15 protein-coding genes (1 of these 15 cut by a window edge) are annotated in these 47,320 nt (G+C 73.3%); 6 read left to right on the top strand and 9 right to left on the bottom strand.

What is annotated here, in order from left to right:
* Positions 1–94: 94 nt before the first annotated feature.
* Positions 95–1,171 carry an aldo/keto reductase gene (locus AB0I22_RS23720; protein WP_363132872.1) on the bottom strand — a complete coding sequence of 359 codons (1,077 nt, stop codon included), beginning with the start codon at positions 1,169–1,171 and terminating at the stop codon, positions 95–97.
* A 74-nt stretch (positions 1,172–1,245) separates the two neighbouring features.
* Here AB0I22_RS23720 and AB0I22_RS23715 point away from each other — a divergent pair, with 74 nt between their 5' ends.
* Positions 1,246–2,214 carry an AraC family transcriptional regulator gene (locus AB0I22_RS23715; RefSeq protein ID WP_363132871.1) on the top strand — a complete coding sequence of 323 codons (969 nt, stop codon included), beginning with the start codon at positions 1,246–1,248 and terminating at the stop codon, positions 2,212–2,214.
* Between the two features lie 191 nt (positions 2,215–2,405).
* On the opposite strand, the gene AB0I22_RS23710 is transcribed toward AB0I22_RS23715, so the two are convergent.
* From AB0I22_RS23710 to AB0I22_RS23700, 3 genes are all read right to left on the bottom strand, one after another.
* The gene (locus tag AB0I22_RS23710; protein WP_363132870.1) at positions 2,406–2,624 is read right to left on the bottom strand and encodes a DUF397 domain-containing protein; all 219 of its coding nucleotides are present in this window, start codon (positions 2,622–2,624) and stop codon (positions 2,406–2,408) included.
* Between the two features lie 86 nt (positions 2,625–2,710).
* A complete protein-coding gene (locus AB0I22_RS23705) occupies positions 2,711–2,923 on the bottom strand; it encodes a DUF397 domain-containing protein (protein WP_363132869.1) in 213 nt (70 codons plus the stop codon).
* Positions 2,920–3,756 carry a Scr1 family TA system antitoxin-like transcriptional regulator gene (locus AB0I22_RS23700; protein WP_363132868.1) on the bottom strand — a complete coding sequence of 279 codons (837 nt, stop codon included), beginning with the start codon at positions 3,754–3,756 and terminating at the stop codon, positions 2,920–2,922. Before AB0I22_RS23700 ends, AB0I22_RS23705 begins: the two co-directional genes overlap by 4 nt.
* A 171-nt stretch (positions 3,757–3,927) precedes the next feature.
* Here AB0I22_RS23700 and AB0I22_RS23695 point away from each other — a divergent pair, with 171 nt between their 5' ends.
* Together AB0I22_RS23695 and AB0I22_RS23690 are read left to right on the top strand one after the other, a co-directional pair.
* Positions 3,928–4,077 carry a hypothetical protein gene (locus AB0I22_RS23695; RefSeq protein ID WP_363132867.1) on the top strand — a complete coding sequence of 50 codons (150 nt, stop codon included), beginning with the start codon at positions 3,928–3,930 and terminating at the stop codon, positions 4,075–4,077.
* Entirely contained in the window at positions 4,074–4,325 is a 252-nt protein-coding gene (locus AB0I22_RS23690; RefSeq protein ID WP_363132866.1) for a hypothetical protein, read from the top strand. Before AB0I22_RS23695 ends, AB0I22_RS23690 begins: the two co-directional genes overlap by 4 nt.
* A gap of 103 nt (positions 4,326–4,428) precedes the next feature.
* On the opposite strand, the gene AB0I22_RS23685 is transcribed toward AB0I22_RS23690, so the two are convergent.
* The gene (locus tag AB0I22_RS23685; protein WP_363132865.1) at positions 4,429–5,586 is read right to left on the bottom strand and encodes an FAD-dependent monooxygenase; all 1,158 of its coding nucleotides are present in this window, start codon (positions 5,584–5,586) and stop codon (positions 4,429–4,431) included.
* A 359-nt stretch (positions 5,587–5,945) separates the two neighbouring features.
* Here AB0I22_RS23685 and AB0I22_RS23680 point away from each other — a divergent pair, with 359 nt between their 5' ends.
* The 3 genes from AB0I22_RS23680 to AB0I22_RS23670 all read left to right on the top strand — a co-directional run bounded on the left by AB0I22_RS23680 (position 5,946) and on the right by AB0I22_RS23670 (position 8,972).
* Positions 5,946–7,424, top strand: a complete 1,479-nt coding sequence (locus tag AB0I22_RS23680; RefSeq protein ID WP_363132864.1) for a hypothetical protein — start codon at positions 5,946–5,948, stop codon at positions 7,422–7,424.
* Between the two features lie 208 nt (positions 7,425–7,632).
* Positions 7,633–8,343 carry a hypothetical protein gene (locus AB0I22_RS23675; RefSeq protein WP_363132863.1) on the top strand — a complete coding sequence of 237 codons (711 nt, stop codon included), beginning with the start codon at positions 7,633–7,635 and terminating at the stop codon, positions 8,341–8,343.
* On the top strand, positions 8,340–8,972 hold the full coding sequence (locus tag AB0I22_RS23670; RefSeq protein ID WP_363132862.1) for a hypothetical protein: 633 nt from the start codon (positions 8,340–8,342) through the stop codon (positions 8,970–8,972). The genes AB0I22_RS23675 and AB0I22_RS23670 overlap by 4 nt, the downstream gene beginning before the upstream one ends.
* 59 nt (positions 8,973–9,031) lie before the next feature.
* Here the strand turns inward: AB0I22_RS23670 and AB0I22_RS23665 are convergent, their stop codons facing one another.
* From AB0I22_RS23665 to AB0I22_RS23650, 4 genes are all read right to left on the bottom strand, one after another.
* Entirely contained in the window at positions 9,032–10,789 is a 1,758-nt protein-coding gene (locus AB0I22_RS23665; RefSeq protein WP_363132861.1) for a serine/threonine-protein kinase, read from the bottom strand.
* Positions 10,790–10,926: 137 nt separating this feature from the next.
* The gene (eccCa, locus tag AB0I22_RS23660; protein WP_363132860.1) at positions 10,927–14,976 is read right to left on the bottom strand and encodes a type VII secretion protein EccCa; all 4,050 of its coding nucleotides are present in this window, start codon (positions 14,974–14,976) and stop codon (positions 10,927–10,929) included.
* Between the two features lie 75 nt (positions 14,977–15,051).
* Positions 15,052–15,516: a YbaB/EbfC family nucleoid-associated protein gene (locus AB0I22_RS23655; protein WP_363132859.1), complete on the bottom strand. Its 465-nt coding sequence runs from the start codon at positions 15,514–15,516 to the stop codon at positions 15,052–15,054.
* 359 nt (positions 15,517–15,875) lie between these two features.
* A protein-coding gene (locus AB0I22_RS23650; protein ID WP_363132858.1) for an ADP-ribosyltransferase crosses the window boundary here: on the bottom strand, positions 15,876–47,320 show its 3' portion. Its footprint extends 2,887 nt past the window's final position; 31,445 of the gene's 34,332 nt are visible here — the last part of the coding sequence; its start codon lies beyond the right edge, outside the window; it ends in the stop codon at positions 15,876–15,878.

Below are 47,320 nucleotides of genomic sequence, written 5' to 3'. Positions count from 1 at the left end.
CGTCGAGGCTTTTCCCGACCTCCTCGATCGTGCGGCCCAGACCGAGTTCCCGGACCCAGAGATTCCCCGCCACCAAGTGGTTGACGAGCGCGGGTCACCCCGGCTGCCACGACCGCGACGGAACCCCGTTGATCGTCGTCCCGCCCTGCGCCAGGTCGACCCCGCTGGTCCGCAGGAAGCCGATGGGGAAGGGAAGTTCCGGCGCTGTCAGCGCGTCCAGTTCCGTCAGCTGGGCCTCGGACAGGCTGACGGTCAGCGAGGCGAGGTTGTCCTCCAGTTGTTCGACGGTGCGGCAGCCGATGACCGGCGCGGTCACCTCCGGCCGGTGGCCGAGCCAGGCGAGGGCGACGGCGGAGACCGGGACGTGCTGCTCGTGGGCGATCTGCCGCAGCAGGTCCAGCAGGTCGAAGGTGCGGTCGGTGAGCTTCGCCCGGGTGTCCGGCAATGCCGCGCGACATGATCCGGCCGGACTCTGGTTCTCCCGGGTGTGCTTGCCCGACAGGACGCCTCCCGCGAGCGGGCTCCAGGCCGCCACGCCGAGGCCCAGTTCGCGGGCGGCCCCGAACAGTTCGCCCTCGGAGGTCCGTTCCAGCAGCGAGTACTCGACCTGGATCGCGGCCGGCGAAGCCCAGCCGCGCAGCTCGGCGATGGTCGCCATCCGGGCCACGGCCCACGCCGGGGTGTCGGACAGGCCGAAATAGCGGATCTTCCCCGCGGTCACGAGGTCTTGGAGAGTGCTGAGCGTCTCTTCCAGCGGGGTGTGCTGGTCGAAGTAGTGCTGCCAGTAGAGGTCGATGTAGTCGGTGCCCAGGCGGGTCAGCGAGGCGTCGAGCTGGCGCATGATCGCCTTGCGCCCGGCGCCGCCGCCGTTGGGGTCGCCGGGGTGCATGTTGCCGGCGAACTTCGTGGCGATCACCAAGCCGTCCCGCGCGCCGGGGCGCTCACGGAGGTACTGCGCGACGGTCTCTTCGGCACGCCCGCCCGCGTAGCCGTTGGCGGTGTCGATGGTGTTGCCCCCGGCGTCGACGTAGCGGCGCAGCATCCGCAGCGCCGTTTCCCGGTCGGAACCCCAGGTGGGGTCGTCGAACGTCAGCGTGCCCAGGAACAGCGGGCTGACGCGGAGGCCGGTACGGCCCAGAGTGCGGTAGGAGTCGAGGTGCGTGGAACTCATGGTCACCAGCCTCGCCGAGCGGAGGCGTACGGTGAATGCCCTGCCGTCCCGATTTCTTTCGCGGGAGTACAGAAATGCCTGCCGATCCCCTGAACCTCCCCCTTGACCCCTCGAACCCCCTGCCCCCTTCCAACCCTCCGTCCGACCCGTTGTCCCACGTCCTCGCGCTCGCCGGCGCCCGCTGCACCCTGACCGGCCGGCTGGCGGCGAGCGGCCGGTGGGCGCTCCGCTTCCCCGCCCCCGGCCGGCTCAAGATCATCACGGTGCTGCGCGGTACGTGCACGTTCTCCTCGGCCCGGCTCGCGAACGACGTCGACGTCCGGGCGGGGGAGGCCATCGCCGTGAACGGCTCCGACCCGTTCACGCTGTACACCGACCCGGCGGCGCCACCGGTCGACGCCACCGAGATGACCGTGCCCTTCCACCGCATCGGAAGCGGTGAGGAGTTCTCGGGAGTCGGCGGGGACCTGGACGTTCAGCACGGCGGCGAGGCGTTGCTCGCCTGGGCCCTGCCGCCGTTTCTGCACCTCACGAGTACGAGCCCGCAGTCCACGGCGGTGCGCTGGCTGCTGGAGGAGCTGGACGCCGAGCTGGGCGACCCCCGGGCCGGCGGCGGTTTCGCGCGGGACCAGATCGCCCAGCTCCTCCTCGTCCAGGTGCTGCGCTCCTACCTGGCCCGCCCGGAGGCGCTCCCGGCGGGCTGGCTGCGCGCGGTCGCCGACCCCCGGCTGGCCCCGGCCGTACGGGCGATGCACGAGAACCCGGCGTACGCGTGGCAGCTCCACGAACTCGCGCGGATCGCCACCATGGCCCGTACGACCTTCGCGGCGCGATTCCGTGCCGTAGCCGGGGTTCCGCCACTGGCCTATCTGCACGACTGGCGCATGCGGCTCGCGGCACACGCGCTGGTCCACCAGGACGTGCCGGTGGGGCGGGTGGGGCTGAGTATCGGCTACGCGTCGGAGAGCTCGTTCAGTACGGCGTTCAAACGCGCCTTCGGCACCACACCGTTGAGGTACCGGCGAACCGGCGGGCGGGACTGAGGCGGCGACGGTACTGACCGTCCGGGCGGCGCATCGCCTACCGGCGGACGACACCCGACGAATACGCCGCGTCGCTTGTCCAAGAGGGCCTGAGCGACGAGGACCACGTCGTACGAGCCGCAGCGGCCGGAGCCTGGCAGCAGTGACAGCCACCGGGCCCCGGCCCGTAGCCGTAGCCCGTTGGACGGTCGTCAGGCGGTAACGCCGCCGTCGCCGTCCTTCACCGCCGCCACGAACCGCGTCCACGCGTCCGTGGGGAAGGCCAGGGCGGAACCGTTCTTGTTCTTGCTGTCGCGGACCAGGACGGTGCCGCGTGGCCGCGCGGCGGCCAGGCCGGCGGCGATCTCGACGCATTGGCCGCCGTTGTTGCTGTACGAGGACTTGAACCAGCGGGGGGATTCGGTGGTCATGGGGTGTCCTTTCGCCCTGGTTGCGCATGGCCCCTGATTCGTTGGAGCGGTGGATCAGGGGCCATGCGTTGTACGGGTCACAGCCCTTAGACGGCCGTGAAGGTGTCGCTCTTCACTTCTGCTACGAAGCTCGTCCACGCGCTCGGGGTGAAGGAGAGCGTGGGGCCGTCCGTGTCCTTGCTGTCGCGGACGGGAACGACGTTGCGGGAGGCGGCGAGGTTGGCCGCGATCTCGACGCAAGCGCCGCCGTTCTCACTGTACGAGGACTTGAACCAGCGGGGGGATTCGGTGGACGTCACGAGGTGCCCTTTCGTATCCGGCTAATCATGGCCACAGACGCCGCCTGGGAAGGCGCTTCGGCCTGTAGCTGATGGTAGGCCGTCAGCATGGGCAGTACGAACGTGCTTTCCCGTTCGAGATGGCCTCGTGGTGCAGCCTCGGCGTACAACATGAGGGAGCGGTCCGACATCGTCAGCAGGTACAGCGGCAGGCTCAGCGTGCGGCGGACCCCCATGCTGAACGGGGCGACCTGGAGCACAGTGTTCGGCAGCTCTGCGAACTCAGCCAGACGGGCCAACTGCGCTTCCATGACAGACCTGTTCCCAATAGGCCGCCGGAGACAGCTCTCATCGAGCACCACGAAGACGAGTGGGGGCGATGTCCGGATCAGTGAGGCTTGGCGCTCCGCGATGAGGGCTATCCGCTCGGCTCCCTGCTCCGGCGAGATGACGCCACGTTTGACGGTGCTCTCCACCAGCGCTGTCGCGTACTCCGGTGTCTGGAGCAAACCAGGGATTACTCCAACCTCGTACAGCCTGATCTCGGCTGCCCGACCCTCGTGCCCTACATATTCCGGGAAACCTTCCAGCAGGCTTCCGTGCTTGATCTCCCGCCACTCGCGCTCGAACGTGTCGGCGGTGTCGGCGATGCCGAAGGCAATGTCGGCGCGACGCGCAAAGCGGAGAGTCGGCATCTTGCGGCCAGTTTCCACGGCCGAAATATGCGTACTTGAATACCCCGTGTGTTTGGCGAGGTCTTCCTGCTTCCATCCGCGATCTTCGCGTGCCTTGCGCAGGCGTGCACCGAAGGCAGCTTGGGGGCTGCTGTCGGGGTTCAACTCTTTGACGTTCAAGGGCTCGTGACGACCTTCCGTGCTCGACTGACACGTTGAACGGGCTTCGACTCTAGGACACGATGATTCCCCTTGGTAGTGGTATCGCTACAGAGAGGAGTCGTGATGCCCTCGAACGTTTCTCCGGGTCGTCACCCTGTGTCTCAGTGGGACTCCGGAAGCCCGGACGTAATGGACGACGCCCTCGCGGAGTTGGAGCGCGCGATCGTGGCCGGCGGATTCTGGCGCTTAGCGCCGGATTGGCTGCCGCGCGAATACGCGGAGCCGACGCGGGAGTTGACCGAGCGGGTGCGAAACGGATTGAGGCGGTTGATCACATGAGGAGTGCGGCGCGGGAAGCGCTTTCCCGACTGATGGATGAATTGGGGGCCGACGGAGTGCTTCTGGTGCTCAAGCTCGATGAGTCGGCCGCCCGGCCCGACCGTCGTCCCCCGACCGGTTCCATCGCCTTCCCGCCGTGCGACTGTGCCGAACACCGTGCCGGGCGCGGCAAGCCCGACACGGCCGTCCGGCTCAGTGCCAAGGGCGACGACGGTGGCGACGGCGACGCCCGTGGCGGGGGTTTGTGACCAGGCGCGTCCTTCGATACGTACTGCTGGTTGTCCCGGGTGATGGCGAGGGTTGGTGCTGTCTCCCGGTGAACGGGCCCGCCCCGAGCGGGCCTCAGCAGCCTCAGCCGTCCAGTGAGATCGCGCTCTTGGCGTGGTCGCGGGCGGCCTCTGTGGCCGGGTCGACCGGGTCGCGGCCTACCAGGGACTGGTTGAGGCGGATGAAGGGGCGCATGCGGTCCTCGGTACGGGCGTACGCGACGCGGTGGTCGCCGTCCGCCGCGGCGAGGGAGTCGGCCAGTACGTACGCGCCGACCAGCGCCAGGCTGGTGCCCTGGCCCGTAGCGGGCGAGGGGCAGTAGCCGGCGTCGCCCACCAGGGTCACGCGGCCCTTGGACCAGTGCTCCATGCGTACCTGCGCCATCGTGTCGAAGTAGAAATCAGTAGACGCGGCAAGGTATTTGAGGAGCCGTCGGCTCTCCCAGCCCAGGGTGGAAAGGCGGTCGGCGGCCAGCGCCTTGTGGGCTTCGGTGTCGCGGTGGTCGTAGTCGGTCAAGTCGGCATTGAAGCCGAGGGTGATCCTCAGCTCCGAGTTGTCGGGCACCGGGTAGGCGATGAGGGCGAAGAGCGCCTCTTCATCGGTGACGAAGATCTGCCAGTTCTCCAGATCGAGGAAGTTCTCCGCGCTGAAGATGGCTATCTGACCGTCGAGCCGGTGGAGCAAGGGCTGCTCCGGGCCGAACGCCAGGGCCCGTACGGTGGAGTGCAGGCCGTCGGCCCCGACCACGTAGTCGAAGGTGCGCGGTGCGCCCCGCTCGAAGGTGACGCGTACGCCGTGCCCGTCCCCGTCCCCGTCCCCATCCCCATTCCTGTCCCCCTCCTCGTCTTCGTCGAGAGTGGCGATGGAGTCCCCGTATATGTACTCGACGTCGTCGCGGGTCGCGCCGACCACGATCCGCGAGAGGTCCTCGCGCATCAACTCCACGTCGGTGCTGTCGAATCTGCCGCCGGTGAACGTCCGCTCGGTGGTGCGGTCGAGCTCGTTGCCGTCGCGGTCGAGCACGGTCATGCCGCGCATGCGGGTGCGGGCCGCGCGCACCTGGTCGCCGAGGCCCATGCGGTCGATGACGTCGAGGGCGGCGCCGCGGATGTCGATGGCCTGGCCGCCGAGGCGCGGGGCGGGGTTGCGTTCGACGACGGTCGGGGCGAAGCCGCGGCGGCGGAGCCAGTAGGCGAGGGCGGGCCCGGCGATGCTCCCGCCGGAGATGAGAACAGTCTTCATGTGATCTCCTCAGTCATTCGATCTCCTGAGTACCGTGTACGGAGGACGTACGGCGTACAGGGGACCGACCCGATCGAGAGGACACCTCGATGCAACAGCACATTACGTCCAGGGGAGTTCAAGCCGACAGGGGATCTGGAGGCGCCGGGATCGGAGTTCGCAGAGGTGGCAAGGGTCGTAGACGCCTCGGCGCGGTATTTCTTTGCTGTTTGCTGACCGGAGCATCGACGGCCGGTACGGTTCGGGCGGCCGCTCCCGGCCCCGCTCCCGCTGCCGTCCCCGCAGCCGCTCCTACGGCCGCCCCCGCAGCCGTCCGCGCAGCCGTCCCCGCAGCCGCCTCCGCTGCCGGGAAGCTCACCGTGACCTCGCCCGACCTCCTCCTCACCAAGGGGCAGGCGAAGATCACCGTCTCCTCCGACCAAGCCGTCGTGGCCTGGCGGGCCGTCGACGCGCAGGGCCGCACCGCCGCCTCCGGCACCGCCCCGGTCTCCGGCGGCAGCGCCGCCATCGGACTGGGCGGCCTGGGCCCCGGCTACTACACGCTCACCGCGAGCGCGGGCGGCACCACCCGGACCGCGGGCTTCGGCGTACTGACCGCCCTCACGGGCGATGAGCACAAGGACCGCCGCTTCAACGCCAACTTGCACTTCGGCTGGAGCAATGGCGACGACGCGAAGCTCCTGCGCTCCATGGCGCTCATCGGCATGGGCGGCGTGCGCACCGACGCCAACTGGGCGGCGATCGAGAAGACCCCGGGCGCGTACTCCTGGGGCGGCTACCCCATCGACACGTACATCCCGTACGCCGCGTCGCAGGGGCTGACCACCCTGCCCGTCGCCGGGTACCGCAACCCCAACTACGACCGGGACAAGACCCCTTCCTCGCCGGCCGGGCTGGCCGCCTTCGGGAAGTTCCAGGCTGCGCTGGTGCAGAAATACCAGCGGTACAGCAAGGAAGTCGAGGTCTACAACGAGTTCAACTCCACCGGCTTCAACAAGGGCGCCTGCGGCATCACCGCCGACTGCTACCTCGACATGCTCCGGGCCACGTACGGCAAGGTGCACGCCAAGGTCCCCGACGCCCAGGTCGTCGGCGGCGCGCTCGCGGGGCTGCGCGGCGACTGGCTGAAGCGGCTGTACGCGCTCGGCGGGCTGAAGTACCTCGACGTCGTCAGCGTCCACCAGTACGGCTTCCCCAAGCCGCCGGAACAGGCGCTCGCCGCCCTCCCGCAACTGCGCGAGGACCTCGACGCGGCGGGCGGGCGGCGCAAGCCCCTGTGGATGACGGAGAACGGCTACCCGACCTTCCCCGGCGGCGTCTCCCCCGCCGCGCAGGCCGTCTACCTTCCGCGTGCCCAGCTCTTCTCCTTCGCCTCGGGCGTCGCCCGGTACTACTGGTACGACGTCACCGACGACGGCACGGACCCCAAGAACAAGGAACACAACTTCGGCGCCTTCAAGCGCCCCACCGCCGCGGTGAAGGCATGGCAGCCCAAGCCCGCCGTGGTCACCGAGGGCGTCCTCGTCCGGCAGCTCGCCGGCCGCGCCTTCGCCGGGCGGGACGGCGCGGGGGCGGCGGACGTGCACTCGTACCGGTTCGGCAGCGGCGCGAACACCGTCCGTACGCTCTGGACCACCGGCTCCGCGCCCCGCACCGTCACACTCACCACTGCCCGCCCCCTCACCGTCACCGACCAGTGGGGGCACACCAAGAGCTACGCGCCCACGGGCGGCGTGGTGCGGCTGGCGGTCGACGGGTCGGTGCAGTACGTGCGGGGGCCGGTGACCGGGGTCGAGGCGGCGGGCGGGGGCGCGGGGCCCGTGGGGGAGGGACGCTGACCGTAGGGGAGGGCCGGGGACCGTACGTAGGAGAGGGGCGCGGACAGTAAGAGAGGCCCGGGGACCGTAAGAGAAGGGGCTCGGGCCGTACGAGAGGGGCTCGGGCGGCGGGCGGGTGGCCGGGGTCACGGACAGGTTGGGCAATGCACGTATATGGTCCGGGTAAAGCGCTCGTCTACCGGAGGCGCGCGGGAGACGAGGGCGGACAGTGGGCGGGAAAGCCTATGGGCAGGCGCTGCGCGCGGTGGCCTGTGCCCTGATGGGCTGGCAGGTGTGGCTGGTGTGGCGGCTCTCCAGCTACGACGCCTCGACGGTGGAGTGGACCTGCGACGGGACCGGCACCTGCGCCAGCGACCAGTTCGCGTCCATGGCCCCCTTCGTGGGGATCGGCTCCGCACTGCTCTTCGGCTTCCTCGCCGCGCGGTTCCTCCAGCGCGCCGTGGTGGGCGCGTCCGTGACCCTCGCCGCGCTCGCCGCCATCGCCGGCTGGTACGACGCCGTGGACGCCGGCCGGGTCGCGTACGGCACCGTCACCGACTACTTCATAGTCGTCCCCATCGGCCGCTTCCCCGTCTCCGGCTGGCTCACCTTCCTGTGGGCCGTCGCCGGGGCCGGCTGCCTCGCCGCCTGGTGGGGCGCCGCCGTCAGCATGCGCCGCACCGCCGCGCTGCGCCGCCTCTCCCGCCGGTACACCACCGCCGACGCCGAACTCCACGGCTGGCGGACCGTCGGCGGCAAGTACGGCGAGGTCACCGTCGTCTTCGACGACCTGCGGGGCGACCGGCACGAGGTGCCGGCCATCGTGGAGCGCGTCGCCCTGGAACGTACCGTCCAAGCCGTGTACGACCAGGCCCGCCCCGACGACCCCGCGTGCACCAGGGTCGCCGTGTCCCGCAGAAAGCTGCTGCGCTTCTCATGACCCCAGCGACCCGCTTCGTGCGCCAGTTCTTCTCGCCGGTCGCGCTGCTGACCGCCGTTCCCGTCGGCGCGGCCTTCGCCGCCCTCGTGCGGGGCGCCGTCGAGGGCCCGTTCTGGCTGCTGCTGATCGGACTCTCCGTCACCTCACTCGCGCTGGCCTTCCTCGGCGGGGTCGCCGAGAGCGGGCAGCACGGCCGGGCCGTCGAACTGCGCGCCGGAGGGCGGCGGGCCTACGCGCCCGCGCTCGTCAACTCCGTGCGGGCCGTGCACAAGGACACCGGCCGGACCGTCCTCGACCCCCGCGACCAGAAGACCGTGTTCGCCTTCGACCTGACGGTGGTGCCGGACGACATGCCCGCGTACCGCGTCGAGGTCCGCCACCCGTTGGACCTCCAGGACCTGCTGCACCGCAAGTACGGAGTGGTGGAGTACGACCCCCGGCACCCGTGGCGGGTCGTCGTGCCCAACAACCCGCCGGGGGAGTGGACGGCGCGCGCCCAGCGGCTGGACCCGGAGACCGTCCGGCCCGCCAGCGGCCCCTCCCCGGCTCTGCCGGCCGGGTCGCAGATCCTGGTGCTGGGCGCGGTGGTCGCGGGGCTGTTCTTGTGGCTGCTGTGGACGGTGGGCTGAGGGGCGTACGCAAGGCCCTGTCGAGGTGTCAGCCGTGACCGTTTCAGCTGTGAGCGGTGTCAGCCGTGGCTGCGCGGGTTCTTCTCGATCACCTTGCCGTCGAGACCGGCGACGAGATACGCGGAGCCGTACGCGTCCGAGACATAGACCTTGAGGACCGGCTGCTTGTTCAGGAACGGATAGGCGGGGTCGACGTCCAGGAAGTGGCTGGTCGGCTTCGCCACGCCGAGATCCTTGTCCGCCGTGCGCAGCAGCGCCGGGAGGGCGTCCCAGCGGAACTTCTCCAGGTCCACCATGGCGGTGTCGGGCATGAGGGTGCCGCCCGCGCGCTCCCGCGCGGCCTTGCCCTTCTCGTAGACGAAGTGGTCGTACAGGTTCTTGTCGCTCTTGGCGGGCGCCGCCGCGCTCGCCCGCGTCTTGTGCATCGTGAAGTCGGTGACGCGGGTGCCGCCCATCACCGGCTTCAACTGGTGGATGACGGACCGGACGCCGTCCGGAGTCAGCAGATCGATGTCGTCCCGCTCGGCCGCCGCGCCCACCGCGCCGGGGAGTTCGTCGGCCGCCTTCCCCTCCGGTACGGGCAGCAGCGCCCAGACCAGCGCGGCGGTCACGGCCGTTCCGGCGAGGGAGGCCAGGAACGGCACGACGCGGGCCCGCCGGACGCGGCGGCGTGCCTCGTGCGGGGGGAGCGTGGTGGCGGGGTCCGAAGGGGAGGGAGGGGAGTTGAAAGACGAGGAGGGAGAGGTGAACGAGAAGGAAGTGGAAGTGGAGGACGAGGACGAGGACGAGGACGAGGAGGTGAACGACGAGGAAGTGGAGGTGAAGGATGAGGAGGGCTTCGACGGCGGCATGACCCTGGTGCGTTCCGGCGGTACGACGACGGTACGGGCCGGGGACGCGGCGTCCCGCGGAGCCTTGGCGTCCGTGCGCTTCTCGCTCCCGCCGTGCCCCGCAGGCCCCTGCCCCTGCCCCGTCTGCCCGGCCTGTCCTGCCTGCTCCGATTCCGCCGCCGCCAGCATCCGGTCCAGCGCCGCGGCGTCCGGCCGGGCGGCCGTGTCCCGCGTCAGCAGCGCCTTCAGTACGGGCGTCAGCGCGCCCGCCCGCTCCGGCTCCGCGACCGGCTCGTCCAGGATGGCGGCCAGCGTCGCGAGCGTGCTGGCCTTGCGCAGCGGGTGGCGGCCCTCCACGGCGACGTACAGCAGCATCCCGAGCGACCACAGGTCGGAGGCGGGGTCGCCTTCGCGGCCGCGGAGCCGTTCGGGGGCGATGTAGTCGGGGGAGCCGATGAGCGCGCCGGTGGCCGTCAGGCTGGTGGCGTCGCGGATCGCGGCGATGCCGAAGTCGGTGAGCACCGGCCGGCCGTCGGTGCGCAGCAGGACGTTGGCGGGCTTGACGTCGCGGTGCTGGATGCCCTCGGCGTGGGCGGCGCGCAGCGCGGCCAGCACCCCGCGCCCGATCCGGGCGGCCTCGGCGGGCGGCAGCGGGCCCGGGGCCAGCCGGTCCTGGAGGCTGGAGCCGGGGACCAGCTCCATGACGATCCAGGGATAGGAGTCCTCGCCCTCGTCCACGATGTGGTGGACGGTGACCACATTGGGGTGGTCGAGCCGGGCCAGGGCGCGGGCCTCGCGCAGCACCCGGCCGCGCAGGGCGCGGGCCGCGGCGGGGTCGTTCTCGGCGAGGGACGGGTCGGGCGGCCGTACTTCCTTCAGCGCCACATCGCGATGGAGGGCGAGGTCGCGGGCGCGCCACACCATGCCCATACCGCCGCTGCCGAGCCGGTCCGCCAGCTCGAACCGGCCGTCGATCACCCGGCTCACCGGAAACCACCGCCTGCGCTCATGGTCAAGAGAGTATCGGGGAGGTCCGACACGGCGGTGGCGTGCCCCATACGCAAGCGTGGGGGGGCGCTCGTACCAGGCCCGGCAGCCCCCGCGCCGGGCGCTGCCGAGTCGGACTAGTCCTCCGTCAGGGCGATCTGGACGACCGTACGGGGGGACTGGCGGCGGATCAGGGCGCCGCGGCCCGGGACCCGGGGTTCGGCTCGTTCGTTGCCGAGCAGTGCGCCTTCCTTCGGGTCGCCGGAGAGGATCAGGCCGGCCGCGCCCATCTCGCGGGCACGGCTGAGGAGCTGCTCGGTCAGAGCGGTGCGGCCGAAGCCGGACACGCGGCGTGCCGCGATCAGGTGGAAGCCGAGTTCGCGGGCCTGTGGGAGGTAGTCGACGAGCGGCGCCAGCGGGGACTGCCGGCCATTGGCCACCAGGTCGTAGTCGTCCACCACGATGTACAGCTCGGGCCCCTCCCACCAGGTGCGTTCCCGCAGCTGCTTGGCCGTGACGTCGGGCGGCGGCAGCCGCTCGGCGAGCTTCTGGGCGACCTGTTCGGCGTAGACGGCCGCCGCGTTGGAGTCTCCGGCGTACGCGCCCAGGTGCTCGTCGGGGACCGCGCCGAGCAGGGCCCGCCGGTAGTCGATCACGATGAAGCGGGCCTCCCACGCCGAGTACCGCTTGGTCATCCCGGTCAGCCAGGTGCGCAGGAACTCGGACTTGCCGGAACCGGAGTCGCCGAAGACGAGGAAGTGCGGCTCGGAGTGGCCGAGTTCCAGGTGCACCGGGCGCAGGTCGTCCTCCGCGAGACCGATCGGCACCCCCTCGGCGGCGGCGTCGGACGGTGCGGTCAGCTCGGCGAGGGTCACCTGCTCCGGGAGCATCCGGATGGGCGGGGCCGCCGAGTCCGCCGGCCAGGAAGCGGCGATCTTGGCGAGCGCGTCCTCCTGCGCCTCGGCCAGGCCGTCCATGGTGTCCATGCCGTCCAGCCGGGGCAGCGCCACCTGGAACTGCAGGCCGCCCGGGACCAGGCCGCGGCCGGGCACGGTGGCGGAGGCGAAGCGGCGCGCCGCGCGGCGGTCGATCTCCGACTCGGCCGGGTCGTTGAGCCGCAGCTCCAGCCGGGCCGCGAAGCTGTCCCGCAGCGACATCCGCAGATCCGCCCAGCGGTTGGCGGTCAGCAGCAGATGCACGCCCACGCCCAGGCCGCGCGCCGCGACGTCCAGTACGACGGCGTCGATGTCCAGGTCCTGCAACTCGCCGCGGAGCCCGCCCCAGTTGTCCAGGACGAGGAAGACGTCGGCGGCGCGTACGCCCTCCGGGAGTTCGCCCGCCGAACGGCGCCGGCGGAACTCTCCCGCCGAGTCGATGCCGAGGTCGCGGAAGAGCTTCTCCCGCTCGGTGACCAGCTGGACCACCTCGGCCAGCGCCCGCCGGGCCCGCTGCGTATCGTGCCGTCCGACGACACCGCTCACGTGCGGGGTCCGCTCGTACGGCAGCAGCGAGCCGCCGCCGAAGTCGAGGCACAGGAACTGCGCCTCGGCCGGGGAGTGGGTGACCATCGCGCCGAGCATCAGCGAGCGCAGGAACATGCTCTTGCCCGACTGCGGGGCGCCGACGAGCACCAGGTGCCCGTACTCGTGCGCGAAGTCCGGTACCACCGGCTGCTGTTGCTGCATCACCGGGATGTCCGCCACACCCACGGGGAACTTCAGCGTTCCGCTCTCCGGCCACCACTGCGCCCGCAGCCCCTCTCCCGGCTCGCCCGCGAGCGGTCCGGTGAGCGAGTCCAAGGGCAGCGCCCGGGGCAGCGGCGGCAGCCACACCTGGTGCACCGCCTGGCCGGACCGCAACAGCCGGTCGACCAGGACCTGCATCTCGGTCGGGCCGGTGAGCATCGGCCGGGGGCGCTGCTCGCCGACGGGCTCGGCCGGGACGTCCGGGTCCGGTGCGCTGCGCAGTCCGAAGGGGACCGGGGCGGTGGGCGCCGGCCCCTCGATGGCGAGCCGTTCCTCGGCGCTCTGGTGCGGCCCGGACACGTGCGCCACCCGGAACCGCTCGAACACGGAGTCGGCGACCTTGAGAAAGGCCGAGCCGGGGATGGGCGGCAACCGGTAGGCGTCCGGTGTCCCGATCACCGTGCGGGACTCGGCGGCGGAGAAGGTGCGCAGGCAGATCCGGTACGAGAGGTTGGACTCCAGCCCGCGCAGCTTGCCCTCCTCCAGACGCTGGGTGGCCAGCAGCAGATGGATGCCGAGGCTGCGGCCGACGCGGCCGATCTGCACGAAGAGGTCGATGAAATCGGGGCGGCTGGAGAGCAGCTCGCCGAACTCGTCGACGATGACCAGGAGATAGGGGAGCGGCTCCAGAGGCTCGCCGTCCGGCCCGGTCTGCCCGGCGGCGCGGCGCAGCTGGTACTCGCGTACGTTGTCGAGGTTGCCCGCGTCCCGCAACAGCTTCTGGCGCCGCTGCTGCTCGCCCTGGAGCGCGTCGCGCACCCGGTCGACCAGTGCCAGGTCGTCCACCAGGTTGGTGATCAGGCCGGCCACGTGCGGCAGTTCGGTGACGCCGGCGAAGGTGGCGCCGCCCTTGAAGTCCACCAGTACGAAGCTGAGCAGGTCGGGGGAGTGGATCGCGGTGAGGCCGCCGACCAGGGTGCGCAGCAGTTCGCTCTTGCCGGAGCCGGTGGCGCCGACCACCAGGCCGTGCGGGCCCATGCCGCCCTGCGCCGCCTCCTTGAGGTCGAGGGCCAGCGGATGGCCCTCGGCGTCGAAGCCGACCGGGAAGCGCAGCACGTCCTCGGAGTCCGGCTCGACCCACCGGTCCTCCGGCTCGAAGGAGTCGAGGTCGGGGACGCCGAGCAGGTTCGGCAGGGACATGGTCTGGGCGAGGATCTCCTCGCCCTCCGCGGAGAGCCGCAGCGGGGCCAGTGCGCGGGCGGTCGCCGCGCAGAGCCGCGGGCTCGGATCGTCGGCGACCGCGGCCTCGACGTGGACGTCGGAACGGCTGTCGGAGCGACGGCTCTCGACGGTCAGCCTGCCCTCGCCGGTGACGCGGACCCGGACGTCCGCACGGGTCGGCTCGTCCGCCTCGCGGTCCACCACGCACACCACGGTGACGCCGCTGCCCGGTCCCGCTTCCTCCAGCAGCCGGGTGGCCACGGCGGAACGGGCCCAGGCGCTGCGCGGGTCGTAGCCGTCGAGGAGGACCAGCAGCCGCTGCCGGTTCTCCTTCGTGTCCCGGTTGGCGGAGAAGGTGCGCCGGGCGATGGCCGCCTGTTCGCGAGCGGAGTTCAGCCAGGCGTCGAGGTGGTCGGCGACGCCTTCGAAGTCCTCGGCGACCAGCGGCACCACCCCGGCCTCACCGGCGGCCTCGGGCTCATGGGTGTGCGGGAGCCACTTGGCCCACTCCCAGTCGGCGTCCTCCGCGCCGCCGGAGACCACCGCGACCGCCACGTCGTCCGGGGCGTGCAACACGGCGACCTGGGTGAGCAGGGCACGGGCCACGCCCCGCGCCCGGTCGGCCGGGCCCAGCACGCTGATCACGCCGGACCGGTCCAGGTCGACGGTCGCGGGCTGGTGGCCGACCGTGGCGGTGCCCTCGATCAGCCGGTCGGCGGCGGCGCGGGCCCGCTCGTCGTACTCGACGGTGGGGTCGTTGCGGGTGGCCAGCCGGACCGGTGTGGACAGCGGCGCGCGGCCCGTGCCGAGCCGTACGCGCAGGAAGTCGGCGTCGGCGGGGCGGCGTTCCCAGACTCGGCGCCGGCCCCGGGCGACGGCCCACAGCCGGTACGGGGAGGGGTGCTGCCAGGCCGCCACCGTGCGCTGGTCCGAGGCGACCTGACGGGCCGTCTTGCGGACCTCGACGAGGTGCTCCAGATAGCGGTCGCGGGCGCGCAGTTTCTGCTTGCGCTGGTTGCCGCGCATCTGCATGCGTACGCCGAAGGTGACGCCGATGGAGAGCAGGACGAAGGAGATGCCGAGCAGGATCAGCATCTTCTTGCCCGCGACGATCATGTAGGCGGCCATGCTGATGCTGGACAGCAACGGCATCAGCAGCATCAGCCAGTTGCCGCCCGAGTCCTTCCCGACCGGCTGCGGCGGAGCGGCCACCATCACCGGGTCGGTCGGCAACTGCGGCGGGGCGACCCGGGCGGGGCGGTGGAAGACGATCCGCGACATCTGGGCTCTCTGTGCAGGGATGCGGGAGGCGGGGAAGCGGGACGGCGGGCGGCCCGGGGACCGGCCGCCGGTCGGTCACCGCGGGGCGGCGTCGCCGGTGGCGGGGGGCGTGCCGCCCGGCGGTCGCCGGCCGGGGTCGGTCCGCACCAGCGGCGGCGGGGTGAACGCCGGGCGCTGGGCCCGGGCCTGCCGGGACTGCTCGGTGTGCTCGCGCAGACCGGCCGTCAGGTCGTTCAGCCCCCCGGTGAACTCCCCGACCCGCTCGGTGCGCAGCTCGGTGACGGTGGTCTGGGCGGCGCCCACGGCCTCGATGATCAGGTCGGTCAGCGTCCGCGGATCGTCCGGATCGATCACCGACGGGTCGATCCGCAGATCGGTCAGGCGCCCCTCGCCGCTCACCGTCGCCGTGACCAGACCGCCGCCGCCGTGCCCCGTCGCCTGACAGGCGTCCAGGTCATCGCGCAGACCGGAGAGATCGCCTTGGAGATGGCGCACCCGCTCGGTCAGGGCGGCGATATCGATCGAGGGACGGTCGGTCATGTGCGCTGCTCCTCGGGCGGGCCTGGGGACGATGCGGACGTACGGCGAGCGGGCGGCGGCCGCGCGGCACGTCGGCGCTCGGGCGCGCCGGCACGGGGGCGGCCGAACGCGGTGGGACGGAATCGGTCCGCCCCCATCCTCGCCGCCGCCCCGAGGCCCTGCCCAGATCCCTGTTCGGGGACCTCCGCGTCCGGGGGCGGCGACCCGGTACGCGCCGTGGCGGGACTTCTCCGTCCGGTGGCGCGGTGACCCGGTGACCCGGTGACCCGGTGACCCGGTGGCGCGGTGACCCGGTGGTGCGGTGACCCAGTGGTGCGTATCAGGTCACCGGACGGGCCTCCCGGACCGGCCCGCACGGCTCACCGGGACTCGCAGTTGTCCACCACCAGGTCGTGAGCCTCCGGCAGGCCGTCCAGTGTGCGGACGAACGCGTCGGCGGCGATGTGCCACAGCGGCCCCTCGCCGAGCCGCCGGAAACCGAGCGAGCGCAGCACTTCCGGCGTCGCGCCGACCGAGTTGGCCTCGACCAGCACGTGGTCGGTCGCGGCCAGCCGGGAAGCGCGCCGGAACAGCTCCCGGACGATCGACTCCGACCGCTCGGGCCCGTCGTCGCCGGACAGCACCCCGGCCATGTGCAGGGCGCGCGGTGGCTCGCCGCCCTGCCCGGATGCCGCGGTCAGGGGTGCGACCGGGTGGGGCGCCTGGACGCGCGGTACGTCCAGCGTGCCCGTCCAGTAGCGGAGCTGGCCGACGGCCGTGCCGCGCCGGCCGGTCGTGGCCGTACCGGACGAGGTGCCGGTGGGCACCCATTCGATCGCCTGGAGCCGCCCTCGCACCAGGGACCGGTCCGCGACCAGCGGCACGGTCGGCTGCCGTGCCGAGGCGCCGGTCTCCTCCGCGGGCGCGGCGGCGGGCGGCGCCGTCGCCGGGGCCGCGGCCGTGACCGGGGCGGGCCGGGGCGGGGCCGGGGCGATGTCCAGGTTGGCGGACGGGATCAGGCCCAGGTTGGCGGGCGGGAGATGCGGCCGCGACGGCTGGACCGTACCGCCCCGGGCGGGGATTTCCCGTGCCTCCGTGATGACGCCGGGGGCTCCGGCGTGCGGGCGGGGCAGCGGGCGGGGCTCCTGCCCGGTGGCCGGTGCCGGGGCGTGTGCCGGGGCCGCCGGGCCGTGGGCGAGGAGCCTGCCGTAGAGGTGCTGTTGGGGTCCTTCCGGCCCCTCGGCCTCCTCGATGTGGTCGATCCGCCAGTCGAAGCCCCGGGAGACGAGGAGTTCGCGCTCGTCGTCGCCCGTAGCGGAGAGGGCGCCGAGGTACAGGGCCGGGGCGCCCTGGGGGACGAGCAGATGGAGGATGTAGGGACGGTCGGCGAAGTCCTCGGCGATGGGGCCGAGCGAGGTGGACATGAACCGTCCCTCGCGGACGGTCAGGCCCGGCGAGACGGCGAGGCCCGGGGGGAAGTACCCCTCGTCGAGCCCCTTGATGACCACGAGGTCCCGGGGGACGGGCAGCGTGCCGAGGATCTCGTCCATGGCGCGGACATGGTGCTCGACGGCGGCCAGCGCCCGGGCCGCGAACTCGCGGCCGGTCATGGGCTCGGCGGGCTTGCCGTCGATCAGGACATCGTCGTAGGTCGCGTCGAGCTTGATCCAGTGCTGGTCGGCCACGGCGCGGACGAAGCGGGTGAGGGTGCCGTCGTTCGCGTCGAGGTCACGGGCGAGGGCCTTGATCTCGATGTCGGCGGGCCGGTAGGGCAGCCGGCGGATCTGCTCGTCCTCGGGGCCCTTGGTGTAGGCGCGCAGGGCCTTGAAGGGACGCGGGGGCAGATCGCCGACGTACTCGTCCCAGTGGCCGGCGCCGTACGCGACGCCCTCTGCGGCGGTGCCGAACACCAGGGCGCCGGGGAACCTGGCGCGCTCGGCGTCCGCGTGCGGGTTGACCTGCCCGGCCTCCGCCTCCTCGGAGAGCGGGCCTTCGGACATCGCCGACTCCTCGGACATCTCCGAGCCTTCGGACATCGTCTCCGAGTGCTCGGACACCGAAGAGCCGCGGGACACCGACGAGTGCCCGGACGCCGTGGAGGTGTTCGCGGCCTCCGGAGCCCCGGCCGCCCGTGCGGCCATCAGCCGCTCGACGTGGTAACTGTGCGCGGTGGTGCGTGCGGTATGGGCGTCCGCGTCGTGGAACCGGTCCAGCCAGGGGGCGAGCACCCGGGTCAGGCGTTCGGCCAGCAGTCGGCGGAGCCCGCCGGGCAGCAGGTCGGCGAACTCGCCGCGCCACAGGTCCTGCCGGAACGCGAGCGCCGAGGGGATCAGACGGGCCGTCAGCTCCGCGTCGTCCTCGGTCTGCTCGTCGGGCCCGTCCTCAAGCGCGGTGATCGTCGCCTTGAGGAACTCCTGCCACACCTCCCGGTCGTGCGGCGTGATCGCGCCGCCCCGGTTCGCGAGAGCGGCGTGCTTGGGCCACGCGTCCCCCTCCGCCTCCAACTGCCGGACCGTGTCCCGCTCCAGACGCACCGCGGCGTCCAGCAGACGCTCGCGCAGGGCGGCGGCCACGGGATCGGCGCCCGCCAGGCGGGGGATGAACTCCCAGGCGAGTTCGGCGGCGCCGGCCGGCAGCGGTCGGCCCGGCTCCAGGAACTCGGGGAGGCTCTTGACCTCCTCCGCCCACGGCGTGGCGTTCGCGGGGTCGTCGTGGGTGCCGGCCAGCGCCGCGAGCGTCTCAGGCGACGCCTCGGCGTCGAGGACGCTGTCCTCGCTCGCCTCGGACATCGCGTCGTCGGACATCGCGTGGTCGGACATCGGGTGGTCGGACATCGGGTGGTCGGACATCGAGCCGTCGGACTCGGCGTCCTCCGACATCGCGCTGTCCGACTCGGCGCCCTCCGACTCGGCGATCTCCGACATGGCGTCGTCGGAGTCCCCGGGGTACGAGATGAACTCGTCCCACTCCTCGTACTGCGCCGCACCGCCGCGGAGCCGCAGTACCGAGCGGGATTCCTGTGCGGTGGACGCCGCGGACGCGGCGGGGCCGTGGGCGAGGAGTTCGCCGTAGAGGTGTCGTTGGGGGAGACCGTAGGGGCCTGCGGCCGTGTCCACGTGGGTGACGCGCCAGGTGAAGCCGCGGGCGATGAGGAGTTCGCGTTCGTCGTCGCCGGTGTGGGAGAGGGCGGCGAGGTAGAGGGCCGGGGTGTTCCGGGGGACGTGGAGGTGAAGGATGTAGGGGCGGTCGTTGAAGTCCTCGGCGATGGGGCCGAGGGAGGTGGACATGAACCGTCCTTCGCGGACGGTGAGGCCGGGCGCGATGTCGGTGCCCGGGGGGAAGTACTGCTCGTCGAGGCCCTTGACGACGACGAGGTCGTGGGGGACGGGGCGGGTGGTGAGGACGCCGTCGAGGGCGCGGACGTGGTGTTCGGTGGCGGCCAGGGCATGGGCGGCGAACTGGCGGCCGGTCATCGGCTCGGCGGACTTGCCGTCGACGAGGACGTCGTCGTAGGTCTCGTCCAGGTCGATCCAGTGCTGGTCGCGGACGGCGCGGATGAAGTGGGTGAGGGTGCCGTCGTTCGCGTCGAGGTCGCGGGCCAGGGCTTTGATCTCGATGTCGGCGGGCTGGTAGGGGAGGCGGCGGATGTGTTCGTCCTCGGGGCCGCCGGTGTAGTCGCGCAGGGCTTTGGAGTAGCGCACGGGCAGGTCGCCGACGTACTCGGTCCAGTGGCCGGCGCCGTACGCGGAGCCGGCGGCCGCGGAGTCGAAGACCTGGGCGCCGGGGAACCGCTCGCGTTCGGTGTCCGCGTGCGGGTTGGCCTGCCCGGCCTCCGCCGCGCCGGAGACCGAGCCCTCGTCCTCGGACATCGCCGAGCCTTCGGAGGCGCCGGCGGAGTCGGAGTCGGAGTCGGAGTCTTCGGCCTGGGACGTCGCCGAGCCTTCGGAGACCGGTCCCTCGGAGACCGAGCCCCCGGCCTGGGACATCGCCTCGTCGGAGCCGGAGCCGGAGCCGGAGCCGGAGCCGGAGTGTTCGGACATCTCCTCGTCGGAGCTGTCCATTTGCGCGGCGTCGTTGTGGTGGAGCTCGGCCAGCCAGGGCTGGAGCACCCGGTTCAGGTGCTCGGTCAGCAGACGCCGGTCGCCGCCGGAGAGGTGGCTCGCGATCTCGCCGCGCCACAGGTCCTGCCGGAAGGCGATGGCCGAGGGGACCAGATAGGCCGTCAGCTCCGCCTCGCCGGGCTTCTCGTGCGGGGCGTCCAGGAGCGAGACGGCCGTCAGCTTGAGGCGTTCCTCCCACGTACTCCGGTCGCGCGGCGCGATGGTGTCGCCGGGGCGGGACAGAGCGGAGTGCTTGACCGCTGTGTCACCCTCGGCGATCAGCCGCTGGATCATCTCCTCTTCCAGACGCGCCGCTGCGTCCAGCAGGCGCTCGCGCAGGGCGGAGGCGGCGGGATCGGTGCCGGTCAGACGGGGGATGAACGTCCAGGCGGGTCCTGCGGCGAGCGGGTGGGGCCGCTGTGACCGCAGGTACTCCGGGAGGCGCGTGACGTCCTCGGTCGCCGGGAGGCCCGGGGTGTCCTCCACCCATGGCGCGGTGCCGGTGGCGTCGACGGGGGTGTTGGCCAGCGCCGCCAGCGTGCCCGGCGTCGCCCCGGGGCGGACGGCCCCGTTCTCCTCGTTCGCCTCGCTCTCCTCGCTCGCTTCCGACATGTCGTCGTCGGACGCGACGTGCTCGCCGACGGAGCCGTCGAGGAACGAGAGGAACTCGGGCCATCCTCCGTGCAACGCCGCGTACAGCGCGGCGTGTTCGGCCCCTGCCCCTTCCGACATGCTGTCGTCGGAGAGGTCGTCCGCGACGTCGGAGTCCTCGTCCTCGTACTGCGCCGCCCCACCGCGCAGTCGCAGCACCGGGCTGGATGCCCCGTTCTGGACCTGCGGCTCCGGCTCCGGCGTGGTCCGCGCCGCCGCCTCGGTCGTCTGCGGTTCGGTGGTTTCCGTGACCGGACTCTGTCCGGTCGTCTGCTCCGGCTCCCGCTCCGAGGCGGACGCGTGCTGCCGCTCGGGCGCGGGCTCCGGCTGGGGCGGCGTCCACGGGATGCCGACCGTGACCGGCGCCATGCCCTGGGCCGTCCCCAGCTTCCGCGCGCCCCGGTAGTAGGTGAAGGTCACCCGCACCGAACCGGTACGGATCTCGTGCGGCTGAGGGATCTTGGCGTTGGCGAAGACCCGGCCGGACTCGCCCTGCATGCCCCCCTCGCGCTGCCGGTGGGCGCCGCCGGCGTGGACGCCGCCGCGCAGTCCGGCGACTTCGGTCACGCCGCCCTCGACGCCGAACCGCGCCTGGCCGCCCCGCTGGTCGGTGTTCAGGTGCGTGGTGCCGAAGCGGTGGCCGGCCTCGGCTCCGAGCGAATGCTCGGCCTTCTCGTCCAGGCGTTCCAGACTCAGCGGATCGGGCAGGTCGGCCGTGGCCGTGACGCGCACCTGCTCGCCGCCGACCGTGAACAGGTCGATGCCGAGCGGGGCACGCGAAACGAGCCGCGTTTCGCCCTCGGCCCCCGCGGCCGGGGTCGCCATCAGGTGCGTCAGCCACGTCTGGAGGATCGGCAGGCTGAAGCGCTCCTGCGCCAGTTGTGCCCAGGTCCGGTGTCCGTTCCGGGGCCTGCTCCGCCACCGCTCGCCGAGGTACTGGAGTCCGTACTCGTCGAGCATCTGGTGCAGCCCGCCGACGGACCCGAGATCGCGTATCACCCAGTCCTGTACGGACTGCGGCTCGGTGGCCGCCGGCTCCTCGTGCGCGGCGACGGCGGACGGCTCGGCGGCGGCGGTCTCCATCAGCGTCACGAAGTCGATCGGCGCGGTCCCGATGGCACGCCCGGTGGTCTGCCGGGTCAGCTCGAACTGCCGGTCCAGCACCTGCCTGCGCCGCGCGTCGACCGCCGCGAGCCGCTGTGTCAGGTCGGCCTGCCGCTGCGTGCGGCGCAGGTTCGCGAGCTTGCGGGCGAGCTTCTGGACGAAAGCCGTACGGCCCGCCCCGGTCCGCTGTTCCCCGGCCCGCCGGGACGTGCCCTGTCCCTCGGTCGCCCCGGTCGCCTCCTCCGACAACTGGTGCGACTCCGTGCTCAGGCGCCCGATCTCCTCCTGGAGCCGCCGGGCCCGCAGCCGGGCCACGGCCCGCCGGACCCGGCCGGTCAGGCCGTCGTCGGTGGCCCGCATGTCGAAGTGGAGCAGGACCGTGCCCTCGTAGAGCGACGCGGGAACCTTGCTCTTCGTGGTGCGGGCGGTCTTGCTCGTGGTCCCGGTGACCGAGAGCTCCTCCTGGCCGGTCGTCCGGGTGCCGCTGCCGCCGCCGACGAGGCTGACCCCGGGGGCGATCTGGCCCTTCCCGGAGATCTTGAGCGTGTGCGTGGTGCTCGAACCCCCGCCGAGCGCGGACACGCCGTCCGTCCCGCCCTCGCCGAGCGTGTGCTCGGCGCCGACGGTGAACTCGGTGGTGCCGGCGTCCGCGGTGTGCTTCAGCTCCGCCACGCTCGCGGTGACCGCGACGACACCGCCGCGCACATCGACGATCAGCGGCTGGTCGGCCATCATCCCGCGCAGGCGCTGGCGGATCCGGCCGGTGTGCAGCCCCGCCGCCAGGTCCGACTTGGCCTTCTCCCAGCGCTTGCCCGTGCCGAAGACCCGGCTGCCGCGCACGTCGAGGGCGTCGAGCAGCTCGCGCACCCCCGCGACCGTTCCGGGCAGGGTGACCTGCTGGACGAGGTCGCTGTCGCCGAGGCGGCGCGACCGCTGGACGCGTGCGGGTTCGGGGCGGCTTGAGGGAGCGGTGGTCTGCTCCGTTCGCGCGTCGACGAGGTCGCGGGCCGGGAAGGCGAGGAGCGCGTCGACGGTCCCGGTGACCGGCCCCACGGGCACCGGGTACTCGCTCTTCGTCAGCTTGACGTCGAGCCGGAAATCGACCTTCCCGTCGAAGAGTGCGACCGGCTCGACGGTCTTGCCCTTGGCCACCGAGGTGCCGCCGGAGTCCAGGGCGTTGCCGACGGTGCTGTCGGTGGACCTGGTCCCGGTGTACTGGACGGTGACGGCGTGCGGCACCTTGGCCGTGAGGTCGGCGGCCAGGGTGGTACGGGTGCGCCGGTCCCGCATCCCGCCGGTGGAGCGGGTCTCCTCGGTGCCGGTCTCGGACTCGAAGTCCGCGACCGTCCTGAGGTAGCGGGCGTCGCGCACGGCGACCGCGGTCAGGGTCACCTTGGCCGTGAGGTCGCCGACCGACACCTTGACGGTCCGCAGCGCCTCCGGGTGCCGGCTGAGGTGCGGGATGCGCGGCCGCAGGGCGAACGGGTCCAGATGGACCGCGAAGGCGGCCTCGGCCCGTGACCAGCCCGAACCGAAGTGTCCCTCCAGGCGCTCGCGGAGGGCGCTCAGCAGGCGGCGGCCTCCTCGCAGGCTGAGCACGTGGTCGGTGTGCGCGAGCTGCCGCTGCTCCGTCACCCGGCGCGGCGCGCGCGGCACGGTCTCCGACGGCTGGATCTCGGGCTCGGTCCGGGGCGCCGGCCGAGCCATGTTCGGCTGCCTGAGTTCGCGCTTCTGCCGGATGAGTTCGCCCGAGCGGGTGAAGGAGGCCGGCCCCTGGGCGTCCATCGTGAACTGTTCGCACAGCGACTGCGGAATGGCCACGACGAACGGGACCTTCGCGACGCCGCCCGCGCCGCCGACGCGGTAGACGCGGCCCTGCGGGTCGGTGACCTGGAACCGTACCGACGCCTCGCCCGAGAACACCGCCATCGGCTCGCGGTACTTGGCGTTGGTCAGGCTCTTGGCGCTCTCGGCGCCGCGGCCGCCCACCCGGGTGCGCACGAGACGGCCGCCGCCCGCGGTCGGCTGGAGCGCGCTGCCCTGCGGCAGCGTGGCGTCGCCGCCGGCGAGCGCCTGCCAGCCGCCCTCGTGCCACACGATGGTGCGGACCGAGGTGCCGGTGGTCGTCTCGTTGAGCACGTTCAGATCGGCCTTGTCGGCCGTCCGCCGGTACGTGAGCCGCTGCACGGCGGCCTCGGCCGAGATCGCCCTGTGCCCCGCGGTGACCGAGCCGCCGAGCGGCCCGCTGGTGAGCCGCGCGCCCTGCGTCATGGCCACCAGCCAGGCCGCCAGACGCTCCCGGCGGAAGCTGCTGTGGACCACCGGCCGGTGGTCCGCCCAGTCCCGGCCGAAGACATACGCGCCGATGGCGTCGAGCCGCTGACGGATCGACAGGTCCGCCTCGCCCCCGGCACTCTGGTGCTCCTCCGGGAAGAAGTCGAAGCCCCCGCCGGCGAACAGGTCGTGGACGACCGAGGAATCCGGCAGACCGCCGCGGTCGCCGGAGGACCACAGGGAGAGCGGGGGCCGGTACGCGGTGGCGCCCTCGGGCAGCGACAGCGGCGACAGGCGCCGGAGCTCCGTACGGGCCGCGGACCGCGCTGCGGCCCGGTCGGCCTGGCTCTCCTGGCCGGCCGGTGTGCTCTGCCCGGGCCGCGCGCTCCGCTTGGCGCGCTTGGCCCACTCCGTCTCGAAGACCGTCGCCTCGTCGACCGTCTCGGTCTCGGCCTGCTCCGACAGGGCGCGGAAGCCGAGCGTGGTACGGGCCGTCGCGGACCGCTGCTCCTGGCCGCCCGCGCTCCGCGCGAACCGCACGCTCACGGCGGCCACGCCGTCGAAGACCGAGCCCGGGACCTTGGTCTTCGTCGCCGTTCCGGTACGTGCCGACGCCGAGGAGATGAGGACGCCGTCGTTCCCCCGACGGCCGGTGATCCGGCCGGAGAGCTTGCCCGGCAGCTCGCCGAGCGGCGCCGCCTGGCCGCCGGCCGAGAGCGCCTGCCCGGACCCGGAGGACGTGGGGAGGGTGACGGTCCGCGTCACGTCGGTGCCGACGTTGAACTCCGTCTCCTTGGTGTCCCGCACGTGGCGCATCGTCGCGACCTCGGCGGAGAAGAGGACCGTGCCCTGTCCGTCGGGCAGCACGATGTCCAGCGGCTCGCCGGACATCATCGCGGTGAACTGCTCGTGCAGGAGGCCGAGGTCCACGCGGTCCAGCAGCTGGGCGCGGATTCCGGGCCAGGCGTCGCCGAACACCTCCCGGCCGATGTCGGCGGGCGACGGCCCGCCGGCGATCCGCTGGTCCAGCACGGCGTCCAGACCGCCGTCGAGCCGCTTGCCGTCGAGGCCGGCCGGATGGACGTCCATGACGATGTCCGTGGCTCCGACCGCGCGCAGTTCGCGCACCCTGGCGGGCGGGAGCCGGTGGGCGGCGGGCGGGCCCGTGTGCTCGGCCGAGTCGGCCTCGGGGACCAGCAGGTGAGCCGGCACCGTGGCGGTGAGTCGCCGCGGCCGCACTCCGGCCTGTCCCGGAGCCGGTACGGACGCGGGGCCGCCGATGGGCAGGACCCGGCCGCGCTGCCCGGCGCCGGTGGCGGTCACGTCGGAGAAGTCGAACGTGAACGTGGCGACGGCGGTGACGCGGAGCGCCTTCTCCGAGGTCTTGCCGCGCGCGAACATCCGTCCGCTCTGGTCGGTGGTGCTTCCGCTGGACCGGTCGGCGTTCGCGTTCGCCGAGAAGTCGAACCGTCCCTTCGGGACGGTCACCCGGAGGTCGGCCCCGTAGCGGAAGCGCCGGCGCCGGTCGTCGAAGTGGCCGGAGGAGGAGGCGGACTCGGCCCCGTTCTCGAATTCGACCTTGGGCAGCACGCTGTCGGTCACCGGGTCGCTCAGGACCGCGCCGACCTCGATCTCCCCGGACCAGCCGGGAATGTCGAGGGGCACCCAGCGCCTGCCGCCCCGGCTCAGCCCGGACAGCCATGGCTTCAGCTCCTCGGCGCCGAGGTAGGAGAGGAGCTGACCGCGCGCCGACTCCGCGTTCTCGGCGCCCAGCGCGTCCCGCAGAGCGGGCATCAGCTGATCGACGACGGCGGTCTCGGAGTCCCCGACCGTGAGCACGATGTCCCCGGCCGCGAGGTGGCCCTCGGCCAGCCGGGCGGGCACGGTGGGAAGTCGCGCCGGCGCGGTGGTGATCGTGTTCGTGGCTGTCGTGGCTGTCGTGGCTGTCGTGGTCGGCGCGGTGGGCGCGGTGTCCGTGGTCGCGTTCGTGACCGTGGCCTCGGTGACGGCGCCGTCGTCGGTCACGTCCGTCGTGGCGACGTCCGTCGTGGCGACGGTCGGAGCGGCGACGGTCGGAGCGGTGACGGTCGCGGGCGGCACCGGGACGGTGGCCTGGTAGTGCTCGGCGCCTCCTCCGCCGAGCCGCACCCGGACCAGCTGAACCCGCTCGCCGTGCTCGGCGGTCCAGTGCCACTGGCCGCTGCCGATGTGCAGGATGCCCAGGTTGATCCCGTAGGTGAGGTGGAACAGCGCGGGGACCAGGTCGCCGCCGGTGTTGTCGTAGCTGCCGGGCGTCCTGACCTGCCGCACGATCGCGGCCGCGACGCCGGAGCCGCGTACCGCCTCGCGCCAGGTCTCCAGTTCCTCGTCGTCCAGGGCCGACAGCAGCGCGGCGCGCAGCGCCTCGCGGGTCTCCGGGTCGGCTTCCTCGTCGAACCGCTGCCGGACGAACTCCTGGATCATGTACGGGAAGGAGCCCGGGGCGGGGGCGTGCTCGGGGGCGCTGTGCTGCTCCCACAACGGCGCGAGGACTGTGTACCAGAGCTCGGAGGCGTTGTCGTGGAACTCCGCCGCCAGCTGCTCCGCCAGCGCCTCGCGCACGCTCGCGGCGTCGAGCACGGTGAGATCGCCCGTCAGCCCGGACGCCCGGTAGGTGGTCAGCACGGCGTTGACTAGGCAGTCCCCGTCCGCGGCGACCGTCTCGGGCCGCAGAGCGCCCGCGCGCAGGGCGGTGGCCTGGGAGGCGTCGATCGAGAGCTCTTCCCACGTCTCGTGGGCCGGGCTGACCGTCACCTCCTGAGCCGGGGTGTCCGTCACCGGAGCCGTCGGCTCCTGAGCGGCCGTCGACGTCTGCGGTGCCTGCGACTCCTCCGAAGCCCGCGGCTCCTCCGAAGCCCGGGGCTCCTCCGAAGCCCGCGGCTCCTCGGACGTCCGCGCCTCCTCCACCGGCGTGGAAGCGCCGGCCGGCGTCGAGCCGCCGTCCTCGCGCGCGTCGCCCAGGACCGAGCCCCCGCCGGTGGCCGGGGCGGCGGCCGTGACCGTCACGGTGCCGTGCTCGTCGGGCTCGCCCCATGTGAGGCCGTGCCCGGCGGAAGCGGGGTCGCGGTCCAGCTCGGGGCGGACGTACCGGTCCGCGAACCGCTCGCGGGAGATGGTCTCGCCGTGGGCGGTGACGGTGCCGTCGGAGCCCGCGGTGACATGCCAGACCTGGGTCCCGTCCGTCGCCGGCACCTGCTGGACGCGGTGCAGTTCGAGGAGCAGGGGGTCGCTCCAGCCGGTGGCCGCGCGCGGCGGTACGTACCAGCCGGAGGGCGTGCGGATCGCGTCGGTCCGGACCCCGCCGAGGCCCAGCAGCGTGCCCTGCGGGGACAGGCTGACGGACAGCAGGTCGGAGACGTGGAAGGCGGCCCGGAAGGCGGTGCCGCGCCAGCGGAACCGGCCGAGCACGTTCTCGGTGCTCAGCTCCACCACGACGTACGCGTCGGCGAGCCCGCGCGTGTTCCAGTAGGTGTCCATGGCCGCGCCCTCGACGCGGGTCATGGCCCAGCCGCTGCCGCTGGCGGTCAGACCGGTGCTCTGGCCGAAGGACACGCCGTCGCTCGTCGTGCCGGAGGCGTGCGAGTCCAGCGGGTGCGCCGGGGTCGCGTCGCCCTCCGCGGCGTTGCCGCGCCCCTTGGTGAGGGACAGGCTGTTGTTCTGCGACCCGTAGTCGCTGCGCTCGCTGGTACCCGGCCGGGCGGCCAGCGCCGGGCCGATCTCGGCGGGGACGATCGCGACGCGCAGCCGGCCGGTGGTGTCGGCGCCCACCCGGTCGGTGGTCTGGAGACCGGCCCACAGGTCGTCGGGGGAGGCGCCCAGGCCGTGCTGGATCAGATGCCGGGCCAGCACGCTGGGGTTGATCAGCTTGCGCAGCGCGTCGAGCGAGACGCGGCCGCGGCCGGCCAGGTCGCCGACGCCGCCGCCGAAGCCGCGCATCCGGTCGAGCAGGGCGTCGAACAGCTGCCGGACGGCTTCCGGGTTGAGCTGGACGATCGCGGCCTTGCGGGCCAGGTCGGCGGCGGTGATCCGGTATCCGAGCGCGGAGCTGTGCAGGTCGAGGACGGGCCGCGCCAGCGGGAGCGGGGGCGCGGTGCGGGGCTGGCCGTCCAGTTCGGAGACCGGGACCAGGATCTCCTCGCGCAGCGGGACGGTGACGGTGTGGACGCCGCCTCCGTCGGGCTGGGCGAGTTCCGCCACCGGGCGGGCCGTGCCCAGGCTGAGCGCGGCCGCGGTCGGCGAGACGCGGACGGTCTCCTGGAGGGTGATCTCCAGCTCGCTGTCCACGAGGTAGCCCGCCAGCGGTCCGCTGATCGTGAAGCCGTCGTGCCGGCGGGTCCAGGCGCTGCCCGCGGCGCTCTGCGCGGCCGACCGCGAGCGGGTGTAGGAGAGGGCCGACTCGGAGGCGGTGGCGCCGAACTGGACGCTCTTGCCCTTCGTGCGCCCCAGGCCGGACTCGGCACGGGCGTTGGACTGGACGTAGCGGCTGACCGTGCCCTCGACGGTCTCGCCGGTGGCCGTCGCCGTGGAGCTCTCGGGGCGGTTGAGCCGCAGGACGATCTGGACGTGCCGGCGGAAGCCCGGCCCGCCCGTGGACAGCGGGCGCAGTACCACGCCCGGCCCCCGCAGGGCGTCGACCATGGCGACCAGGGAACCCGGCGCGAGCATGATGTCCAGCGTCCCGGTCAGGCTGGCGCCCGGGACCTCCAGCGTCCACATGGCGTCGCGGGCGCCGCGCGCGTGCTGGTCCAGGAGCCCGTTGAGGCTCCGCATGATCTGCGGGGAGAGCCGCCCGGCCGGGTCGGCGGGCAGCAGGCGCTCCGTGACGGCGGTGAGCGGGAACGCCCGGGCGGGGTAGTGGGCCGGCACGTTGGTGGCGGCCGGTGCGGTGGTCGTGGTGGTGGGGGTGGCTGCCGGGGGTTGCGGGCTGAGGAAGGTGACGCCCTCGTCGACGACGACGGGTTCGGGTGTCCGCTCGCCGCGCGACCACGTGCGCACCTGGTTGAGGTCCTCGGCGACCGCGGTGACCGTCCAGGTGATGCGGCCGGTGTGCGCCGCGTGCGGCACGTCGCTGCGGACGATGAAGCGGCCCGGGTTGATGTTCATGCCCCGGGTGAGGCTCTCGCTGCGGCTGTCGCTGGCCGAGTAGGTGACGGAGCCCCCGCCCTGCTCGGCGCCCGAACCGCCGCTGAGACCCACGGTGTTGCTGTGGTTGCGGAAGAAGTCGCTGGTGGTGACGGACTGGGTGGCGGTGAACCCGGCGGAGTGCTCGTCGAGGTCCATCGTGTTCAGGGCGAGGGTGCCCGAGCCGCCGCGCCGGACGGTGTCGACCTCCGCCCGGAGCACCAGCCGGATCTTCCGGTCGGTGAGCAGGCCGTCGATGACGAGCTGGGCGGGGACCGCCTCGGACTCGCTGTGCAGCGCCGCCATCAGCTGGTTGCGGGTGACGACCGACCGCGCGCGCAGGGCGGCTACCGGCTCCGGGACGCCGAGGCCGGTGAGCGCCTCCACCACGCTCTGCCGTACCTGCCGCACGCCCCGCACGTCGACGACGCGGTCGCGCTGGGTGAGCGCGTACGGGACGTTCGACGGCTGGTCGTCCTGGTTCGGATGGTCGTTCTGGCTCGGCGGGGCGTCCTCGGCCGGCTGCGAGGAGTCGGCCTGCGGCTGGTCCCAGACCGGCGCCAGCCACTGGGCCTCGCCCGTCAGCCGGCCCGCTTCCACGGTGCTGCGGGTGACCCCCGTCCCGCCGGGCGCGCCGGTCAGCTTCTGCCAGGAGTCCAGTACGCGCTTCTCGGCCTTGTCGAGGAGGTTGTGCGGCGCGACGCGGTGGACCGTGACGGACGGGCGGAACCGCACCCGGTAGGTGTACAGGACGCTCTCGCTCTCCTCCGTCCCCGGCCGCGCGTAACCATGCACCTTGTAGGTGTAGTACGTGTCCGAGTGCTGCCTGCCGTCGGTGCGCGACATCGAGAAGCCGGTCGTGTACGCCGGGCTCGCCACGCCGCCGAGCGACAGCGAGAGGCTGCTGGAGAGCCCCAGCGTCGCGCCGTACGACTCGGAGCCTGCGGTGTCCCGCATCCCGGACGGCCAGTGGTCGAAGCCCACGTTGCGCAGTCGCAGCCCGGCCGCCGGCGTGAGGTGCGTACCGGACGGGGAGACGGGCACGCGCTCGGCGCGCAGCTCGAAGCTGATCACTTCCTGCGTGTTGTCGCCCAGCTGACGGGTCAGCATGTGGGCCGCGCCCTCGTCCGAGAAGAGCTCCGCCATCTGGTAGGTGAGCGACTCCGGGTGGAAGTGGGTGTCCAAGAAACCCGACAGGTCGGCGAGTTCGTCCTCGTCCCACGCCGAGATCCCGGTGCGCCGCTCCGCCTCCCGCAGCGCCGTCCTGAGCCGGTCGCGCACCTCTTCGGCCCCGGAGAGCCCCACGGGGGAGAACACGCCCGCGGGCCCGGTCGGGGCGGTCAGCTCCGCCGGGGGGAGGGGCGTGGTCGTCTCGTCGCCGGACGCCGTCGCGGTGGGCGCCGCCGTACCGCTCGCCGTGGCGGTCTCGGCCCCCGTCGCGGACTGTCCGTGCTGCCCGTCGCCCGTGTGCTGTCCCGGCGTCTCCGCCGGGGCCGTCTCGTCGAGGGACGTACGGACCGCCTCGTCGAGGGCCGTGCGGAAGGCGGCGGCCTGTTCCGCGGGCACCCGGACGACGACAGAGATCTCCCCCGAGTGCTCGCGGCCGGGGTGCCCGAGCAGCCGCGAGGCGACGTCGAGCCGCACGGTCAGCAGGAACGGCACGCTCTCGCCGTTGAAGCGCACCGTCTCCCACAGCCCGCCGGAGACGTTGGCCGCCGAACTGGAGCCGGACGTGGTGCTCGCGCTCAGGGTGAGCGGCGAACCCTTCACCGAGGCCGTCGGCAGCACACCCGAGCCCGGCGCGATGGACAGGCCGGCCCCGATCGAACGGCCGGAGCCGACGCTGGTGCCGGTGCCCTGCATGCCGAGCCGGCGGACGTTGCGCACCAGCGGGACGGCCGTGGCGTCGCCGACCTGCCGGGCGGCGCGCAGCCGTCCGCGCACCGCCATGAGCAGCACGTCGCCGCCGGCCAGCCGCACGGGAGGCAGCCCCGTCTCGCCCCCGAGCACCCGGGTGAGGTCCGCCATCACGTTGAGCTCGCCCAGCCGGCCGTGCACGTACTCGTGCAGGGGCGTGCCGGAGCGCGCGTCCAGGTGGGCCGCGAACAGCTGGTCCCGGAGCGGGCCGAGGCCGCCGACCTGCTGGGGGATGACGAAGAAGCGCAACGCCTGCCGGGTGAGCCGGTCGAGCGCGGAGTCCGGCACGCCGTGCGGCAGCTCCGTCCGCCAGGGGACGGTGGGGGCGTTCGCGGCCAGGGTGACCAGTTCGGACGGGAAGGCCGCGAGCAGGCCGCCGACCATGGAGCGTTCGACGCCGGCGGCGCCGGGCACGGTGGTGGTGACCGTCAGCTTGGTGCCGGCGAAGGAGAAGTGCGCCAGCTCCCCGGCGAGACCCAGCGACGGGTTGCTGTAGACGAGGTCGGTGTGGCTGCGGCTCTCGGTGCGGGTCGACTTGGCGCCGACCGAGCCCTTGGGGGCCACGACCAGCCCGCCGCTCGCGAGGAGGGCGAGCGTCGCTGTCTCGCCTCCGGACAGGGAGCGGGTGCTGCCGGTGCTGACGGACCCGCCGGCGCCGCGGCTGGAGCCGGCCTCCTGGAGGCCGATGCTCGTCTCGCCGTGCGGCCGGTACTGCGCGCCGAGCGCCTTCGCCCGGTCCCGGGCCACCTCGGTGAGCGCGAGGCGGACCGTGTATGGGCGTGCCGGGTCCGGGTCGTGCAGGGTCAGGCCGCCGTCGAGCAGCCGCCGCGCGAATTCGCGCGGGCTCAACTGGTCGAGCATCCGGGTGACTTCGGCCCGTACGGCGTCCGCCAGCCAAGTGGGGCGCCGCTCCGGCAGCAGGCCGGCGACGAGATCGGCGATGGCGGCGGTCCGCGGGGCGCCGGGCAGGGCGGCGCCGTCGAAGCGGACGCCGTCGAAGGCGACCACGCTGCCGAACGTGCCCAGCGGGAACCGCCGCGGCGCCTCCGCGAAGCCGGCCGGGGGCCGCGTCAGCTCCTCGGGTTCGGGGAAGAGGGTCCGGACGGACTCCAGCACGTCGTCGAGGAGTCCGTCGTCCGCGGTCTCCTCGCCGACGAGGTGGAGCGTTCCCTCGTACGGTTCGTCGGGCTCGGGCAGGGTGGTGAGCGTTACGGTGTCGCCGTGCGCGACGGGCACCACGGTGCCCTCGGCCAGGGCGTGTTCGGCGCCGGAGAGCTGACCGCCGTCGTGCCCGGCCTCCGGTTCGGCCGTGTACAGGTGGTCGATCGGCGCGGTCTCCTGGGGCACGGCCGAGGTCGCCGGCCGCGCGGCGGGCTTCTTCGCCGTGATCCGGACGATCCCGTCGGGTCCGGGGCCGTGCCAGATGACGGCGTGTCCGGCGGTGGCCGGGTCGCCGTCGAGTTCGGGACGGACGTACCGCTCCTCGAACAGCTCGTGCGTGAGGGTCTCGCCGTACGCGGTGACGGTGTCCGCCGGGCCCGCCGTGACCTGCCACTGGAGGCCTTCGTCGAGCTCCGGGACCCGCTGGGCGCGGTGCAGGTCGAGCAGCAGGGGATCGTCCCAGCCGGTCGCCGTACGCGGCGGCACGTACCAGCCGGAGGGCGTGCGGATCGCCGCCGGGGGGAGGCCGCCGAGGCCCAGCAGGGCGGCCTCCGGCGAGTACCGCAGGGACAGCAGGTCGGACACGTGGAAGACGGCGGCGAAGGACTCGCCGTCCCGGTGCAGCACGCCGCGCTCGTTGGCGCTCTCGACGTGCAGGACGACGTAGGCGTCGGTGAAGTCGTGCGTCCGCCACAGGGTGTCCTGGGCCGCGCCCTCGACCAGGTTCATCGCCCAGCCGGAGCTGGTGGTGGTCCGGCCCGCGGCCGTGCTGAACGCGGCCCCGGCGTTCGCGGACCCCGTCGGGTGCGACCGCCCCAGCCCCAGCGAAGCACCCTGGCCCCGGCCCGTGCCGGCCGTCAGGGTGTTGTGCTGGGAGCCGTAGTCGCTCCGCTCCGACGTGCCCGGCCGCCAGCCGAGCGAACGGGCCTGCCCGGCCGGCAGGATCGCGATGCTCAGCACGCCGGTGGTGTCCGTGAACGGACCGCCGACGGCCCGCAGGTCCGGCCCCAGGGGGGCCGGTACGTCGGTGAAGCCGTTGCGCAGCACATGGCGGGCGAGGACGTTGGCGTCGAAGAACCGGTACAGGGTGTCCAGGGAGAACTGGCCGCGCCGGGCGAGGTCCCCGGGCTCCGCGCCGTACCGGCGCAGCTCCGCGACCACCTTGTCGAACAGCATGCGCGCGGCAGGGGGGCTGAGCTGCACGCCCACGGCCTTGCGGGCGAGGTCGTCGGCCGTGATCGCGAAGCTTCGCGCCGCCGTGAGCCGCGGGCCCGGCTGATGCGGGGTCAGCTGTGCCACGGACGGCTGCCGGGCCGGCTGCGGGAGGAGGCCCCGGACCTCGGCGAGCGGAACGGCGATCTCCTCGCGCAGCCGCACCCGCACCCGGTGCGTGCCGCCCTCGGGGAGCTGCACGGCCTGGGCGGCCTGCCGCGCCAGGTCGGCGCTGAGCGTGGACGAGGTGCGCGAGACCTGCACCGTCTGCTGGAGGGTGATTTCCAGTTCGCCGTGCAGCTGGAAGGTGGCCAGGACGTCGGAGATGGTGTGGCCGTCGTGGCGGCGGCTGAACCGGCCGTCGATCAGGCTCCGGGAGGTGTTCGAGGAGCGGCTGTAGGCGGCCGACCCGCCCGCGAGCAGACCGGTGAACTGGTGGCCGCTCGCCTTGGTGCGGGTGACCCCGAGCTCCTGGTGGGTGTTCGACTGGGTGTAGCGGCTGACGGTGCCGGGCGTGAGCAGGCCGGTGAACCGCGCGCCGCGGCCCTCGGGGTCGCGGTGCAGGCGGACGACCAGCTGGACGCGCTTGAGGTGACCCGCGCCGGACGACACGGTGTGCAGGCCGAGGCCCGGGCCGAGCAGCGCGTCGTTCAGGGTGTGCAGGGAGCGCGGGGCGAGCATCGTGTCCAGCGTGCCGGGCAGGCTCGCGCCGGGCGTGTGGAGCGTCCACAGGGAGTCGCGGACGGTGCTCGCGTGCGCGCCGAGCAGCTCGTCGACGGCCGCCATGAGCGCGTCCGCGAGCCGGACGGGGTTCTCGTGGCGCCCGCCGGTCCGGTGCTCCCGCGGCTCCTCGTGGTCCTCGCCGTCGTGCGCGGGCAGGAAGCGCTCGCTGACGGTGGCGGTCGGGAACGAGGCGACCGTCAGCGTGCCGGGCACCGAGGCCGCCTCGGTGGCCTCGGCCACCGGCCACCGCGGGCTGACGAAGGAGACGCCGTCCCGGACGTGGACCGAGCTGTCGCGCTGGTCCGGGGACCAGGCGCCGAGCTGGTTGACGTTCTCGGCCCGCGCGGTCAGCTTCCAGGTGACCTGGGCCAGCCGCCTGCGGTGCGGGAGCTGCTGGCGCATCACGATGCGGCCCGGGTTGACGTTGGTGATCCGCGCGGTGCTGCGGCCCTTGCCGGGCGAGAAGGTGCGCCCGTAGCCCGTGCCGCCCGTCAGCTCGCCGGAGCCGCCGCTGAGGGTCGCGGAGTGGCCGTGGTTGAGGTGGTTGGTGGCGGTGCTGTCCGTGCCGGAGAAACCCGTCGAGTACTCGGCGAGGTCCATCGTGTTCAGCTCGACGGTCCGCGCGTCGTCCACCACGTCGGTGAGGTGCGCCCGCATGGCCAGCCGCACCTTGCGGTCGGTGAGCAGGCCGTCCAGCACCACCTGCCCGGCGACCGAGCCGGCCCCCGAGTGCAGCGCCGCGACCATCTGGTCGTGGTTGACCAGCGACTCCAGGTGCAGCTCGGCGAGGTGCTCGGGCACGCCGAGCTCGACCAGCAGGGCGACGGCGCTCCGGCGGACCTCCCGCATGCCGGAGACGCCGAGCACACGGTCGTGCTGGGTGAGCGCGTAATCGCCCTCGGCCGGGGTCGCGGCGTGCTCCGGGGGAGCGGTGACGGCCGTCGCCGCCTGGGCCGGCTCCACCGGCGCGAGCCATCGGGCCTCGCCCTCGACCGGCCGGCCGGTCGAGGTGTGCTCCACGGGCGCCTGGTGCGGTTCCGGGCGCGCCGCGTGGACCAGGGAACGCAGCGGCCGCAGGGCACGGCCGAGGGAGCCGGTCGCGCCGGACGCCGGGACGCGCCGCGCCGTGACGGACGGGTGGAGGGCGATGGGGTACGTGAACTGCCGCATCGGGCCGGTGTAGTTGATGCCGGACAGGACGTAGGTGTAGGCGGTGATGCCGTTCTTGGCGGTGCGGCTGTGGGAGAGCAGCGTCAGGTCGCTCTCGTGGGCGGCGATCTTCCCGAACCCGGTGGCGAGGCCGATGCCGAGCGAGGCGCTGGTGCCGTGCGACTCGGAGTTCGCCAAGTCCCGCATGGCGCTGGGCCACAGGTCGAAGCCGCTCTCCGGGAAGTACACGCCGGACGTCGGCGTGATGGCCCCGCCCGGCGTGGCGGGCACGCGCTCCGCCCGTACCCGGAAGCGGAACACCTCTGTCTCGCCGGTGGCCAGCGGGCGCAGGAAGGTCCGGGTGACGCCGTCGGGGGAGAACAGCTCGGTGAACTGCTTCTCCAGGGACACGGAGTGGAAGTGGGTGGCCAGGAACGAGTCCAGGGAGGCCAGTTCGGCCGGGCTCCACTGCTCCTCGGCCCCCGGCGTGCGGCCGGTCGCCTGCTCTTCGTTCCTCGCCCGCGCCGCGCGGACGGCCGTCTGCGCGTGCGCGAACTGCTCGCGCAGACCGGCCCGGACGTCCGTGGCGCCGGACAGGCCCGACGGCCCGAGCAGACCCGAACTGCCCGTCGGGGACGCCAGCTCGGCCGGTGGAGCGGTCTGCGGCGGTTCGTCCGCCTGGGGTTCGTAGGCGATCGGCGTCAGGCCCGCGCCGCGCGGGGACTCGCCCAGCTCCTCCGCCACGGCCTGCGCCAGCGTCTTCTGGAAGGCGTCGGCCAGCTCGGCGGGGACGCGGACGACGACCGACACGTCCGAGGTGTGCTCGCGGCCGATGGGGTGCCCGAGCGGCCGCGAGCCGGCCTCCAGCCGGACGGTCAGCAGGTACGGCACGCTCCTGCCGTTGTGGCGCACGCTGTGCGAGTGGCCGCCGCCGGTGTCGGCGCCCGTCGAGAAGGCCGTCGAGGTGCCGAGGGTCGCGCTGACCGGCGCCTGGAGCGAGAGCCAGTCGGGCAGCAGACCGGCGCCCGGTCCGAACGTCGCCCCGAGGCCCACCGAGAGACCGCCGCCCGCGCCGGTGGAGGCGCCCTGGAGCTCCAGCCAACGGCTGTTGAGCACGGTGGGCACGGCGGTCGCGTCGCCGATCCGGCGGACTCCGCGCAGCCGCGCCCGCAGGCTGACGGTGAGGACCTCGGAGCCGTCCATGTCGACGGGCGGCAGCGGCTTGCCACCGGCGAGCAGGTAGGAGAGGTCGCCCAGCATGCTCAGCTCGCCGAGCCGGTTGTGCAGGTACTCGTGCAGGTCGGTGCCGGGCCGCGCCTGCCGGTAGTCGCCGATCAGATGGTCGCGTACCGGGCCCAGGCCGCCGATCTGCTGCGGGACGGCGAAGAACCGCTGCGCCGCAGAGGTGAGCCGGTCGAGCGCGGCATCCGTCGCGGACTCGGGCAGCGCCGCCTCCCAGGACTTGGCGGTCCCGTTCGCGGCCAGCTGCGCGAGCTCCGTGGGGAAGGCGGCGTGCAGGTCCCCGGTCGTCGAACGGTCGGCGCCGTTCAGGCCGGGGCCCGAGGCGGTGACGGTGAGCGTGGCCCCGGTGAAGGAGAAGTGCTCCAGCTCGCCGCTGAGCTTCAGCGAGGGGTTGTTGTACGCGTTGGTGCTCCGGCTCTGGCCGTACGAGCGCGTCGCGGACATGCTGGCGGTGACCTTGGGACTGACGGCGGAGTGCCCCGCCGCCAGGGACAGCTTGTCGCCGACGCTGAGGGTGCGGGTGTTGCCGGTGCTCTCGCCCGTGCCCGCGGCACGGTCGGTGGCCGCCTCCTGGAGGCCGATGCTCGTCTGCCCGTACGGCCGGTACGGGTCTTCCAGCAGAGTGGCCCCGTCCCGGTCGACGCCGGTCAGGGAGAGAGTGACGGTGTACGCGGCGGAGCCCCGCCCCTGGGAGACGGTGACCGGCAGGCCGCCGTCCACCAGGCGGCGCGCGAAGTCGCGCGGGGTCAGCCGGGCGATCATGGCTTGCACCTGGGCGCGGACCTTGGCCTCCAGCCAGTCCGGCCGGCCGGTGGACCGATCGGGCAGCAGACCGGCGACCAGGTCCGCGAAGGAACGGGTCTGCGGGGCGCCGGGCATGCCGGCGCCGTCGAACCGGACGCCGTCGAAGGCGAGCACGGTGCCGAACACGCCCAGCGGGTACTGCCCCGCGACGTCGCCGAAGCCGACCGGCGGCACGACGTCGGGGAACAGGCGCCGGACGTCGTCCAGGGCGGCGTCCGCGGGGGAGGCGGCCTCGGCGTCGGGGAACAGGCGGTGCACGTCCTCCAGGGCGGCCGCCGCGCGGAAACCGGCGAGGTCCGGCAGCAGGTGAGGGAACCGGACCGCGTCCTCGCCCAGCGCCGACAGCTCGGCGGAGGGAGCGACGAGCACGCCCTCGGCGTCCAGGTCGAGGGACGTGACGTGGGCCTCGCCGACGGGCAGCAGCTCGGCGGCGTCCTCGTACTGCTCGTCCAGGCGGGCGGGCTCGGCCCACACCACCCGGCCGTCGACGTTGGCGGCGTGCAGCCGGCCGGCCGGCGATCCGTCGGCGGCGCTGAACACCACCAGCGAACCGGCGCCCGGGCCGGACTCCAGCAGCTGCGCCGTGACCGCGCGCGCCGCCTCGCGGGCGTCGCCGCCCCGCTGCACGAAGGCCAGCGAGGTACGGAGCCGGTTCCACTCCTGGTGCGCGAGCCGCGCCTGCTCCTCGGACCGCGCCTGTTCCTCGGACGGGGCCTGTTCCTCGGTCGGGCGCTGTTCCTCGGACTGCGCTTGCTCTGCGGCCGGGCCCTGTTCCTCGGGCCGGGCCTGCTCCACGGCCTGCGCGTCGGAGTGCTCCTGAGCGTCGGTGTGCTGCTGCGTCTCCTGTGTCTCCCGCGTCTCCCGCGGTTCTTCCGTCCCGCCGGGAGCTTCGGCCTGCGGGAGTGACGCGCCGACGGCGGTGGAGCCACGGAGGGGCGCGGCGCGTTCGACGAGGTCCCGCATGGTGATCGGGCGCCCTCGCCGCTTGGCCTTGGTCGCGACATCGACCAACCGCCTGCGCACCTCGTCGGTGACCTCCCCGTCGCCGAACACCGCCCGGGCCGTCCTGTCCAGCGAACGCGCGGTGAACCTGCCGACGTGGCGGGAATCCTGATCGGCCAGCTGGGCCAGGCGGCGCAGCGTCATGAGACGGCTGTGAGCGCGCTCCACGTCCCCCGTGCCGCGGGGCGGGTAGAGGGTGTCGTACGCCTCCAGCAGGTCCCCGGTGCGCAGGAACTCCTGAAGGTCCACGTCCGCGTCGCTGCGGCCGACGTTCAGCGGACCGCGGCGCGGCCGCAGCTCGCGGGCCAGGTCCACCTGGCGGCTGGTCGGGAGCGGCGGGCGCCGCACCGGGCCGAGCTGATGGGCGCCCGCGGCGCTGACCTCGCTCTCCTCGGTGAGCCAGCCCAACTTGACCCACTGGTCCCGCAGTTCGGGGTCCACGGGCGCGCCGGCGCCCCGCTCGGGCGTGGTCTCGAAGCCGGTCGCGTACTGTCGCGCGGTGTTCACGACGAACTCCGGCCCGGTCAGGGAGGAGCTGGCGTCGATCATGTGCTGGAACTGGAATACGGCCTTGCTGTTGTGGTTCCGCAGCTCCTCGGCGCCGAGCCTCGGCGAGGGCAGCCGGTCCAGCACCAGCCGCAGGAAGTCGGTGCCGGGCGGCGCGACGAGCAGGTTGTTGTTGTAGTTGCTGCGCGAGTACCGGTACCGGGCGACGCTCTCCAGCCGCTCCTCGTACGTGCCGCCGACCGGGAACCGCTCGCCCCGCATGACGTTCAGATCCCGCTCGAACGACGCGGAGTCGCGGATCAGCGGCGGCAGGAGCGGCAGGTTGGGGCCGTCCACGGCCAGCCGCGGCGCGGCGGCGGGGAGCGTGAAGCCGCCGGGGGCGAGATCGACGTCCAGGTACGCGCCGCCCCGCGACCACAGCACCGCGTAGCGCACGACATCGCTGGCGACGGCGAAAGCGCTGCGCGAGACGGCCAGGTCGACCAGGTCGCGGATCTTCTCGCGGACGTCGGAGGGCAGGTGCGCGTACAGGTTCCGCTCGTCGATGTCCTGCACGGCGACGCCGGACAGGACGCCGGTGAGCAGCGGGACAGTGGTCTCGCGCGCGTGCGCGTCGAGCCAGAGGTTGACCGTCCAGCCGGCCTCGCCGGCCTGCCGCGCCCATGAGCTCAGGTTGGCCAAGGTGGCGTCGCTCGGCGCGCCGCCGACCCACACGAACTGGAGGTCCCGCGGAACCGGCCGCAAGGTGCCGTTCCGGCCGCCCACCGTCAACTTCGCCGACGGCTGCGGGAATCCGGAGAGTTCCGAGGTCTCCCAGAACCGCGGGTCCCGCCGCGCCGCGTCCAACTGTTCCTGGAGGTCCGCGTGGTCGAAAGGTTCGCTCTGCCCGGTCCGCTCGTGGTCGCCGGCCGCCGTACGGGCGGCCTCCACGCCGTCCTCGGCGCTGTCCTCCGCCATCGCGGCCCCGGACGTGCCTTCCGACGCCTGCGGCGGGGTGAGGGGCTCGCTCGCGATCAGGGCGCCGTCGCGGTCGTACGTCTCGACGTGGACGACGAACCGGGAGTCGACGCCGCCGAAGAACAGGATCTCGGCCATGTCCGGATAGGCGTCCCGGCCCAGCGTCGCGGCGAGGTCCAGGCCGCCCGGAGCCCTGAGGGTGTACCGGTACATCCGGCCCTCGGAATCCTGGAAGGCCGCCTTCGCGGGAGGCATCCGCAGCGCCGCGGAGCGGGTCGCGGAGATCCACGCGGTGGGGCTCTCGCCCGATCCGCCGTACTGGTAGCCGCGCAGGGAGTCCACGGCGAAGTCGTCGCCCCGGGCCTCGAAGCCGTTCGCCCGAATGGTCTCCGGAGGCCTGGTGTCCCACCGGTAGAGCACATCGTCGTCGGTGCGCCACAGCAGCGGCGCCCCGCCCTGCGCCGACTCGCCGGTCCGGACCTTGATCCGGGCGATCTGCTCGTCGGTGACCTGCCACAGCGCGGAGTCGAACGCGGTTCGCGGCCGGTCGGCGGACGTCTGCCCAAGAGCCGAGAACGCCCCGGTCTGCAGGGCGTGGTAGGCGTCGCTCTCGATCGAGAGGCTCCCGGCGCGGCCGCGCCGGGGAGCCATGGTCAGGCCCATGCCGGTGAGCTGTTCGACGGGCGCGCCGAACCGCCCCCGCAGCTCCCGCATCCGGTCCGCCAGTTCACCGGCGCGCTGCGACCATGCCGCGTAGCCGCCGGGGAAGGCGTCGGCGTCCGGCAGATCGGAGGTCTTCAGTCCGATGCTGGGCCGCTCTCCGGTGAACGCCCGCAGGGCGGCGCCCAGCCGCTCGGTCTCGACGAGCAGCTCCCGCCACTCGTCGTGCGCCCGCGCCGCCGCCTCGTCGGCGGGCTCGGCGACGTTCCCGTGCTCGTCGGCGATCCGCACCTGGGATCGTTCGGCCTCGTCGAGGAACCAGCCGCGGACCTCGCGGAACCACGCGGCGTCCGCCTCCCGGTCGCCCGTGCCGAGCCGGTGAGTCCAGTCCGGCTCGGGCAGCGGGGGCAGCGGGGCGAGCGCCGCGACGGGCTCTGGCGCGGCCGGGACCTCGTCCGGGTCCCAGTCGTCGAACGGGTCCCACAGACCGCCCTGATCCTCGTCCAGCACCTCTTGGCGGGCGGCGAACTCCAGGGTGTCCCCGGCCTGTTCGAGGTCGCGCAGCTGCCGCCGCAGCTCCGGCAGGACGTCCTGGTCGATCGTCTCGGCCAGTTGGGACATCTCTTCCGTCACCTGCTGCGGCGTGCGGCCCATGGCCTTGAGGCTCTGCGGCAGCTGTGCGACGTTCTCCGCCAGTTCGCCGATCCGTTGCCGGGCCCATACGGCCAGGTCCAGGGAGCGCTGGACGGGGGCCGGGCCGGGCAGCGTCGCACCGTCCAGGATCACCTGCTCGTCCGCGGCGCCCTCGACGACGGCGAGGTGCGGGTCCGACAACTGCTCCGGCAGCGTGTAGGACAGAGACGACCAGGAGGAGACGAACCGGTGCCACGCGCCGCTCTGGCCCTCACGCGCGGCGGTCAGCCGGCTGGACTGCGCCGTGAAGACACGATCGTGATCCGCGTACGAGGGGTGCTCCGTCGCCCGGGACGGTGCGCCCTGATGGGATGCCGTGGACGCGGCCGGGCTCTGCGGCGGCGCGGAACGCGACACTACGGAATCGACCAGCCGCCGGCCGCCGCTCGTGGGCTCGTCGGTGTCGTCGGCCGCCAGGAGCCGCCTGCGCCGCTCCATTTCCTGCTCGCTCACCTGCTGTGAGCCGGGGCCGGTGGAGTGGTCGCGGGTCAATCGGGCGAGGCGGCGGTCGAGTTCGGCCTCCGTGTCCGTCCCGCCGTGCGTCGTCGTGCCCGGCCCGGCGGCGGGCGAGAGCTCCGGCTCCGACTCAGGCTCCGACCCCGACCCCGACTCCGACTCCGACGAAGTGTGGGTCAACGGTTCGTACGATCCGCCGTGGGCCGGTTCCGTGTGCTCCTCCTGCTGGAGCGCTCCGGCCGGGGAGTCCGCCGTCCGCTCGGGCAGGGTCTCGTCCGCCTCGCGCAGCCAGGAGGAGGAGAGGTCACGGGGAGCCCACAGCCCGCGGTAGGCGTCGAAGAACTCGGTGCGGTAGTCGCCGGCGAGCCGCGCGAGGTCGGCCGCGTCGGCGAGACGGCCGGCGCTGAGCGAGGCGAAGACGTCGTCCGAGGCGTTCAGGGCGGCTCGGGCGTCCACCTCGAAGTCGAGGTGGGCGGGGATCTCGTCCACCAGCTCGGCGAACCAGCGGTCCCATGCCCGGACGCCGCCGATCAGCTCCTCGGGAGCGTCGGAGACCCCGGCGAAGGCCGCGTTGAAGACCTTGGCGGCCCGTTCGGCGAAATCGGAGCGGAGCCGGTCGCTCCGCTCGTCCGGCAGGACGTGCCCGGCGTCCTGCGCCCGCCACCGCGCGAGCTGCTCGGCGAAGGCCGTGTCGGCCTGCGCCAGAGCGCTCCGCCGGGCCGCGTGGAGCAGCAGGAGCGCCCGCGTGCGCTCCTGCCCGGCCGCCTCGTCGTAGGCGGCCTCCCACGCGGCGAGCCGCTCGGTCGACGGACCGTCGGCGAAGGCACGGTCGAAGGCGGCGTCGACAGCCGACGCGACGGCCTGCTGGACCGACCGCAGGGTCTCGGGAAGCACGTTCTCCGGCCGGAGCGCGAACCGGTCCGTGAACGCGGCGCCCGGCGACGGCGGCCGCGTGCTCAGCGTGTCCGCGGCGCGCTCGGCGTCCTTGAGCGAGCGGAGCACGGCCGCCTCGCGGCCGGCCTGCTCGACGAGCCGGCCGGGCAGCCGGGAGAGCACGTCGTCGTAGCGGCTGTGCCAGCGCGCCAGCAGCTCGGGCCGCTCCCCGCGCGCGGCGGCCGCTGCCGCAGCGTCGGGGCCGGAGAGCGCGGTGAACTCCGCGTCGAGTTCGGCGTGCAGCTCCTCGCGGACGGCCGCGGCCCCGGCCTCGGACAGTGGGTGCCCGTGCGCGTCGAGCGCGTGCAGAAACTGGCGCTGCTCGGAGGTCAGCTCGCTGGTGAGATCCTGCGTGAGCTGTGTGAAGCGCTCGTCGGCGCGGGCGAGTTCGGATTCGTACAAGGCCCGCAGGTCGAAGGCGTCGGTGAGTTTCGCGGTGAGTCCGCGCAGCCGGGCGGCGGCCGACCGGACGTTCTCCCGCAGGCGCTCGTCCCGGGCGTCCGCCCCGGTGGCGAAGACCTCGCGCACGGCGGTGTCGAGCTTCGGCTCGAACGCCGCGAGGACGTGGCCGCCGACCCGCGCGACGAGGTCCGCGTCGAGCGGCCCGGCCGGTTCCCGCGCGTCGGAGCCGGCCAAGCGGCTGCTCCAGGAGCGGAACGCGCGGTCGAAGGCGCGCCGGCCCTGCTCGGCGGCGGCTTCGCGGACCGTGTTCAGGTCGGCCTGGTCCCGCCACACGACCGACAGGTCCAGCGGTTCGGCGGGGTCGAGCTCACGGAAGCGCAGCGTCCGGTCGAGCAGCAGCTCCGCCTGCTCCTCCGAGAGAGCCTGCCCGTCCTCCCGCACCCAGCCGTCGAAACTCTCCTGTATTCGCTTGCCGTACGCGGCGTCCTCGACGGCCTGCCGCAGGCGGCCCTCGTACTTCTCGTGCAGCCGCCGCTCCTCGGCCCGCATGACCGGCACCCGCCAGTCGTCGGAGGCCGCGTGGGAGGGGGCGGGGACGAAGGCGCCGGACCCTTCGCCGATCAGGCCGGGGTCGTCACGGAACCGGGCGCCTTCCTTGAAGAGGGCGATCCGCTCCGCGTACTCCCGCTTTACGGAGGCGAGGGTGCCGGGTTCGCGCTCCAGGGCGTGGGACAGCTCCTGGAACAGGTCCTGTCGCCGGTCCTCGTACCAGCGGACGGTCCGGGCGCCCCACTGGTGTGTGTCCGGGGAGAAGTCGTAGGACTCGCTGTGCTTCCAGAAGTCGTCCAGCACGAGCGACGTGGGAACGGCGCGGTCGCTCAGGCGCAGGGCGGCGGCCCGGAAGGACTCGTCGAGCGCGGCCGACGCCTCCGTGCCGCCTTCGACGGCCCGCTCCTCGACGTACTGCCGCTCCAGCCGCTGGATCTGGTGGCGGTACCACTCGCGGGCAGGGGTGTCCCAGTGCGGCTGGGACTTCCCGAGGTCGTCCTCCCAGAGCAGCCCGTCGGACACGCCCGGCCGCGCGACGAGCGGCCCCTCGGCCAGCGCGGAACGGAACTCCCTACGGGCGTTGTGGTCCGCCCACCAGTCGTCGTGCGCCTGCGCGTACCGGGCCCGTAGGTCGCCGGCCGCGGCCGCGGCCTCGGACGCGCCTTCGCGCTCCAGCGCGGCGGCGAACCGGTCGGCGAACTCCGTGCGCAGGTGGCGTACGGCCGGGCTCGCCAGGAAGGAGCGGGGCTGGTACTTGGGCACGGCGGAGGCGATCTCGTCCTCGAAGCGGGCGCGCGCCCGCTGCTCGACGGTCTGCTCCGGCGCGCGGTCGGCGAAGGTCTGCCGCTGCTCGGAGCCGGAGCCCACCGCCTCGTGCGAGCTGCCCGGGTCGTGCGCGTCGTGTCCGTGCTCGCTGTAGGAGTCCTGCGCGGTGGGGTGGGTCTCCGCCGTGCCGTGGTCCCGCGCGGTGGGGTGGTCGTGCGTCGTGACGTGCTCTTGTACGACGCCGTCGCGCGGGTCCGTCCCGGCGTGCTCCTGCGCGGTGGGGTGGGTCTCCGCCGTGCCGTGGTCCCGCGCTGTGGCGTGGTCCTGAGTTGTGGCGTGCTCTTGTACGACGCCGTCGCGCGGCTCCGTCCCGGCGCGCTCCTGCGCGGTGGCCTGCCCCTGCGCGGGCGCGTCGTCGTGGGTCCGCGCGCCCGCGTCACGCGGCTCGGCGGACGGCTCGGGGGGCCGCTGCCCGTGCGGTACAGCGGTCTCGCCGGTGGGGGAGCCGACGCCCGTCTCCCGCTGCGCGGCCTCGGCCTCGGCCTTCCACTCCGCTTCGGCCTTCTCCACCGCGAGCTTCTGCCGTTCCCACCGCTGCCGCTGGACCCGCTCCGTGCCCTGCCGGAAGCCGTCGGTGGTGTTCTTCTCGGTCTCCAGCCAGTGGTCCAGGTCCGCGCCGCTGTTCCGGTGGAAGCGGTCGTGCAGGTCGACCCAGTCGCGCCGGAAGCCGGAGGCGACGTCCGCGAACCCGCCCTCGGCGGGGCCGGTGAAGGCGTCGTAGTCGTAGAACCGCCGCTCGAAGACCCTGCCCGCGTTCTCGACGGCGCCCTGGCGGTAGGCGTCCCGGTCCAGATGGGTGCGGACGTCCCGGATGAGCTCGCCGCTCGACTCCCGCCAGTTCCGGTAGCGGGCGTCCAGTTCGGCGCCGAGCAGGGGCTCCTTGCCGGTGCGCACCCCGCCCAGGCGGGCCTCAGCGGAGGATTCGAGCTTCGCGGCGAGGTCGTCGGCGACTCGCGCCAGGGACTCCTCGTCGTGGAGCAGGTCGTGCCGCTCGACGGCGGACCGCATGTCCTGGGTGCGCTGGGCGAGTTCCTCGTGGTAGCGGAGCCGGCTGTGGAGCGCGCTGTCGTGCAGCATGGCCTCGGTCGTCGACCGGCTCACCGACACGGCGTGCCCGAGCCCCGCGCGGGTCGGTTCGGCCCCGCTGATGTGCGTGGTGAACGCTTCCTCCACCGCGGTGCGGAGGTCCTTCGCCAGGCTCTCGCCGGCCTTGAGCGTCAGCGGGTCCTCGGGCCCCAGCCCCCGGCCCTCGGCCGCGGCCGCCAGCTTCTCCTTGACCTGCGGCAGGACGTCGGTCTCCAGCCGCAGGCGCTCGTGGAGGCGGGACATGGCGGAGTCGAAGGCGAGGTCGGCCGCGTCCTCGTGGGAGAAGCCGCGGGATTCCAGCTGCTTCATGTCGCGGAAGGAGTCGAGCAGTTGGTTGTGGGCGTGCGTCCGCCACTGCTCCCGGGGCCCTGCCGAGTGGTCGAGGGCGGCTCCGTCCCGCTGCTTGCCGATGACCGTGTCGTAGTGCTCCAGGAAGTGCCCGGCCCGGTTCTCGGCCGCCCCGGCCCACGCGTACCGCTCCTCCGGCGAGCCGACCGTGTCGATCTCGTCCGGCGCGGCCTTCTTCTGGGCTTCGAGGTCCGTCAGGTACTTGTCGCGGACGGTCCTGGAGAGTTCGGGGCCGAGGCCGTGCTTCTCGCCCAGCTGGTTCAGGCGGTCGACCTGGTCGAAGCGCCCGGGGAGCCCGGCGAGGTGTTCGTCGTGGACCGCCTTCCAGGCGTCGCGCAGTCCGTCCCGCTCCGCGGCCGTCAGCGGTCCGGACTCGTGGACCTCGGTGAGCGTCTTGAACTCGGCTTGGAGATCGGCGGTGACCGCGTCCACGACGGCCTTGCGGTCGGCTTCCGTGAGCTTCGGCGCGTCGGCGTCGGCGTCGGCATCGCGCGGGCCGCCGGCGTGCTGCCGGGCCTCCCACGCGCGGGCCGCGTCGTCCACCTGCTGGGGCAGGTGCTCCAGGTGGGTGTTCCGGGTCTCGGCCAGGTCCAGGACGAGGTCATAGTGGCCGACGAGGCTGTCCTGGGCGGCGTCGTGTGCGGCCCGCGTCGACTCGTCCAAGTGCGGCGCGGGGCCGGGCTCCTCCACCCAGTGGGCGGCGTCCAGGTGTCCGTCGGCCAGGGTCCTGTCGTAGCCGGCGAGCCATTCGCGGTGGAAGTCCGACTCCAGCCGGTTCGCCAGGCCGGAGGGCAGCTCCGTCCGGCCGTCGCTCAGCTCGTGCCAGACCGACCTGGCCTCGGCGGAGACCTGCGGCAGCCGCTCGGCGGCCTTCGCCAGGCCGGGAGCGGCGTCCTTGACGGCGGACAGCTCGTGTTCGAGGTCGTACAGCACCTTTTCGGTGTCGGACACGCGGTATTCCGTGCCCATCAGGCGCGCACGGGCCCGGTCCACCGCCTCCTGGCCCATGGAGTCCAGCCGGTTCCGTACCCAGTCGCCCTGCTCGCCCATCGCCTCCCTGCTGGGGAAGGACTCCCGGACGGTGTGCCACTTCTCGTACGCGTCGGCCTCGAACCGGAAGCGTCCGGGGGCGCTCTCGTCGAGCCGGTGCAGGCCGTCGCGGACGGTGGTGTTCACGTCCCGGAAGTCGGCGCCCATGACGTCGCGGCGGATGTCCGCCAGCAGCCGGTCGCCGGCCGCGCGCAGTGACGCGTGCGCACTGCTGATGTGCTGCATCCGGTCGCCGGCGAACAGGGAGTGCGGCGCGTCGTGCTCCAGCCGGGAAGTGACGCTCGCGATGTATCCGCGGATCTTCTCCGTGCCCTCCAACTCGGCCGTGAGCCGTCTGGCCAGGTCGTCCTCCTTGCGCAGCCACTGCTCGCCGGCCCGCTGGAGGGCCGTGTGCTGGGCCTGGGAGGTGAACTTCTTCTTGGGGATCGCGCCGAGTTCGTCGTCGAGGAGTTTCCGGAACGCGTCACGGGAGGCCGTCCCGTAGCGGGTACGGACCTCCGCCGCGTCCCGGTCGGACCAGCCGGCCTCCGTCTCCCGCCAGCTCTTCAGGCGGTTGCCCAGCAACTCGTCGGTGGAGCTGAGGAGTTCATGGGTCTTGGTGTGCAGCTCGATCCGGTCCGGCAGCTCCTTCGCGAGGTTGTCGGAGAGGTGGGAGAACCGGTCCTTCGGGTTGCCGACGTGCCAGTGCGGCCGTTCCTTCAGCTCGCCGTAGGTGAGATCGAAGGCGTGCTCAAGGCTGTTCCGGTACCCCTTGGCGGCGGCCTCGACCGCCTCCGCCGGGCGGCCCTCGGAGTTCCAGCGGCGCTCGGCCCGGGACACCATGCGGTCGATGCTCTTGGTGACCTCCGGGGCGCGGCTGT

This window comes from Streptomyces sp. NPDC050610 (assembly GCF_040654875.1).
Classification (GTDB): domain Bacteria; phylum Actinomycetota; class Actinomycetes; order Streptomycetales; family Streptomycetaceae; genus Streptomyces.
Note: the sequence above shows the minus strand (reverse complement) of the source record. Positions and strands in the feature narration are given on the sequence as shown.

Bases quoted from the DNA above. Each gene is read 5' to 3' on its own strand.
- AB0I22_RS23720 (WP_363132872.1), bottom strand. From the start codon at position 1,171: ATGAGTTCCACGCACCTCGACTCCTACCGCACTCTGGGCCGTACCGGC.
- AB0I22_RS23715 (WP_363132871.1), top strand. From the start codon at position 1,246: ATGCCTGCCGATCCCCTGAACCTCCCCCTTGACCCCTCGAACCCCCTG.
- AB0I22_RS23710 (WP_363132870.1), bottom strand. From the start codon at position 2,624: ATGACCACCGAATCCCCCCGCTGGTTCAAGTCCTCGTACAGCAACAAC.
- AB0I22_RS23695 (WP_363132867.1), top strand. From the start codon at position 3,928: ATGGACGACGCCCTCGCGGAGTTGGAGCGCGCGATCGTGGCCGGCGGA.
- AB0I22_RS23690 (WP_363132866.1), top strand. From the start codon at position 4,074: ATGAGGAGTGCGGCGCGGGAAGCGCTTTCCCGACTGATGGATGAATTG.
- AB0I22_RS23685 (WP_363132865.1), bottom strand. From the start codon at position 5,586: ATGAAGACTGTTCTCATCTCCGGCGGGAGCATCGCCGGGCCCGCCCTC.
- AB0I22_RS23670 (WP_363132862.1), top strand. From the start codon at position 8,340: ATGACCCCAGCGACCCGCTTCGTGCGCCAGTTCTTCTCGCCGGTCGCG.
- eccCa (WP_363132860.1), bottom strand. From the start codon at position 14,976: ATGTCGCGGATCGTCTTCCACCGCCCCGCCCGGGTCGCCCCGCCGCAG.
- AB0I22_RS23655 (WP_363132859.1), bottom strand. From the start codon at position 15,516: ATGACCGACCGTCCCTCGATCGATATCGCCGCCCTGACCGAGCGGGTG.